At 46.6% G+C, this 57,671-nt stretch carries 55 protein-coding genes (2 of these 55 only partly in view); 51 read left to right on the top strand and 4 right to left on the bottom strand.

Annotation, left to right across the window (positions count from 1 at the left end):
- The 17 genes from adhE to Q0V21_RS04050 form a co-directional block, all read left to right on the top strand.
- A protein-coding gene (adhE, locus tag Q0V21_RS04130; RefSeq protein ID WP_053784380.1) for a bifunctional acetaldehyde-CoA/alcohol dehydrogenase crosses the window boundary here: on the top strand, positions 1–260 show its end. 2,353 nt of this gene lie to the left of the window's left edge; 260 of the gene's 2,613 nt are visible here — the last part of the coding sequence; the start codon falls outside the window, past its left edge; its stop codon occupies positions 258–260.
- Between the two features lie 746 nt (positions 261–1,006).
- Positions 1,007–3,265, top strand: a complete 2,259-nt coding sequence (gene pflB / locus Q0V21_RS04125) for a formate C-acetyltransferase (RefSeq protein ID WP_079349501.1) — start codon at positions 1,007–1,009, stop codon at positions 3,263–3,265.
- An 83-nt stretch (positions 3,266–3,348) separates the two neighbouring features.
- A complete protein-coding gene (pflA, locus tag Q0V21_RS04120; RefSeq protein ID WP_079349500.1) occupies positions 3,349–4,101 on the top strand; it encodes a pyruvate formate-lyase-activating protein in 753 nt (250 codons plus the stop codon).
- Between the two features lie 211 nt (positions 4,102–4,312).
- A complete protein-coding gene (locus tag Q0V21_RS04115) occupies positions 4,313–5,677 on the top strand; it encodes an extracellular solute-binding protein (protein WP_079349499.1) in 1,365 nt (454 codons plus the stop codon).
- Between the two features lie 166 nt (positions 5,678–5,843).
- Entirely contained in the window at positions 5,844–6,728 is an 885-nt protein-coding gene (locus tag Q0V21_RS04110) for a carbohydrate ABC transporter permease (RefSeq protein ID WP_301877704.1), read from the top strand.
- Positions 6,728–7,558 (top strand): carbohydrate ABC transporter permease, encoded by an 831-nt coding sequence (locus tag Q0V21_RS04105; RefSeq protein ID WP_079349497.1) that lies wholly within the window; start codon positions 6,728–6,730, stop codon positions 7,556–7,558. Before Q0V21_RS04110 ends, Q0V21_RS04105 begins: the two co-directional genes overlap by 1 nt.
- Before the next feature lie 31 nt (positions 7,559–7,589).
- Entirely contained in the window at positions 7,590–9,431 is a 1,842-nt protein-coding gene (locus Q0V21_RS04100) for a cache domain-containing sensor histidine kinase (protein WP_301877703.1), read from the top strand.
- Positions 9,428–11,062, top strand: a complete 1,635-nt coding sequence (locus tag Q0V21_RS04095; RefSeq protein ID WP_301877702.1) for a response regulator — start codon at positions 9,428–9,430, stop codon at positions 11,060–11,062. The genes Q0V21_RS04100 and Q0V21_RS04095 overlap by 4 nt, the downstream gene beginning before the upstream one ends.
- A gap of 13 nt (positions 11,063–11,075) precedes the next feature.
- Positions 11,076–12,737, top strand: a complete 1,662-nt coding sequence (nagZ, locus tag Q0V21_RS04090) for a beta-N-acetylhexosaminidase (protein ID WP_301877701.1) — start codon at positions 11,076–11,078, stop codon at positions 12,735–12,737.
- 278 nt (positions 12,738–13,015) lie between these two features.
- A complete protein-coding gene (locus Q0V21_RS04085; RefSeq protein ID WP_301877700.1) occupies positions 13,016–15,271 on the top strand; it encodes a stalk domain-containing protein in 2,256 nt (751 codons plus the stop codon).
- A gap of 374 nt (positions 15,272–15,645) precedes the next feature.
- Complete coding sequence (locus Q0V21_RS04080; protein WP_024631023.1) at positions 15,646–16,110, top strand: Fur family transcriptional regulator; 465 nt, start codon at positions 15,646–15,648, stop codon at positions 16,108–16,110.
- Positions 16,111–16,112: 2 nt separating this feature from the next.
- Complete coding sequence (gene yidD, locus Q0V21_RS04075) at positions 16,113–16,340, top strand: membrane protein insertion efficiency factor YidD (RefSeq protein WP_301877699.1); 228 nt, start codon at positions 16,113–16,115, stop codon at positions 16,338–16,340.
- Between the two features lie 438 nt (positions 16,341–16,778).
- A complete protein-coding gene (gene metG / locus Q0V21_RS04070; RefSeq protein WP_301878398.1) occupies positions 16,779–18,830 on the top strand; it encodes a methionine--tRNA ligase in 2,052 nt (683 codons plus the stop codon).
- Between the two features lie 310 nt (positions 18,831–19,140).
- Positions 19,141–20,133 (top strand): metal ABC transporter solute-binding protein, Zn/Mn family, encoded by a 993-nt coding sequence (locus Q0V21_RS04065; protein ID WP_301877698.1) that lies wholly within the window; start codon positions 19,141–19,143, stop codon positions 20,131–20,133.
- 55 nt (positions 20,134–20,188) lie between these two features.
- Positions 20,189–20,947 (top strand): metal ABC transporter ATP-binding protein, encoded by a 759-nt coding sequence (locus Q0V21_RS04060; RefSeq protein WP_076291860.1) that lies wholly within the window; start codon positions 20,189–20,191, stop codon positions 20,945–20,947.
- A 49-nt stretch (positions 20,948–20,996) separates the two neighbouring features.
- Positions 20,997–21,800, top strand: a complete 804-nt coding sequence (locus Q0V21_RS04055) for a metal ABC transporter permease (RefSeq protein ID WP_024631018.1) — start codon at positions 20,997–20,999, stop codon at positions 21,798–21,800.
- Between the two features lie 48 nt (positions 21,801–21,848).
- Positions 21,849–22,562: a cytochrome c biogenesis CcdA family protein gene (locus tag Q0V21_RS04050; RefSeq protein ID WP_024631017.1), complete on the top strand. Its 714-nt coding sequence runs from the start codon at positions 21,849–21,851 to the stop codon at positions 22,560–22,562.
- Between the two features lie 148 nt (positions 22,563–22,710).
- On the opposite strand, the gene splB is transcribed toward Q0V21_RS04050, so the two are convergent.
- Positions 22,711–23,781 carry a spore photoproduct lyase gene (gene splB, locus Q0V21_RS04045; protein WP_301877697.1) on the bottom strand — a complete coding sequence of 357 codons (1,071 nt, stop codon included), beginning with the start codon at positions 23,779–23,781 and terminating at the stop codon, positions 22,711–22,713.
- A 232-nt stretch (positions 23,782–24,013) separates the two neighbouring features.
- Here splB and mntR point away from each other — a divergent pair, with 232 nt between their 5' ends.
- From mntR to Q0V21_RS04030, 3 genes are all read left to right on the top strand, one after another.
- Positions 24,014–24,442, top strand: coding sequence for a transcriptional regulator MntR (gene mntR / locus Q0V21_RS04040; RefSeq protein ID WP_024631015.1), 429 nt, complete (start codon positions 24,014–24,016; stop codon positions 24,440–24,442).
- A gap of 209 nt (positions 24,443–24,651) precedes the next feature.
- On the top strand, positions 24,652–26,250 hold the full coding sequence (locus Q0V21_RS04035; RefSeq protein ID WP_301877696.1) for a family 10 glycosylhydrolase: 1,599 nt from the start codon (positions 24,652–24,654) through the stop codon (positions 26,248–26,250).
- Between the two features lie 93 nt (positions 26,251–26,343).
- Complete coding sequence (locus Q0V21_RS04030) at positions 26,344–27,345, top strand: patatin-like phospholipase family protein (RefSeq protein ID WP_079349759.1); 1,002 nt, start codon at positions 26,344–26,346, stop codon at positions 27,343–27,345.
- Positions 27,346–27,409: 64 nt separating this feature from the next.
- Here Q0V21_RS04030 and Q0V21_RS04025 read toward each other — a convergent pair whose 3' ends face one another.
- The gene (locus Q0V21_RS04025) at positions 27,410–27,739 is read right to left on the bottom strand and encodes a hypothetical protein (RefSeq protein ID WP_301877695.1); all 330 of its coding nucleotides are present in this window, start codon (positions 27,737–27,739) and stop codon (positions 27,410–27,412) included.
- 5 nt (positions 27,740–27,744) lie between these two features.
- Positions 27,745–28,737, bottom strand: a complete 993-nt coding sequence (locus Q0V21_RS04020) for a DUF1385 domain-containing protein (RefSeq protein WP_024631011.1) — start codon at positions 28,735–28,737, stop codon at positions 27,745–27,747.
- A gap of 216 nt (positions 28,738–28,953) precedes the next feature.
- On the opposite strand from Q0V21_RS04020, the gene Q0V21_RS04015 reads away from it, so the two are divergent.
- The 5 genes from Q0V21_RS04015 (at position 28,954) to Q0V21_RS03995 (ending at position 33,500) form a co-directional block, all read left to right on the top strand.
- The gene (locus tag Q0V21_RS04015) at positions 28,954–29,532 is read left to right on the top strand and encodes a YqhR family membrane protein (protein ID WP_301877694.1); all 579 of its coding nucleotides are present in this window, start codon (positions 28,954–28,956) and stop codon (positions 29,530–29,532) included.
- Positions 29,533–29,609: 77 nt separating this feature from the next.
- Entirely contained in the window at positions 29,610–30,053 is a 444-nt protein-coding gene (gene aroQ, locus Q0V21_RS04010; protein WP_079349486.1) for a type II 3-dehydroquinate dehydratase, read from the top strand.
- A gap of 39 nt (positions 30,054–30,092) precedes the next feature.
- Positions 30,093–31,166, top strand: coding sequence for a M24 family metallopeptidase (locus Q0V21_RS04005; protein WP_079349485.1), 1,074 nt, complete (start codon positions 30,093–30,095; stop codon positions 31,164–31,166).
- 331 nt (positions 31,167–31,497) lie between these two features.
- Entirely contained in the window at positions 31,498–32,055 is a 558-nt protein-coding gene (efp, locus tag Q0V21_RS04000) for an elongation factor P (protein WP_024631007.1), read from the top strand.
- A gap of 191 nt (positions 32,056–32,246) precedes the next feature.
- A complete protein-coding gene (locus tag Q0V21_RS03995) occupies positions 32,247–33,500 on the top strand; it encodes an aspartate kinase (RefSeq protein ID WP_301877693.1) in 1,254 nt (417 codons plus the stop codon).
- Positions 33,501–33,579: 79 nt separating this feature from the next.
- Here the strand turns inward: Q0V21_RS03995 and Q0V21_RS03990 are convergent, their stop codons facing one another.
- Positions 33,580–34,329, bottom strand: a complete 750-nt coding sequence (locus Q0V21_RS03990) for a 2-phosphosulfolactate phosphatase (protein WP_079349484.1) — start codon at positions 34,327–34,329, stop codon at positions 33,580–33,582.
- Positions 34,330–34,604: 275 nt separating this feature from the next.
- On the opposite strand from Q0V21_RS03990, the gene spoIIIAA reads away from it, so the two are divergent.
- The 26 genes from spoIIIAA to Q0V21_RS03860 all read left to right on the top strand — a co-directional run.
- The gene (spoIIIAA, locus tag Q0V21_RS03985) at positions 34,605–35,609 is read left to right on the top strand and encodes a stage III sporulation protein AA (protein ID WP_024631004.1); all 1,005 of its coding nucleotides are present in this window, start codon (positions 34,605–34,607) and stop codon (positions 35,607–35,609) included.
- Entirely contained in the window at positions 35,602–36,120 is a 519-nt protein-coding gene (gene spoIIIAB, locus Q0V21_RS03980) for a stage III sporulation protein SpoIIIAB (RefSeq protein WP_079349483.1), read from the top strand. Before spoIIIAA ends, spoIIIAB begins: the two co-directional genes overlap by 8 nt.
- Before the next feature lie 29 nt (positions 36,121–36,149).
- The gene (gene spoIIIAC, locus Q0V21_RS03975; protein WP_017687585.1) at positions 36,150–36,353 is read left to right on the top strand and encodes a stage III sporulation protein AC; all 204 of its coding nucleotides are present in this window, start codon (positions 36,150–36,152) and stop codon (positions 36,351–36,353) included.
- 32 nt (positions 36,354–36,385) lie between these two features.
- On the top strand, positions 36,386–36,775 hold the full coding sequence (gene spoIIIAD, locus Q0V21_RS03970) for a stage III sporulation protein AD (protein WP_017687586.1): 390 nt from the start codon (positions 36,386–36,388) through the stop codon (positions 36,773–36,775).
- Positions 36,776–36,796: 21 nt separating this feature from the next.
- Positions 36,797–37,987: a stage III sporulation protein AE gene (spoIIIAE, locus tag Q0V21_RS03965; protein WP_024631002.1), complete on the top strand. Its 1,191-nt coding sequence runs from the start codon at positions 36,797–36,799 to the stop codon at positions 37,985–37,987.
- A 31-nt stretch (positions 37,988–38,018) separates the two neighbouring features.
- Complete coding sequence (gene spoIIIAF, locus Q0V21_RS03960; RefSeq protein ID WP_301877689.1) at positions 38,019–38,900, top strand: stage III sporulation protein AF; 882 nt, start codon at positions 38,019–38,021, stop codon at positions 38,898–38,900.
- Between the two features lie 15 nt (positions 38,901–38,915).
- Positions 38,916–39,554 (top strand): stage III sporulation protein AG, encoded by a 639-nt coding sequence (gene spoIIIAG, locus Q0V21_RS03955; protein WP_053784409.1) that lies wholly within the window; start codon positions 38,916–38,918, stop codon positions 39,552–39,554.
- A gap of 66 nt (positions 39,555–39,620) precedes the next feature.
- Positions 39,621–40,460 (top strand): SpoIIIAH-like family protein, encoded by an 840-nt coding sequence (locus tag Q0V21_RS03950; RefSeq protein WP_079349481.1) that lies wholly within the window; start codon positions 39,621–39,623, stop codon positions 40,458–40,460.
- 139 nt (positions 40,461–40,599) lie between these two features.
- Complete coding sequence (gene accB, locus Q0V21_RS03945; RefSeq protein WP_063565765.1) at positions 40,600–41,064, top strand: acetyl-CoA carboxylase biotin carboxyl carrier protein; 465 nt, start codon at positions 40,600–40,602, stop codon at positions 41,062–41,064.
- 54 nt (positions 41,065–41,118) lie between these two features.
- Complete coding sequence (gene accC, locus Q0V21_RS03940; protein ID WP_301877688.1) at positions 41,119–42,462, top strand: acetyl-CoA carboxylase biotin carboxylase subunit; 1,344 nt, start codon at positions 41,119–41,121, stop codon at positions 42,460–42,462.
- 226 nt (positions 42,463–42,688) lie between these two features.
- Positions 42,689–43,099, top strand: a complete 411-nt coding sequence (locus Q0V21_RS03935) for an Asp23/Gls24 family envelope stress response protein (protein WP_024630996.1) — start codon at positions 42,689–42,691, stop codon at positions 43,097–43,099.
- A gap of 147 nt (positions 43,100–43,246) precedes the next feature.
- A complete protein-coding gene (gene amaP / locus Q0V21_RS03930; RefSeq protein WP_024630995.1) occupies positions 43,247–43,786 on the top strand; it encodes an alkaline shock response membrane anchor protein AmaP in 540 nt (179 codons plus the stop codon).
- 14 nt (positions 43,787–43,800) lie between these two features.
- Complete coding sequence (locus tag Q0V21_RS03925; RefSeq protein ID WP_079349479.1) at positions 43,801–44,034, top strand: DUF2273 domain-containing protein; 234 nt, start codon at positions 43,801–43,803, stop codon at positions 44,032–44,034.
- 195 nt (positions 44,035–44,229) lie between these two features.
- A complete protein-coding gene (gene nusB, locus Q0V21_RS03920) occupies positions 44,230–44,682 on the top strand; it encodes a transcription antitermination factor NusB (RefSeq protein ID WP_024630993.1) in 453 nt (150 codons plus the stop codon).
- An 88-nt stretch (positions 44,683–44,770) separates the two neighbouring features.
- Positions 44,771–45,628, top strand: a complete 858-nt coding sequence (folD, locus tag Q0V21_RS03915) for a bifunctional methylenetetrahydrofolate dehydrogenase/methenyltetrahydrofolate cyclohydrolase FolD (protein ID WP_079349478.1) — start codon at positions 44,771–44,773, stop codon at positions 45,626–45,628.
- 9 nt (positions 45,629–45,637) lie between these two features.
- Positions 45,638–47,002, top strand: coding sequence for an exodeoxyribonuclease VII large subunit (gene xseA / locus Q0V21_RS03910; protein ID WP_079349477.1), 1,365 nt, complete (start codon positions 45,638–45,640; stop codon positions 47,000–47,002).
- A complete protein-coding gene (gene xseB / locus Q0V21_RS03905) occupies positions 46,992–47,249 on the top strand; it encodes an exodeoxyribonuclease VII small subunit (RefSeq protein ID WP_079349476.1) in 258 nt (85 codons plus the stop codon). The genes xseA and xseB overlap by 11 nt, the downstream gene beginning before the upstream one ends.
- Positions 47,242–48,147 carry a polyprenyl synthetase family protein gene (locus Q0V21_RS03900; protein WP_079349475.1) on the top strand — a complete coding sequence of 302 codons (906 nt, stop codon included), beginning with the start codon at positions 47,242–47,244 and terminating at the stop codon, positions 48,145–48,147. The genes xseB and Q0V21_RS03900 overlap by 8 nt, the downstream gene beginning before the upstream one ends.
- A gap of 279 nt (positions 48,148–48,426) precedes the next feature.
- Positions 48,427–50,334, top strand: coding sequence for a 1-deoxy-D-xylulose-5-phosphate synthase (gene dxs, locus Q0V21_RS03895; RefSeq protein WP_079349474.1), 1,908 nt, complete (start codon positions 48,427–48,429; stop codon positions 50,332–50,334).
- A gap of 68 nt (positions 50,335–50,402) precedes the next feature.
- The gene (locus Q0V21_RS03890) at positions 50,403–51,248 is read left to right on the top strand and encodes a TlyA family RNA methyltransferase (protein WP_301877684.1); all 846 of its coding nucleotides are present in this window, start codon (positions 50,403–50,405) and stop codon (positions 51,246–51,248) included.
- 81 nt (positions 51,249–51,329) lie between these two features.
- Positions 51,330–51,818, top strand: a complete 489-nt coding sequence (locus tag Q0V21_RS03885) for a hypothetical protein (RefSeq protein ID WP_236642090.1) — start codon at positions 51,330–51,332, stop codon at positions 51,816–51,818.
- Between the two features lie 121 nt (positions 51,819–51,939).
- Positions 51,940–52,389: a transcriptional regulator AhrC/ArgR gene (ahrC, locus tag Q0V21_RS03880; RefSeq protein ID WP_079349472.1), complete on the top strand. Its 450-nt coding sequence runs from the start codon at positions 51,940–51,942 to the stop codon at positions 52,387–52,389.
- Between the two features lie 56 nt (positions 52,390–52,445).
- Positions 52,446–54,164 (top strand): DNA repair protein RecN, encoded by a 1,719-nt coding sequence (gene recN / locus Q0V21_RS03875; protein WP_053784420.1) that lies wholly within the window; start codon positions 52,446–52,448, stop codon positions 54,162–54,164.
- Between the two features lie 120 nt (positions 54,165–54,284).
- Positions 54,285–55,616 carry a SpoIVB peptidase gene (spoIVB, locus tag Q0V21_RS03870; RefSeq protein ID WP_079349471.1) on the top strand — a complete coding sequence of 444 codons (1,332 nt, stop codon included), beginning with the start codon at positions 54,285–54,287 and terminating at the stop codon, positions 55,614–55,616.
- A 192-nt stretch (positions 55,617–55,808) separates the two neighbouring features.
- Positions 55,809–56,624: a sporulation transcription factor Spo0A gene (spo0A, locus tag Q0V21_RS03865; protein WP_024630982.1), complete on the top strand. Its 816-nt coding sequence runs from the start codon at positions 55,809–55,811 to the stop codon at positions 56,622–56,624.
- Positions 56,625–56,933: 309 nt separating this feature from the next.
- On the top strand, positions 56,934–57,671 hold the 5' portion of the coding sequence (locus Q0V21_RS03860) for an EAL domain-containing protein (protein WP_024630981.1). It continues 129 nt past the right edge of the window; 738 of the gene's 867 nt are visible here — the first part of the coding sequence; it begins with the start codon at positions 56,934–56,936; its stop codon lies beyond the right edge, outside the window.

Here is a 57,671-nt window from a genome sequence, read left to right as displayed (position 1 = left end):
GCATTCTGGGATTGCCTGCACGTACGACAGAAGAAGGGGTTACCAGTCTCATCAATGCCATTCGCAAACTGAACAAAACATTGGGTATTGAAGAATCGTTCCAGGAAATCGGATTTGACGCAAAAGACTTTGAAGCACATGTCGACTATCTGGCAGACCGTGCATTCGAGGACCAATGTACAACCGCCAATCCAAAAATGCCGCTCGTAACTGAACTGGCAGATGTATACCGCAACGCATTCTACGGCAAGTTTGAATAAAGAGTAGTAAACAACTGGTTAAGGTTGAGGCAATATGTTCAGGGTTCCCCGAAATGGGGAGCCCCGATTGCCGTCTTTTCTGTAAGAAGGTATAAGGTTACACGGAATCCGTGATGTTTCTTTTTGAACCAGGTATTCACACCATAACGGAGAGGGCAGAAAAAACTGAAGAAGCGAAGCGAAGCGCTCGCTTTCAAGCATGATTTCAACCTTCAATGCTATATAGTTTGAACCATACATGTACACGATAACGGAGAGGAGAGAAAAAACCTGAAGAAGCGATAGCGCTCGCCTTTATCCCCGGATTTTACCTTTTTAAAAGGGAATCAAAAAAATCTGGGGATAACAGCGATCGGAAGGTTGTTCTATCCTCGGAGTGGCCAGTGTGCGTAACCTTTCGTTCAAATTATATTGTTTAATCGGGGAAATCGGGTTTGAACATTGATCGGAAGTTGTTCTGCCCGCGCAGTGGCTAAGTGTGAGTTTTTACAGGTTTAATGGGATACAGCAAAGGTGAAGTGAGGATGGTCACAAACTTTGTGATATAAATCACAGATGCTGAAAGAGCGAAGACGTATACTGAAAATGTAAGAAAGACATTCATCCGCGGTTCCGGTTCCCAAGTAGAGAGAACATGTTCCGGCTTACATGTGAAATTTATCACATTAATCGCGGCTCTGGGCACAGATGAGACGAGTGAGCATCCTGTCATGTGTCCGGAAATCCAAATTTGTGGAGGGATTACTATGTCGGTGATCGAAAAAGATGTCAAACAACAAACAGGCTGGAGAAACTTTACCAAAGGAACATGGACGAAATCCGTAGATGTGAATGATTTTCTGGTACGCAACTTATCACCTTATTATGGCGACGAAGCATTCCTTGCAGGTGCAACCCAAAATACGAAAGAGTTATGGGATATCGTTTCCGATCTGACCAAAAAAGAACGCGATAACGGCGGGGTACTCGATGTTGACGTAAATACGCCAGCAACGATTGTTTCTCACCAACCCGGTTATCTGGATAAATCCAAAGAACAGATTGTTGGTGTTCAAACGGATGCTCCATTCAAACGTTCCATTCAGCCATTTGGTGGAATTCGCATGATGATTGATGCTTGTGAAGCTTATGGTTTTGAGATGCCACAAGGCGTCATTGATATATTTACGAACATCCGCAAAACACATAACCAAGGCGTATTTGATGCTTATACATCTGACATGCGTGCAGCACGTAAAGCAGGCATTATTACCGGTCTGCCGGATGCTTACGGCCGTGGCCGGATCATCGGTGACTATCGTCGGGTAGCTCTCTATGGTGTGGACTTCCTGATTCGGAATAAAAAAGGCGAACTGAATGCACTTGAAGTCGATGTGATTGATGAAGATGTCATTCGCCTGCGTGAAGAACTGTCCGAACAGATTCGTGCATTGCAGGAATTGAAACAACTGGGTGAAATGCACGGTTTCGATATTTCCTTGCCAGCCACAACCGCCAAAGAAGCGTTCCAATGGCTCTACTTCGGTTACCTGGCTGCGATCAAAGAGCAAAACGGTGCGGCGATGTCCCTGGGACGTGTTTCTTCGTTCCTTGATATTTACATTGAACGTGATTTGCAAGAAGGCTTGCTAACTGAGGAACAAGCTCAGGAACTGGTTGACCATTTTGTAATGAAACTGCGGATTGTTAAGTTCCTGCGTACGCCGGATTATAACGAATTGTTCAGTGGAGACCCAACATGGGTAACCGAATCCATCGGCGGCATGTCCGTAAATGGAGAAACCCGTGTTACGAAAAACAGCTTCCGTTTCCTGCACACCCTGAACAACCTTGGTCCTGCACCTGAGCCGAACCTGACTGTACTCTGGTCCACCAAGCTTCCGGAAGCGTTCAAACAATACTGTACAAAAGTATCCATCGAAACGAGCTCCATCCAGTACGAAAATGATGATCTGATGCGTCCGATCTACGGAGACGATTATGGTATTGCTTGCTGCGTATCTGCGATGAAGATCGGGAAACAAATGCAGTTCTTTGGCGCTCGTGCCAACCTGGCAAAAGCATTGCTGTATGCAATCAACGGCGGTCGTGACGAGAAATCGGGTGCACAAGTCGGCCCTGAATATCCAGCAATTACGAGCGAAGTTCTGGATTACAATGAAGTGATGAAACGTTTCAAACCGATGATGGAATGGCTTGCCAAACTGTATATGAACTCACTCAACGTCATTCACTACATGCATGATAAATACAGCTACGAGCGTATCGAAATGGCACTGCATGACCGTGACATCGTTCGTACGATGGCTTGTGGTATTGCTGGTCTCTCGGTTGCAGCAGACTCCCTGAGTGCAATCAAGTATGCTAAAGTCAAACCGATCCGCAACGAACAAGGCATCGCAATTGATTTTGAAATTGAAGGCGAATTCCCTTGTTACGGTAACAATGAAGACAGTGTTGACAGCATCGCGGTTGAACTGGTGGAAAGCTTCATGGGCATGATTCGCAAACACAAAGCGTATCGTAATGCAATTCCAACTCAATCCGTACTGACGATCACATCGAACGTAGTGTACGGCAAGAAAACAGGTACAACACCGGATGGCCGTAAAGCAGGCGAACCGTTTGCACCTGGGGCGAACCCAATGCATGGTCGGGATAAAAAAGGTGCATTGGCATCCCTTGGCTCAGTAGCCAAACTGCCGTACGAACACAGCCTTGATGGAATTTCTAACACATTCTCCATCGTGCCTAAAGCACTCGGAAAAGAGTCAGACACACGCAAATCCAATCTGGTTGCCATGATGGACGGTTATTTTGGTCAAGGGGCGCACCATCTGAACGTGAACGTATTTGATCGTCAGCAGTTGATTGACGCAATGGATCACCCGGAAAACTATCCACAGCTGACTGTACGGGTATCTGGCTACGCCGTTAACTTCATCAAACTGACGCGTGAGCAACAACTTGATGTCATTAACCGGACCTTCCACGGTTCGATGTAATTTGGGCTTAACTCAACGGTTCACAGGAGTAGAATCTCCATAATAACGCACAGCGGATGCGGATACAGAAAGGAAGAGGCAGCATGGTTAATGGACATATTCATTCACTCGAAACTTTCGGGACGGTTGACGGCCCAGGCATCCGCTTCGTGCTTTTTATGCAGGGATGTCTGCTCAAATGCCAGTATTGTCATAATCCAGACACTTGGGCACTGGATGGTGGCAGGGAAATGAGCGTGGAGGAGGTACTGGCTGAAATTGAACCGTACCTCTCCTACTACCGCAGTTCCGGTGGAGGGCTTACGGTATCCGGCGGGGAGCCGACGTTACAGGCTCACTTTGTAGGCGAAGTTTTCAAAGAAGCGAAACGCCGCTGGGGATTGCACACTACGCTGGACAGTAACGGTTTTAATGAACCGGATCGGATTCATGATTTGTTAGATAACACGGATTTGGTTCTGCTGGATCTGAAGCACATCAATGATGAGAAGCATATCAAGCTGACGGGCAAATCCAACGAGAGAACATTGCGCACCGCACAGTGGTTATCAGATAATGGACGAAAAATGTGGATTCGCCACGTGTATGTGCCGGGGATTCACAACGAGGAAGAAGATTTGCTCAATCTGGGGCGGTTTATTGGAACGCTAAATGGTGTTGAGAAGTTCGAAATCCTGCCTTATCATCAGATGGGTATTTACAAATGGCAGGCGCTTGGGAAGGCCTATCCGCTCGATGGTGTTCCTTCTCCGAGTGATGAGGAAGTAGAGCGGGCGTATCGTTTGATTGAACAAGGTCGTACAGAAACAGCGGGCGTGGCTTGCTCCAATAAGTAACAACATTTATACACCAACCAAGCAGTCTTTGCGAACAGGTTTCGCAGGGGCTGTTTTTTTGTGCTGTTACCCATTGTAAACACAAGATTAATTGTCCAGTGAAGGATTTTATCCCTCCATTGATGAATTGTCATCCTTACGATGTTAGCTACAACTTTTTATAATCAGAGTGTAAAGCCAAATGCTCAATATCTTGAGGAGGGTCATACGAATGAAAAAAGGAATGACATTGCTGCTTTCATTATTGCTCATCACTTCATGGACGCTGGCGGGATGTTCAAGCTCAAGCAGCGAACCACAGCAGGGAGCAGGCAATACGCCTGCAGAGACAAGCAAGGAACCGGTTGAGATGCTTCTCCGTCACACTCAGGTGGGTGCCGACAAACAAAAAAGGCTGGCCATTCTGCAGGACGTTGTTGCCAAAGTGGAGAGCGAAGTACCTAACCTGACCTTTACACTGGACGGCGTTGAATCCGATGTAAACCGCAAAGAGAAACTTCGCGGGGAGATGGCAGCGGGCAATCCGCCGGATATCTTCGAATTGTTCGGCAGTCCGGACTCCAAAGTTTATGCCAAGGAAGGCATGTTGTTGGATCTCACACCGATTCTGCAAGAGCTGGGCATTCAAGACCAATTTTCATCACTTGAACCATTCACCTATGAAGGCAAAGTGTACGGACTGCCTATTGGGGGATCGGGTGAAGGTTTCTTCTACAATAAAGAGTATTTTACACAAAAAGGTTGGAAAGCGCCTTCAACAATGGCTGAGCTGGATAATATGCTCGCTGAGATCAAGGCTGACGGCAAGGTGCCACTTGCTTCTGCATCCAAAGCAGGCTGGGTTCCACTCATGTTAACGAACCATCTGTGGTCCCGTTATGCCGGACCTGATATTACGGCGAAGTTTGCTACAGGCGAAGCCAAGTGGACTGATCCAGGCGTAGTCGCAGGATTCGCGAAGCATAAGGAATGGGTGGATAAAGGTTACTTCAAAAAAGGCGAGCTTGGCTTTGAATATGCAGAGTATACAACTCAATTTACGAGTGGTGAAGCGATTCTGATGTATGACGGAACGTGGAAATCGTCTGTATTCAAGGAAGGACAGAGCGGTGAGTCACTCATTGGCAAGGTTGGTTTCTTCAATATGCCTCCAGTAGAGAACGGGGTAGGAGATCAAACGGCTCTGATGCGTGACGTCAATAACGGATATGGTTTCTCCGCAGCGGTTGCGGATGACCCTCAGAAGCTGGCGGCTGTTAAAGCCTTTATCAAAAACTTCTACAACGAAGATATGCAAGTACGTGGACTTGTGGAAGACGGTGTGTTACCAGCGATGAAACTGGATGAAAAAGTGCTGACAGACAGTATCACTGACGATTTGATGAAAGAAATCGTAGCTGTTCTGAATGCTTCCCAAACTTCATTCCCGGCATTCGATGCACTCGTTCAGGCTGATGTAACCACAGAGATCAGCAATCTGCAAATTCAGAAGCTGGTTGGTGGACAGACAACACCAGAGAAAATGGCTGAAGAATTGCAAAAGGTTCAGGAAGAGGCTAATGCTTCCGTAGAATAAACGATCTTTCAAGTAAAGAAGCGTACCTATTAACACCATGCATGCTGGTTTACCCCGGTTGAACACGGCCGGGGTAAAACCATGGTCCGTTCTAAAGAATTACACTGCTGAGGAATCTGCTCTACAGATGAGCATAAGAAGTTGAAGTTACTGAAGGAGGTAGATCATGAATACTTCACTCCGCAGCCCGTTGATCTATATGTTGTTTGTGTTGCCGGCATTGATTTTGTTTATCATGTTTTTCCTGTATCCGATCGGCAGCTCTCTTTATTACAGTCTGACCAGTTGGAACGGGGTATCTGCAGAGCCACGTTTTGTGGGACTGTCCAATTATACAAAAGCACTGACAGACGAAAGATTTTGGATTTCTACTCGCAATAACGGTTTCTTTATCGCCTTTTCCGTTTTGATCCAGGTGCCGATCATTGTGCTGTTTTCCCTGCTCATTGCGAACGTAAAGAGATTGAAGGGATTGTACAAAACAGCCGTCTTTTTACCGTCCATTATGTCAACGGCAGTCATCGGTATTCTGTGGGGCTTCATCTATGAGCCTAACATTGGTTTATTGAATCAGTTACTTGAAACCGTAGGCATTTCGCCGGTCTATTGGCTGTCTGATAACCGGTTCGCAATGATATCCATTCTCGTAACCAATGCTTGGCAATGGACGGGATTCTATATTGTTATGGTTTTGGCGGCCATTCTGGCTATTCCCAAAGATCTGGATGAAGCGGCAGCCATTGATGGCGCCACAGCTGTACAAAGAGCATTTAAAATTACATTGCCACTAATCAAACCTATCATTTCCGTCGTCATTATGTTGTCCATCGCCGGAGCGATGAAGGCAGCTGACATTGTTCTGGTTATGACCAAGGGTGGACCCGCAGGCTCTACCGAAGTGCTTGCTACGTATATGATCAAATATGCGATTACCAACTTTAAATACGGCTATGGCAATACGATTGCGGTTCTGATCTTTGCTCTGACGCTTGTGCTCACCGCGGTATATCAGTTGCTGGTGGCGAGACACAACGAAAGGGTGGAATATTGATGACAAAGAGCATAAAAGGCAGTATACCTCATGTGTTGTTAATGTTGTACCTACTTGCGATTCTGTTTCCCTTTTTATTCGTAGTCTTTTCTTCATTTAAACAGGATAATAACGAGATTGCTCTGAATCCGTTCGGTCTGCCTTCCACATGGGTGTTTAATAACTACGTGGAGGCTTGGGTAAATGCCAAGATTGGAACGTATTTCTGGAACAGTATGTACATTTCGGTTTTGTCCTCGGTCGGAACCATTGTGCTTGGTGCCATGTTTGCTTTTGCAATAACCCGGATGAGACACCGCAAATGGAGCATGTTTCTGTACAGTCTCATTTTGGCGGGCATGCTGATTCCAAACAACGCACTCATGCTGCCGATTTACTTGCTTGTCCGCAAGCTCGGCATTTTGGATACTCATTTGGCGCTGATCATTCCTTATGTTGCCAATGCAATTCCGTTCACGATTATTATTTTGGCTGCCTTTATGCGGTCGCTCCCTGGAGAAATTGAGGAAGCGGCGGTGATGGATGGGTTGAGGGCTCCGGGTATCTTTGCTAGAATAGTGATACCCCTTACAGTTCCAGCCATTGTTACAGTCTTTATCGTGAATTTCCTCGGCAACTGGAACGAATTTTTACTCGCCAACTATTTTTTATCCACCGATAAACTGCGTACACTGCCTGTCGGCATGGTCCAGTTTCGTGATCAGTATCAGATGAATTATGCCCAGATGTCAGCAGGCATTGTATACAGTGTAGTACCGGTTGTTGTGATCTACGCTATATTGCAGGAAAAAATTATTGAAGGTGTAACAGCAGGTAGCGTAAAAGGCTAATTAATGACGCGTTATATAGGGAGAACGGGAAATGAACTTGCGGATGAAGCTGGCCATGGCATTTCTGTTGCTCATCATTGTACCGATGTGCACGCTTGGAATCGGCATGTTCTTGGTCACATCACATACGATTGAGAAAAAATACAATCAGCAGTCTGAATATGCACTTCAGGCCATTAGCTATAATATCGAGAATGTTTTTCAACAGATCAACAATGTCACGGACAACGGCATTGCCACATCGGTATTCCAGATGGCTTTGAACGCCAAAGATCCGAGCAAGCAGGATCTTGGAACCGGTAATCAATTGTCGCTGAATGCCAGCCAGCGTAATTTCCGTTCCCTTTTATACAACTACCCGTTCATTAGTTATGCCTTCTTGTATGATTTGCGTCCGCGTTCATCTCAGGATAACCAAATTGTCTCTATATTCACGAAGGAAAACTTTCAAGCACTTCCTTTTCAGCAATTTAAAGTTCATCCAATATTCAAAGAAATCCAGGAACTCAACGGCGTACCCAAATGGCTTGCCCCTCTGGAATATCCTGAACTGACGGGCGTAGAGCCTGTCTTTACTCAGATTCGGTTGGTCAAGGAGCTCAGTTATTTTCAGAATATCGGTGTTCTGGTCGTTCAGATTAAAAAAGGGGAGATGGACCGCATCTTCCGCCATTTGAAAATAAGTGATCCTGCACAGGATACTTCGTTCCTGCTGATCAATGAAGAGGGTCTGATCGTATACGATCCTTCCGGACGATACAGCGGCGAGAAGATGGAGAATCTGGGTGTGCGTTCTGGCATTTATGGACCGGGGTTCAGCAGCACCAGAGCCGTGTTCGATGGCAGTGAAAGCATCATTTCACAATATCATCTGAAAAACTATAACTGGAGTCTGATCAGTGTCACTTCATGGGAAGCATTATCCGCAGAGACGAATGTGTTTGCAGGCTGGTCCATTATCATCATTCTGCTGTGTCTGCTTGCTGCGATGGTTTTCAACGTGTTCTTCATGAACCGGATTACAGGTAATATTGCGGTTCTCGTAAGATTCATGAGGCGGGTAGATGACGGGGATTTCAATGCCCGGGTTGAAGGAAGTGGCTTTGACGAGATGCAGCTGCTCGCCCAAGGATTCAATGAATTACTGGATCGCATCGGAGGCCTGTTCCGACGTGTGCGTGCCGAGCAGCAGCAGAAGGCCAAGGCAGAACTGCGCGTGCTTCAAGCCCAGATCAAACCTCATTTTCTGTTTAATACACTGGAATCCATTAACGGACTAGCCATGAGGGGAGAAGGGCGTAAAGTAAGTGAAATGGTGACAAGACTTGGCAATATGCTGCGAATCAGCATTCAGGATCAGGAGGAAATTTCGCTCAGTGAGGAGCTAAGGCACCTGCAGAGCTATCTTGAGATCCAGCATTACAGATTCAGTGATTTGTTCCGGTATGAGATCGACATTCCATCTCATCTGTACACTTCATCCATGCTCAAGCTCACTCTCCAACCTCTTGTGGAAAATAGTATTCAGCATGGGTTTGAGGGAATTGAATATCAGGGTGTACTTCGGATCAGCGCATTTGTGGAACGAAATAATCTGGTGCTGCGAGTTGAGGATAATGGGATCGGTATTCCCCAGGAAATGTTGGCTCGATTCGAATACATGGCAGATGACCCGCCCGAATACATCATGGCAGAGGGAACGAAGCCTCTGTCTTCAATGGCAGAGCGCCGAGGGCTGGGATTAAGAAGTGTGGCAGATCGGATACGGATTCAATATGGGGCCGGATACGGGGTGTTTATATGTTCATCTCCGGGGCATGGCACCATCATTCAATGTATTATTCCACAATATGAGCAGGGGGAAGATGAATGAATCTAACCGCGTTGCTGGTTGACGATGAGCTGCCGATTTTGGAGAATTTGAGTTTTATTTTGCCGTGGGAAGACATGGGCATTGAAATTGTGGGTACGGCCAGAAGCGGGTCGGAAGCGCTGGATAAAGTTGCAGAATATCACCCCGACATCATGTTGTGTGATATTCGCATGCCCTCTATGGATGGTCTGGAGCTGATTCGAATGCTGCGGGAACAAGGTGAAACTTGCGAGATTATTTTGCTGACAGGATATCAGCAGTTCGAGTATGCCCGTACGGCCATTCGTTACAATGTCCATGAATACATATGCAAGCCAATTGATTATCTGGATCTGGAACATAAACTGCGTGAGCTTGCCGGGCAGATTCAGAAGAAACGGTTGGAAATGGAGGCCGAACGCCACCGTAAATCGGAGATGGAAGTATGGGTAAGACACAAACATATCATTGACCTGATGCGTAAAGAAGAGGATACGTTATTTTCTTCCCCTCCTTCTTCCCCGGAACCACAGGCATCTTCGTTACGGTATGTCCTTCTGCTTATCGATGTGTCGGGTTATTTCAAGCATTCGATCGGATGGTCCGGGGCCCGGCACCAAAGCTGGCATGGAATGATCCGTTCCAGACTTAGAGAGGTTACAGACGGGATCTGTGAAGGAACTTTGCTGATTTCGGCCCGTAAGGGAGAATGGTGTATGCTGGTGGAGGCGTCAGATGAATGGGAACTGCGGGCAGATGCATTAGCTCAACAGGTCCTGTTGGAATTAGATGCGACATTCGAGCCAGGTTCAGGCATGAAAACAAGAGTCATTCAGGATGTTATGCCTGTGAGGCTAGATGATCAGATGGCTGAGCGATATCGGCACTGTCAGCGATTGCTGATTATGAATGATTCTGATCAGCGCAGCGATGTGCTGGAATCAGAAACTGGTGAGCCCTCCATCATGTCATCCAAAGAACCTTCCAGAAGGGCAACGCTGTGGATTACAAAAGAAGATTTGGACTTGATCACCCGCTGGATCAGACAGGGAAACAAACAGGGATTGATTGACCTGCTCGTTACGCTCAAACATCGGATGAGCGAGCATAAGAGTGCCCTGGACGGCGTAGCCGAAAACAGCCTACGTTTTTTGCTTGTACATATGCTTCGTGAATTGCGCGAAGTACATGTCATGGCTGAACAAGACGAAATACACTTCTGGAGTGCATTGCATTCAGCAACCTCCATCAAGGAATTAATCGAACTGGCGGAGGCACTTGCTTTTGCTTGTCATGATAAGAAAAGTACGCCTCGCCCTTCTGTGTCGGAGCTGATTATGTCTGCGTGCGAGTATATGAACGCCAGGCTGGAATGTGATCTGGGGATTGATGAGGTAGCTGATTGGCTGGGAATCAGTCCGGGCTACTTTTGCCAGTTATTCAAAAATCAGATGGGGGTCACCTTTGTTGAATATATGACCCAAAAACGGATGGAGAGCGCAGCCTTATTATTAAGTACAACAGAATGGAGTATTACAGCGATCGGGGAAGCGACAGGGTACAAGGAGCGGCGATATTTCTCCAAAGTGTTCCATAAACATTTTCACATGAAACCTTCGGAATTCAGATCAAACCTAAGAGCAGGTTCATAATGGGGAGGGAAGCATGCGTATGAAATCGATGGATCAGCTTTCGTTGGAACAGCGGGTAGGGCAGATGTTTATGTGTGGGTTCCATGGACAGCATGCGGATGAACAGATCAATCAACTGATCCGTAATTATCATGTTGGAGGCGTCATTTATTTCAGACGGAATGTGGAGAGCGTAGACCAGTTAAATCAATTGTCTGCCGACTTGCAGGCAATTGCGGCTGAAGCAGGGGAATTGCCTCTGATGATCTCCGTGGATCAAGAGGGTGGCATGGTGGCCCGGATTGACAAGGAGGGCGTGACCCAGGTGCCGGGAAATATGGCGCTCGGAGCAACCGGCAATCCGGCGTATACACTCGAATGTGCCCAAATTTTAGGTCATGAGTTGAAAAGCATCGGCATTGATATGAACCTTGCTCCCGTGCTAGACGTGAATAACAATATTCTGAACCCGGTCATCGGGGTGCGATCCTATGGCGAGAATGCGGAGAGCGTAGCTGCTCATGGCGCAGCAGCTATAAAAGGATATCAGTCCCGAGGTGTTGCTGCGACAGCGAAACATTTTCCCGGACACGGAGATACAGCGGTGGATTCACATCTCGGTATGGTCACCGTACCTCATGAACGTAACAGGCTGGATCAGGTGGAGCTTCTACCGTTCCGTCGGGCGATTGAGGCCGGAGTGGATGCCATTATGACTGCTCACGTCATCTTTCCGGCGATTGAACCGGAGCCGATTCCAGCTACACTGTCCCGTAAAGTATTGACGGGTCTGTTACGCGAAGAAATGGGCTTTGACGGCATTATTATTACAGACTGTCTGGAAATGCATGCGATATCCAAGCCATATGGTGTGGCCGAGGCAGCCATTCGTGCTGTGGAGGCAGGTGCTGATCTAATTCTGGTCAGTCATACACTGCAAGATCAAGTCTCTGCTGTTGAAGCCGTTGTTGAAGCCGTTCGCACTGGGCGAATTGAAGAAGCAACCATTAATCAGGCATTGGAACGTATTATTTCATGGAAGACAGCGCGTTGTGGTCAGTGGGAGCATACGCTTGTTTCCATGGAAGAGGATGATGCTGTACCTGATCGATCCGATGAAGATGGTGTCGATTTCTCAGCAAAAGAGAAGGATGAATTACCAAGGTCGCTGGCCTCTATCGAATCCACGTTGGATGAGATCGCCTCCAGTAGCATTACTGTGGTTCATAATGATGGATTACTTCCTTTAGACCCTGAAAAAGATGTGTATGTCATCTGGCCTGAAGTTGTACAGCGAACCGAAGTGGATGAACCATGGTCTCATACAGATTCACTTGGCGTGGCGTTATCGCAGCTGAGAGGCGGAGTTCGGGAGCATAAAATAACGACACAGCCGACCTATGATGAAGCGGACCTGATACTTAATAATGTGTCCGAGGGAGATCAAATCATCATATGTACTTATACTTCCGCAGGGCATCTTCCGAAAGGACAGCATCATTTGGTTCAAAAACTTAGTGAGAAGTATTCCCTGATTGTAGTCGCTTTGCGTAATCCATATGATCTATTGGAGATTCCGACGCCGGGAAGTTATATATGTACGTACGAGAATACTCCTGCAGTGGTTCGCGCATTGTCTCTTGTCTTAACAGGTGAATTGCAGCCGACAGGACGCTTACCTGTCAGTTTGCGTTAGCAAGTTCGATATCTCTACATCTCTCTTTGGCATGGTGCTTTTTCAGCCATGTCCTGGAGGGATTTTTTTATTGGAATTTGCGGCAGGTTTTAAAACCGATTTCACTCCAAATCGAAAAGTATAATAGATAACTATTTTCATAGTATTTTCGCTCTATTAAAAGTTTACAATTCTTATCAATTAATTTTAGCAACTTTTCCCGGCTGCAAGCGTCTAATAGTATGACTTTTTGAGGGGGATATTTATAAAATGGGAGCAGAAGGAGCCAAAGACAAAGAATGAATTTGAAGAAGAAATTATCCGTACTTACCGCTTTAGCTGTATTCCAAGCGTTTGCAGCGATTCCAGCGAATGTACTAGCAGCCGATCAAAGTGATACAACAACAACAAATACAGCCAATGTTAAATCCGTGGAGGTTGTGAAGAAAGAACAAACCATCGTGGAATCGGATGTAAAGTCCGGGTCAGATTCAAAACAGTCTGATAACAATGAAGTTGAAGGAACAAACCCGGTGACCAATGAAACTACGGGAACAGATGTTACTCCGGTTGACCCTGTTACAGACCCTGCTGATGAAGAGGGTTCGGAAGAGGAAACAACAGTACCTACGACTCCGGTTGAGGTTGAGCAACCATCTACAAGCGGTCAATCTGTAGCCGGAAGTAAAGGCGGAGATCTGACACTTTACATGAATAGCAATAAAATGATGCAAGACGGCAAAACATATCTTGCAGGACAGCCGATGGCTGTTAAAAATGGCGTATCTTATGTAGCGATCCGCGCACTGGTTGATCGGGTTGGATATGATGTGAAATATGACAATACAACCAAAGAAACCATTATTATTAGTGGCGAAGATGAGCTTCGCTTCAAAACGAATAGCACTATTTACACAGTAAACGGTGAATCCAGAACGATGAAGGGCCCTGCCTATCAACAAAAAAATACCTTCATGGTGCCACTGACGTCGATTACGCAGGCTCTCAACATTACTTATAAAGTGAATCAGTCTGCGAAGACGGTTGTACTGAACCTGAGTACCAAACCGGTAGCCAGCTTCACGGTACCAAAAGAGATTTTTGCAGGAGACACGGTGACATACAACACTAAATCCAGCTCTCCCAAGGGATTAGACATCGTCGACGAGCGCTGGACGGGCCGTCAGGATTCGTTTGATCAACCAGGTACATATACGGTAACGTATGCTGTCCAGGATTCGAGCGGACAATGGAGTGATCCGTACTCTGTTACGATTCAGGTTCAGAAACCCAATCTTCCTCCTGTAGCGATGTTTATGACAGACAAGGAAGAATACAAAATGGGTGAAAAGATCACGTATATTGATCAAAGCACCGATGATGAAAATGCCATTGTGAAAACCGAATGGGAAAACAATGCTTTGGCATTCTTTGTTCCGGGACCAAAGACGGTAACGATTACCGTTACGGACAAACATGGTGCTAGTAACAGCTATACCAAGACGGTTAACATTACAGGAGAAACGCTGTACACCATGACTGATTTTAATCAGTTGTTTACACCTGTAGGCGAGAAGTTCAGCTTCGACGGTAGCGGAGTACCATCGATGGAGAAAATACCTTTCACATATTACGACGAACCGAGTTTGCTGATTCGTAGTAACAGCCCGGAAACCGTTAATACAGAAGGTATTGTTTATAAGGAATCTTCCTTTGGACAAACGCGTTTCATGATTCACCATGTGAACAACACAGGTAAGAACGTGAAAATGTATGTTGTTGCGACAAACAACAATGCATATACGGCATCTATTGAACAGCAAAACATGGGCTTTGCAGGTCCGTCACCAATAGCGACTGCGGCAGGTAAATTGTCCATTGATCGCTGGTTCCAGTCTATACAGAACGGTACGGGACAAAAGAAAGTGTACATCCAACCTGGAGAGAGCAAGCTAATTCTGACCGAATTGAGTGTTCTTCCTATGAAGCAGGGTCAAGTCATCTCCTTGTACTCGGATGTATTCAGCGATTATGAACTCGATTACAATATTATTATGATTGATGAGAATAAAGATCCGATGACGGTATGGTCCACCCTGCCTGTTCTGGATCGTGATGGTGTTCATAACCGGGGAACATACCCGAATGCAACACGTATCATTACGTACGACCAAGAAGTGGGATCGAAGCCTGCACGTCTGCCGCTCGGCGACAATGCAAGTGACCCGAATCTGGTCGGAACAGATCCAATGGCGTATACAGATGCTTCTAACGCGGGTAACTTCGGTGTTCTCTACAAAATTACACTGAACAATGTTGCTCCTCGGACTTTAATCTCGTTCAACCCACGTGGTGGTAAATACTCGGGTGTAGCGCTCGTTAATGGAGAAGTTGTACAGATTTCGAACGGCAAATCCGTAAGCGCTCCGAATGAACAAAGTGTACTCTATCGTACAGGCTCGTATGGTCAAAGTGTAACGATTCTGTTCTCCGCAGCACCAGGAAGCAATCTTCCTGTCAATTTGCTGTTCACACCGCTTCCGACAGAGAAATAATTGTTTCTCTTGTCACCAGAAACGGACGGTTTGGAGTGAAAGCTTATATGCTATATATCCTGTCACCCCAAAAGTCGCCCGAAGGATTAATCATCTGAACCGTCAGGAAAGGACTCCATGTTTATGGGGTCCTTTTTCATTGTAACAGTAGAATCAGAGGGCTCAGGTCCGTTCGTTGACTATGAACTTCATTTAAGGCATTATTAGTAGTATATAAATCAAGCATAAGTATCAGCATTTTGCATAATTTGATTTCACACGCTAACGGGTACAATACCTAGACGGATAGACCCATTTCGATATAGGTGTTGCTGAATTGAATTCGCTCTTTGGATTTATGCAGAATGCTCGTATGACAGGAGGTGCTATAGGTCATGCTGTCGACAGAACAGATTATTACTACCATGTCCTCGCAGGGGCTCCGCATTACGGATCAGCGGAAAACACTGGCCCGGTTATTTGCCGAATCCCCCGGGTATTTGACACCCAAGGACGTCTATGAATATATGGGTAAGACTTACAGCGGACTGAGTTTTGATACGGTGTACCGGAATTTGCGTGTCATGCAGGAATTGGGTGTACTGGAGCAGGTCATCTTTGAGGATGGGGTGAAGTTCAGAGCACATTGCAGTGAGGATCATCATCACCACCATATGATTTGTCTGAAATGCCAAAAGACATATCCAATCGTTTTTTGCCCGATGCAGCTTGCAGATGCGCCTGAGCAATTCCAGGTCGTCGATCATAAATTTGAAGTTTTCGGGTACTGTAAGGACTGTGCCGAACATATGCCAGCCAAAGCGTCATCCGGACATCAGCACACTCACGGGAAGCACTGACGATGAAGTTATCCCGCAGATTGGTTCAGGCTCCCATTCGGGTGTATCGCAGCTATATCTCTCCATTGAAGCCGCCGACGTGTCGTTTCTATCCTACCTGCTCGGCGTATGCGATGGAGGCGATTGAAGTTCATGGTGCGTTTAAAGGATCGCTGCTTGCGGCAAAGCGCATTGCGAAATGCCATCCGTTTCATCCAGGTGGAGTGGATTTGGTTCCACCAAAGGCTTAAAAGTCTGTGATGGTATCCGATTAACGAGCCAATGGTCGTTTTGCAGAATTGAGTTGATTTAAGAATTGCTGTCCACTTGACAAAGGAGGCAGTATTTCAGTATATTTTTCGTATAATGATTTCCAGTGAAGGGATAAGTACAGACACACCCCCAGTGCAGAGAGCCGGATGAGCTGAGAACCGGTCTGGGAGGAGGATGGAATATGGTCCCGGAGGAACCTCTTTCGAGCGTGCAGACGTTGATTTAGAACGGGCTGTCGTAAGGCTGAGGCGTGATCCAGCGTTAATGGGCGGTCGAAGGACCGGCAGAGCCTGTGTTTTGTGAAAAGCACGGGGAATTTGGGTGGTAACACGTGAGAGCAACTCTCGTCCCATATAGGGACGGGAGTTTTTTGTGTTCTTTTTTAGGCAAAGCAAGCAATAAAAATGCAGGACCATATGAAGGAGGAGAAGTCATTTATGGCTGATCAAAAAACATTTTATCTGACAACACCGATTTATTATCCGAGTGACAAACTGCATATCGGACACGCGTACACGACTGTGGCGGGTGATGCCATGGTTCGTTACAAACGTCTGCGCGGTTATGCTGTTCACTATCTGACAGGAACCGATGAGCATGGTCAGAAGATTGAGCGCAAGGCACAAGAGAAAGGACAGTCGCCACAAGCTTTTATCGACGATATCGTTGTGGGTATCAAGGAACTGTGGAACAAGCTGGACATCTCCAATGACGACTTCATTCGGACTACGGAAGAACGCCACAAAACAGTGGTACAGGATATCTTTGACCGTTTATTGAAACAAGGGGATATCTACAAGGGTGAGTACGAAGGCTGGTACAGTATCCCGGATGAGACCTACTACACGGAAACCCAGCTGGTTGATGTGGAGAAGAATGACAAGGGCGAGATTATCTCGGCCAAAAGTCCGGATAGCGGACATCCGGTGGAGCTGGTAAAAGAAGAATCCTACTTCTTCCGGATGAGCAAGTATGCCGATCGTTTGCTGAAATATTATGAAGAGAATCCGGGTTTTATTCAGCCGGAGTCACGTAAAAATGAAATGATTAACAACTTCATCAAGCCGGGTCTGGAAGACTTGGCTGTATCGCGGACAACTTTCGAATGGGGCGTCAAAGTTAAAGGCGATCCGAAACACGTTGTGTACGTATGGATTGATGCGTTATCCAACTATATTACAGCTCTGGGCTATGGATCATCCGATCCATCCCTGTATAAGAAGTTTTGGCCTGCGGACGTTCATTTGGTAGGGAAGGAAATTGTTCGTTTCCATACGATTTACTGGCCGATTATGCTGATGGCACTGGACCTACCTTTACCGAAAAAAGTGTTTGCCCACGGCTGGCTGTTGATGAAAGACGGCAAAATGTCCAAATCCAAAGGCAATGTCGTTGACCCGGTAACCCTGATTGACCGTTATGGTCTGGATGCACTTCGTTATTACCTGCTGCGTGAAGTTCCATTTGGTTCAGATGGTACATTTACTCCAGAAAGCTTTGTAGAGCGTGTGAACTCCGACCTGGCAAATGACCTTGGAAACCTGTTGAATCGTACAGTAGCCATGGTGGACAAATATTTCGAAGGTAGAGCGCCTGAATTTACTTCCGGTGTGACCGAATTTGATGCATCTCTTGAAGAAGCGGGTCTTGCTGCTGTGGAGAAAGTGGAGCAGGCCATGGAAAATCTACAGTTTTCCGTAGCGTTGACAGCGATCAGTCAGTTTGTGAGCCGCAGCAACAAATACATTGACGAGACTCAGCCTTGGGCTCTGGCTCGTGATGAGGCGAAACGGAATGAACTGGCATCGGTAATGTCGCATCTGATTGAAAGCTTGCGGATTGCTTCCATCCTCTTGCAGCCGTTCCTGACACGTGCTCCGCGCAAAATCTGGGAACAGCTCGGCATTCAGGAAGGTGAACTGACGGCCTGGGATTCAGCGAAGCAATGGGGCGTTATTCCGGCTGGCAACGCTTTGCAGAAGGGTGACCCGATCTTCCCACGTTTGGACTCTGAACAGGAGATTGCTTATATTGCTGAAGCGATGACTGGAGGCAAAAAAGCTGAAGTGCAGCCTGAGGCAGCTCAAGTAGATGCTGGAGGAGCTTCTGAAGCCGCTCAACCCGTCACAGCACCAGAAGGCAAAGAAGAGATCGGTATTGATGATTTCGCCAAAGTGGAACTGCGTGTCGCTCAAGTAATTGCCTGTGAGCCGGTCAAGAAAGCCGATAAATTGCTGAAGCTGCAGCTGGATCTTGGCTATGAGCAACGTCAGGTTGTATCGGGAATTGCGAAGTTTTATTCCCCAGAAGATATGGTTGGACGCAAAGTCATCTGTGTGACGAACCTCAAGCCTGTGAAATTGCGCGGTGAACTGTCCCAGGGCATGATTCTGGCAGCATCCCACGGAGATCAGCTTACACTGGCAACGGTACCAGATAATATGCCTAATGGCGCACAAGTAAAATAGGACTTTGACCATGTAACCAATATATGGTTTGTATTGCTGTAATAGAAGGTGGCTCGATGAGAATCGGGTCACTTTTTATTTTGGATAAAATCGATCTGATGCGAAGAAAACAAGCATATACTGTTATGAACTCCGTGCTCAAGGAAAGAATGAATAGGACAGAGCGGCTTGACAAGTTCGTGCAGGTTACCTATAATTCTTTCAGTAATGTTTACGATTAAGAGATGCGGAGTGAATACTAGTGAAATTTTATAATGGAAGAAATCTAGACCAGGTAAACCGGACTCTAGCAACAGGTAGAAGAGGACAGATGAAATGGATGCTCAGCGGTCTGGTTGTTCTTAGTTTGCTCATATTGTCGGCATGCGGTCAGAGTAATAATTCGGAGAGTGCCAAGCTGGTGGAAGGTAAAGTGAATGTGATCACGAGCTTCTATCCTGTCTATGCGTTTACGGCGACAATTGGCGGAGACGATGCGAATGTCATTAATTTGCTGCCAACAGGTGTTGAACCACATGATTGGACGCCGAAGAGCCAAGATATTGTGAATACATCCAAAGCCCAGTTATTCCTATATAATGGTGCAGGCTTGGAAGGATGGGTCCCCAACTTCCTGAAGTCACTGAATAGCGATACCAAGGTGAAGTCCGTTGCAGTAAGTGAAGGGGTTACTCTATTAACTGCTGAGGGTGATGATGGACACGGTCATGGTGAAGAACAGGTCGATGAACATAGTGACGAACATGCTGATGAAGCTAACGCAGAGGATATTGCAGACCATCATGTGGACCCCCATACATGGGTAAGTCCCAAATCGGCAATGATAATGGCTGAAAATATCAAAAACAGCCTGGTTGAAGTAGACCCTGCCCATAAAGAAGGATATGAACAACGCTATGAAGAGCTGCGGACCAAGCTGGAAACGCTGGATCAGCACTTTACAGACGAATTGTCCAACGTTCCCAATAAGGAAATTGTTGTTTCGCATCAGGCTTTTGGTTACCTAGCACGTGATTATGGGTTAACCCAGCATGCCATTATGGGACTTTCTCCAGATGCGGAGCCCACAGGTCAAGATATTGTGAATTTGGCTAAGCTGGTGAAGGATGAAGGGATTAAATACATTTTCTTCGAAGAGCTGGTATCTGACAAACTGGCAAAAACCCTCGCCAATGAAGCAGGTGTAGAGACAATGGTCCTGAATCCTGTAGAAGGTTTAACCAAAGAACAGGTCACAAACGGGGATGATTATTTCACCCTGATGGAGAAAAATTTGCAAAATCTGCTGATCGCATTAAAATAAGATAGACTGAAGGATTCGTTTGCAATCCTTATATATAATGAAGGGCGGCTTTGCCATGCAGCAAATCATGCCATTGTGTCATGATCCAATTATAGAGATCGAGAAACTATCATTTTCCTACGGTGACCAGCGAGTGATCGAAAATCTTGATTTTATGGTCCAGGAAAGGGATTTTGTCGGGATTATCGGTTCAAACGGGGCGGGCAAAACGACATTGCTGCGGATGTTGGTTGGACTGTTGCCTCCAGCCGAGGGAGACATCAAGCTGTTCGGACAGTCGATCCGCCGATTCAAGGATTGGGAACGGATTGGTTATGTTCCGCAAAAAAATGCGTTTAATCCATTGTTCCCTGCAACGGTAAGGGAAGTAGTCATGTCCGGCTTGTACAACAACAAGAATATGTTTCGCCGGATGTCCCGTAAATGTCAGCAGCAGTGCACAGATGCCATGCAGGTGATGCGGATTGAGGATTTGGCGAACAAACGAATCGGACAACTGTCCGGCGGACAGCAGCAGCGCGTGTTTTTGGCACGGGCGCTTATTAATCACCCTGATCTGCTGATTCTGGATGAACCGACGGTGGGCATTGATGCCGAATCCCAGGCCAGCTTTTTTGAACTCATTACCCATATGCATGAACATCACCGGATGACATTCCTGATGGTATCACATGATATGGACCGGATGGAGAGTTATCTCGGTTCAAAAGCAGCGGTGACGAACGGAAAGATACATTTTCATGTCCGTCATTCCCATGAGGTGGAAGACTGTGCCGAGACGAATTTGCAACATACCACCACCCAGGTTCGTTAGAGCGAGTACACAACCAGATTAGAGCAAGGCCGAAGGAGTCGTGTGTGTTTTGGAAATTTTAATGAGTGATTTTTTTCAGCGGGCGCTGGCGGGTGGATTGCTAATTGGCATCACAGCACCCTTGATCGGATTGTTTCTGGTGCTGCGACGTTTATCCATGATCGGCGATACTCTGTCTCATGTAACGATCGCCGGGGTTGCACTCGGATTCCTTATCGAAGTGTATCCGATTGCGGTGGGGCTGATATTTGCTGTGCTCGCCTCATTTGCAATAGAGAAACTGCGCAAGGCGTATAAGAGTTACGCCGAATTATCGATTGCAATCATCATGTCCGGTGGAGTGGCGCTGGCTTCGTTGTTCTTCACGCTGGGCAAAGGGTATAATACAGATGTTATGAGTTACCTGTTCGGCAGTATTTATACACTGGATTCCACGGATTTGAAGCTGGTTGGTGTGGTCACGCTGATCGTGGTCATCGTTGTAGCGTTGTTACATAAGGAGTTTTTCCTGCTCAGCTTTGAGGAGGATGCCGCAGCGGTTACCGGGCTGCCTGTGAAACTGCTGAATATGCTGATTACCGTAATGACAGCCCTTGTCATTAGTACGGCGATCAAAATCGTCGGCGCATTGCTGGTATCGGCATTGCTGACCATTCCGGTAGCTGTAAGCTTACTGATGGCACGAAGCTTCAAATCGGCGATTATATTGTCTGTGGTTATTGGCGAAATTGCCGTAGTTATTGGACTGGTTGTGGCCGGGATCTGGAACCTTGCACCGGGAGCAACGATTGTACTTCTGCTTATCATGATGCTGATTCTTACGATGATTGGAAAAAAAGGGTTCCGAGCCTGATTCTGAACGTAAGCAAGTGAGCCCCCAGGGAAGGGAGATATTTGCTTCATGCCTGATGTTAATGTGTGGCTGGCTTTTGTAGCAGGATTAGCTTCGTTTATATCGCCTTGCTGTCTTCCGCTGTATCCTTCGTATCTTTCCTACATTACGGGGATGACGGTGCAACGGTTGAAGGATGAACGCAATCAGCGTGAAGTTCGCTTCAAGACATTGACTCATACGCTGGCGTTTATTTTGGGCTTCTCGGCAGTGTTTTATTCGCTGGGGCTGGGAGCCGGATTGTTTGGTCAATTTTTCAATGATAACCGTGATCTTATTCGTCAATTATCCGCGATTTTGATTATGTTAATGGGTTTATTTTTGCTCGGTTTGTTCAAACCACAGTTTCTGATGAAAGAGCGTAAGATGGATATGAAATGGAAACCAGCGGGTTACTTGGGTTCATTTATTTTTGGTATTGGTTTCTCAGCAGGCTGGTCGCCTTGTATTGGACCGATCTTGACTGCTATCATCGCGATGGCTGCGAGCGAACCAACCACCTGGCTGGCATTAATTACGGGTTACACGGCCGGCTTTGCGTTACCGTTCTTCATTCTGGCCTTTTTCATCGGTTCTACCCGCTGGATCTTGCGTTATTCCAATATCATGATGAAAGCCGGGGGCGCATTAATGTTGTTCCTTGGGGTGCTGTTATTCACGGATCAGATGACCAAAATAACGATCTGGTTACAGCAAATAACACCAGACTGGATGATTATATAGCCTTATATAGCCATCAACGAGTTGTTGTTTTATTCATGGTTTATTCCAAATAAGAACAAAGCAGGCTACGTGAAACCAGAATGATTCTGGTTCATGTAACCTGCTTTTTTAATCAAAGGTTCTTTAATATAAGGTGCCGGTTCTGCGCTTAGGTGAAATAATCAATGTTAGCAAGTGGGAAATGCTCAAAAATACGCTCAGTAATAAACTCGCGCAGGGCGTCCTGCTGATCATCTTTATACACATATTTATACTGTCCCCAGCGGCCCCATTTCATTTTTCGCTTTTCGATATCCATCTCCAGCTTGGTTTTGGGGTATCGCTTCTCAATGGTAGCTTTTGCCGTTTTGGTAAAACGGTGCTGGATCATCTCAAAGGTTAGATCCTTGGTTGCTTCTTCAGGAAGTGTATCGGCAAGCTTTTGTAAAAGCTCAGAATATCCTTCTTCCCATCCGTCATACCACATGATTGGGGCAATAATGAATCCGAGCGGATAACCGGCATGAGCTATTTTCCCTGCAGCTTCAATACGCTCTTCAAACCGTGAGGTGGCTGGCTCAAAATTTTTGATCACGTAATCGGAATTCACGCTGAAACGGATACGAGTGTGTCCGTTATGCTTGATGTTTAATAAAGGCTCAACGTGATGGTATTTGGTCACAAAGCGAAGTCGTCCGTGTTCCTCCTCCGCCATAAAACGAATCAGGTCACCGAGATTTCCGGTGATATGCTCCAGTCCTACGGGATCGGATGTACAAGCTGCTTCAAAACGGGTAATTTCAGGAGCACGTTCCTCAATGTAACCTTTGGCAGCCTGAATGATCTCCTCGGTGTTTACATAGACACGGACATAGGGCTTGGCCCCAAGTGTCGTTTGAAGATAACAATAATGACAGTGACCCATGCAGCCTGTGGAAATGGGAATGGCATATTCGGCTGAGGGCTTCGATTGGTCAAACTTAAGTGTTTTACGCACGCCGACAACGAGGGTTCGCTTGGCCATTCGGTACTTTTCCTGCTCCGTTTCGCCAGGGAGATTGGTGATTCGATTATGGGATGTCGTCATCTGATAAGGAATATCCCTGAAGGTGACCCATTCCATAATCCGTTTACCTTTCTCATATTCCAGCGCACCGGGTTCAAAATACACCAAATCGGGAATAAAGGGTTTAGTGCCTTTTGCTTTGCGAACGGGTGGATGCGCTACACTTGTACTCACGAAATCACTCCTTTCAATACGGGACCTCGCTTAGTTTGCCTCGTTTGGGGATAAGTCACCCATGCCAATACTTGCGCTATGGTAACGGAAAATGAGGCCTGAAAAGCGCTTTATGGTCAGTAAGTAGTGAATGAATTGTGCAGGACTTGCCAATGCGTATTGATAACATGTATCATTATAAGATAGGGATCAGGCAAGAATATTGCCGGTCAGAGAGAAGAGAGGGAAGCAGATGCCAACGCCCAGTATGGAAGATTATTTGGAGCGTATATACAAATTAATTGATGAAAAGGGCTATGCTCGTGTGTCTGATATAGCTGAAGGTTTGGAAGTGCATCCTTCATCGGTGACGAAGATGATCCAAAAGCTGGACAAAGACGAGTACCTGATCTATGAGAAGTACCGCGGGCTAGTGCTTACGCCAAAAGGCAAAAAGATGGGTAAACGTTTGATGGAGCGCCATCATCTGCTTGAACAATTTTTAACGACCATTGGTGTTCAGGAGGAAAATATTTATCAGGATGTCGAAGGAATTGAGCACCATCTGAGCTGGGATTCCATTACCTGCATCGAGTCTTTGGTAGAATATTTCCGCCAGGATGAGAGTCGATTGCGTGATCTGAAAAGTATTCAGGAAGACATGAGCAACACCGAATCCTAAGCCTTAAAAGCCAGACTCACCTGGAAAATTGCAACGCATATCCATTCAAAAATCAGAGGATGCACCTGCCGCTAAAACGGTAGGGAGCGTCCTTTTGCTTTTTCTCGTCCAAAATATGGCGATTTTTCGCAACTTAATAATCGTTAGGAGCGTCTATTAAACTAGCAGAATTTGCCGCGAATTTATAATTATTTTGGAGGATTGCACTGATGAAGCTTCGAAAAGGATTGATCCTGCTGCTCATTTTTGTTCTGGGTTTACAAACTGCAGGACTAACAGCGCAGGCAGCTAGTCAAAAGGAAATTATCATTTATTTGGATGGTCAACGATTGGAATCGGATGTATCGCCTTACATTTTGCCCAAAGTAAATGTAACGATGGTTCCTCTGCGTGTCATTAGCGAAGGTCTAGGTGCTTCTGTTCTATGGTCACAGGCTACGCGCACCGTCACTATCAAGAAGTCCGATTCTGTCATTACGATGACGAGTGGACGCCAGCAGGCAACAGTAGATGGGGCCGTGGTTGATCTTGATGCCTCGGTAGAATTGAAGCAGGGCCGTGTAATGGTACCGATTCGATTTGTCAGTGAGAACCTTGGAATCCAGGTTACCTGGAACCAATCTGCACAGACCATTGATCTGACCACAGGCAATGCTCCTAACCCTAATCCAGTCACACCAGCAGAACCTGGTGGAACGGGAACTACGCCAAGTACGGATGAGATGCGGGGAGCATGGATCTCGACCGTAAATGGAGACTGGCCTTCATCTGGAGCCAAAGGAAACGTGGAGAAACAAAAGCTGGAGTTCATTCAGCAGCTCGATACGTTGAAGGATATGGGAATCAACGCCGTATTTGTTCAGGTGCGGGCCAATGGGGATGCGATCTATCCATCAGGACTTGTACCCTGGAATAGTGTATTGACAGGAACACAAGGGAAAGACCCTGGTTATGATCCACTTGCATTCATGGTTGAGGAAGCTCACAAACGTGGCCTTGAGTTCCATGCCTGGTTCAACCCTTTCCGGGCTACCAATTCGGCAAGTACAACCGGGCTCGCAGTCAATCATGTATCCAAGCTTCACCCGGACTGGATGGTTAATGCCTCAGGCAAATTGTATATTAATCCGGGTATTCCGGAAGCGAGACAGCATATTATTGATACCATCATGGAAGTAGTTAATCAGTACGATGTTGATGGCGTACATTTGGATGATTATTTCTATCCTTCCAATGTAACGTTTAATGATGATGCGGCTTTCAAAGCATACAACACATTGAATACAAGTGACCGTGCGGAATGGCGCCGGGACAACATTAATCAATTTGTCAAGCAACTTGGAGAGAGCATCCACAAAGTAAAAGCTGGCGTCCAATATGGCATTAGCCCATTTGGTGTGTGGCGTAACAAATCGGTTGATATGACCGGTTCGGATACAAAAGCCGGAGTAACCGCTTATGACAGCATGAATGCGGATGTACGGACATGGATCAAGCAGGAGTGGATCGACTATGTTGCACCCCAAGTGTACTGGAGCATGACACTCAGTGCAGCACGATATGACAAGGTGGTAGACTGGTGGGCCAATGAAGTGGCAAATACTGATGTGAAATTGTACATTGGACACTCACCTTATAAGCTGGGCACACCGGAAATCGGGTGGCAGACATCACAGGAAATTATTGATCAGCTTATATACAATGAGAAATATGATACGGTGAAAGGGGATATTTTCTTTAGTTCACAGTATCTGACGAAAAACCCACTTGGCTTGATTGCCAAATTAAAAGCCTATTATGGACTGTAAAACATTTTAACGTAATAAGCGTAATAAGACCAACCCCTGTTCTCATACAGTGGCAGTAGTAGCATGGACTGCCTGGAGAACGGGGGTTTTATTGTGTTGATTAATGGAGTTTTTGAAGGCGGCGGCGTAAAGGGGATTTCACTCGCCGGCGCCGTAAAGGGTGCAGAGGATCATGGTGTCGAGTTCAATCGCGTAGCCGGCACGTCATCGGGTTCTATCGTAGCTGCTTTGCTAGCCGCGGGCTATTCGGCGGAAGAGATGAAAGGCATTATCGAGAATACGCCGTTTGCTTCGTTGCTGCGACGTTCTCCCATATTTGATACCAAGTGGATCGGACCCGCAGCAAGGCTGTTTTTGAAGAAGGGGCTATATTCTGGGGAAGCGCTTGAATGCTGGATTCGGGATATGCTGAAAAAAAAGGGGGTTCGGACGTTTGCTGATCTGCCTCCAGGAAAGTTATTAATTATTGCATCCGACATTTCGAATGGTACCATTTTGGTACTGCCGGATGATATCAAACGATTCGGAATAGATCCTTCGAAACTGGAGGTAGCCAAGGCCGTACGCATGAGTTGCAGTATCCCCTATTTCTTCGACCCGGTAGCCATTCGCAGATCCCCTATCCTGTCTAAGGGTTTACGTTTTGCGGACCAGTTTGTTTATATCGTCGATGGAGCATTACTGAGCAATTTTCCGCTCTGGCTGTTTGATGGGGAGCGTACAGAGCGTGGAGGAGAAATCATACCTGTGGTTGGTTTTAAAATGGTTGGTAAAACCGAAGGAGAGACGGCTAGAATCAGAGGTCCCCTAAGTATGCTTCAAGCTTTGGTAGAAACGATGCTTACTGCTCATGACGAACGATATATCGAACAGATCAATCGATTCCGTACGGTGAAAATCCCTACCCTTGGAATTAAACCTACGGAGTTTAACCTTTCTGTACAGGACAGTACAGCTTTATATCAATCTGGGGTTAACGCAGGGACTGAATTTTTCAGTGGATGGAACACCAAGAACTATGGTGAACAGCTGGACAAACAGAGCCGAGAGCTAAGAAAGAAAAAAGCGGAGATACCACCACTGACTCCTGTATAAAAGAAAAAGCAATTCTCCGCATGTTGGGAGAATTGCTTTTCTGTATTTAGTCGAATTTAGTGCTTTAATGATACTTGGGTACGTCCTCATCGCTTTTACCCTTTTGTCCCTGGATAACCTGGAAAGGATAATCCTTGCGTTTTTTGGAAGATGAGCTGCTTTTCCGGGCACCAGACTGCGCATTAACTTTAGCCATGGTTTTAGCCGATGGTTTAATCTTCGGTGATGATGTTTTGCGTTCCCAACGGCGGGGCGGATATTTATAGAGCAGGAACACAACTCCGAACACGGCGAGAGGAATGATGAATTTCGATATACCTCCACTCATCATCCGGAATAATCCAATGGCCGCGAGTGCAATGAACGTCCAAAAAATGATGGCCTGCTTTTTCATATCATTCACCCTTTCACAGGATCAAATGTTGCAACAGGGACTTCCGACGTGGCCGATACGTTTGCGAGCTTGGCATCCAATTCACGCATACGGTTAAACGAAGCTATGGATACTTCTACCTGTTCATTAGTTGGTTCTTTGGTTGTCAGTAATTGCAGCCATAGCCCAGGGTATCCGAGATAACGAAGTACAGGGATATCACGTACCGAGTTGGTCAACTTTAACAATTCAAACGAAATACCGAGCACTACTGGCAACAACAGCAGCCGCTGTCCCATACGTTCCCAGAGGTTATCATACGTGAAGAGGGAGTACAAGAATACACCGATAATGACAGTCAGCATAATAAAACTGCTTCCGCAGCGATAATGCAGACGGCTGTACTTTTGCACATTTTCTGGTGTTAGTTCTTCTCCGGCTTCGTGAGCACTAATGACTTTATGTTCTGCACCATGGTATTGGAACAGACGTTTAATCATCGGTGTTTGGGAGATCAGCCACAGATAGGCAAGCAACAGGATCAGCTTAATTCCGCCTTCCAGTAAATTATGCAAAAACTGATTGTCGAATGCATTCTTGAACAGAAAATTCTCAATAACAACCGGCAACAATGTGAGCACAATTTTACCAAAGAGAAACGAAAGGATAGCTACTGCGGTGACGCCGATAATCATGCTTAGGCTCCAACCTGAGCCTTCTTTTTCTTTTTGTTTTGCTTTTTCTTCAGGTTCCAGTTCATCATCAGCATATGCGTCAGCAGAATAATTGAGATGTTTGCTTCCTTTGACGCTCGAATCTATAATGCTGACAATTCCGCGCAGTAGTGGAATCCGCCGCAATTTCATGACCCAGGACTTGTCTTGCTTGGGAACTTCCAGATACGTAATTTCGCCGTCTTTTCTTCGCACAGCTGTAACGTTGACATGTTTACCGCCGAACATTACGCCCTCAATGACAGCTTGCCCCCCGTAGCTGACAGGCTTGGATTGTTGAGGCAAATTATTCACCTTCCTATTCTGTTCTAGGCCTTCATGGTCGAAGGCAGTTTAATATCCCTATTGTATCGAATTTTGAGAGCAATTTCTAGTTTGCGAGTCGATCCAAGGGCGATGTTGTTAACTTTGTCCTGATTTGTACATACTACCCGGTAGAGTTAGGACAAAATTGGAGATTTAACCTCAGGTTTTGCAAACTGATTGTGAAGGAGAATATCGATGACAGAGTATACCGGTGAACGCACATCACATAAGGAAAATCAACGTGCTGACAAAGGAGAGCCAAAGGACCGGGGCAAGCGTCCTACCCAGCGGCAAGGCCAAGCGCATTATCTTACCAAGCCGTTACCTTTTGCAGTGGAGCTTGGTTTTTTCGCAGGTTTTATCTGGGGAGGTTTGCATTGGCTGTCTTATCTGCTTCATTTTACGATTGTGCCTTTAGGATTTTTGGCTGAACCGTTTTTTAAACACAATTTTATATATACTGCAGCAGGACATTTGACTGGCTGGCTGTTTTTTATTGTCTTTTCTCTTATCGCATCTCTGATCTACACGTTCACTTTAAAAAAATTCAAAGGCCCGATTCCAGGTATGATCTACGGCATTGTTTGGTGGCTGATTATCTTTGTCCTGATAGGTCCAAAACTGGATATGGTAAAGCCCTTAAACCGCTTAACCTGGGATTCCATCATTACAGAATTTTGTTTCTTCTTGCTGTGGGGACTGTTTATCGGGTACACCGTAGCCATGGAGTTCACGGATGAACGGAAACGTGAGCCAGAGCAAGCGGGAGCATAGCCGCAAAAAAGCTTCTCAATCCGGCAATGGCTGTGTTAAAATAGCAGATGGTTATTTGCAGAAAGGGTGGAGTAGCTATGAAACGGATTGTTGTAATCAATGGCCCGAACCTGAACATGCTCGGCGTACGTGAACCCGGCATCTATGGAACGCTTAGTCTGAAGGATATTGAGGACAAAATTCGCAGACAGGCAGAGGAGCTGGGCGTCTCCATCACTTTTTATCAATCCAATCACGAAGGGGACATCATTGATCGTATTCATGCAGCGATGGGCGATGCAGACGGAATCATGCTGAATGCCGGAGCGCTGACCCATTACAGCTATGCTGTGCGTGATGCCATCAATGCCGTAAAAGTTCCTACAGTAGAAGTACATCTATCCAACATTCATGCACGCGAAGCGTTCAGACATCATTCAGTAATTGCTGCAGAAACAATCGGGCAGATTGCCGGATTTGGCGAAGTAAGCTACGAACTGGGACTGCTGGCTCTCGTGCGTCATCTGGACAAGCAAACCTGAGCCGGGGACCCGGGAATGTGAGAGAAAGAAGGGTTACCGATGGAAAACAAACGAGTAAATAAGTTACGTGAGGCCATGCATGAACATGAACTCACGGCTATGCTGATTACTAATCCGATTAACCGTCGTTATATGACGGGTTTTACAGGCTCAGCGGGATATGTGCTGATTACGGAACAGGAAGCCTATTTGCTTACTGACTTCCGTTATATGACACAGGCACCGCAACAAGCCAAAGGATTTACCGTTGTGGAACATGGACCGAAACCGTTGGAATCCGTTCGCGATTTGCTAGCATCGGCGAATATCAAGCAGGTTGGTTTTGAGCAGGATCATGTCACCTATGGCACGCATACTGCTTATGCTGAAGCGCTTCAGTCTATTGAATTGAAAGCTGTATCCGGTATCGTGGAGCAACTTCGCATGTTCAAGGACGAAGATGAGATCGCTGTAATGCAAAGAGCTGCGGATCTGGCAGATGCAACATTCAGTCACGTTTTGCAATTCGCAAAACCGGGTATGACTGAACGTGAAGTGGATTTGGAGATGGAGTTTTTCATGCGCAAACATGGAGCAACTTCCTCTTCGTTCGACACGATCGTTGCATCGGGTGAACGTTCTGCTATGCCTCATGGTGTAGCAAGCGGCAAAGTCATCGGACAAAATGAGTTAATTACATTTGACTTCGGTGCGCTTTTGGATGGATACTGTTCAGATCTGACACGTACCATCGCAACGGGCACGCCTGTACCTGAACTGCGTAAAATTTACGATATCGTACTGGAAGCCCAGTTACATACGCTGGCGAACCTGAAACCGGGTATGACCGGACGGGAAGCAGATGCATTGGCACGTGATATTATTGCAGGGCACGGATATGGAGAGCAATTCGGGCACAGCACGGGCCACGGTCTGGGTATGGAAGTCCATGAGGCTCCCCGTTTGTCCAAGCTTAGCGACGATGTATTGAAACCGGGCATGGTCGTAACCGTTGAACCGGGTATCTACATTGACGGTCTTGGCGGCGTGCGTATTGAGGATGACGTGGTGATTACCGAGACTGGTATTCACATTTTGACGAATTCGGACAAGAAGTTCACCGTAATCGGCTAATTTACAGCCACTGGTGATATAAGACGATTTTTATTTTATAGGTATTTGGGTATTCACTACTAACCTGGATAAGCGTAAGCGTAGTGAAGGGAGCGGAATCGATTCTGAAGAAGCGAAGCGCTCGCCTTTGTCTCCTCATTTTAAACCTTATCAAAATCTAATCGGGAAAATGAGGAGACAACAGCGATCGGAGGAACGATCCGATCCCGGAACGGTCACGTCGCACACGATTACCAGTTGTATAGAATCAGTTGTATAGAATGAATCCATCTATAAATTAACCCATCGTCTCATATCACCTACTTTTCAACCATATCAGGAGGGATTTTTTGTGATTTCAGTAAACGATTTTAAAACAGGCTTGACTGTCCAAGTGGACAACGACATCTATACCGTACTTGATTTCCAACATGTTAAACCAGGTAAAGGTGCGGCTTTCGTACGTTCCAAACTGAAAAACCTGCGCAATGGTAACACCGTTGAGAAAACATTCCGTGCGGGTGAAACCATTGGCCGTGCCATCATCGAAAACCGTGGCGTATCCTACCTGTACGCTAGCGGTACAGAGCACACGTTCATGGACAACGAAACATATGATCAGTTCACACTGACAAGCGACCAATTGGAGTGGGAATTGAACTTCCTCAAAGAAAACATGAACGTAAAAATCGTTAGCTACCAAGGTGAAATCCTCGGTATCGACTTGCCTACAAGCGTAGAGTTGAAAGTTATTGAAACAGAGCCAAGCGTAAAAGGCAACACTGCACAAGGCGCTACCAAAAATGCTAAAGTGGAAACAGGCCTGAATGTACAAGTACCATTGTTCATCAACGAAGGCGATGTTCTGCTGATCGATACGCGTGAAGGTAAATACTCTTCCCGCGCGTAACGTTCACTTGGTGTAAAAAAATAAAGCATGAACTCAACCCTTTGCCTTTTCTCTGGCAAAGGGTTTTTTTCGAAAAAAGATTAGCCTATCAGACGCTTTCGTAATATACTGGGTTAAAGTCATTTTTCGGAGAGAATAATGACGATGGACATCAATTATGCATACTGCACAAGGTAGGGAGTGGATTTGCGTTGTCATTGTACGTCATGAAATTTGGAGGCAGCTCGGTCGGAGATACAGAACGCATGAAGCGTGTAGCCGGACGTGTTGTAGAAAAAGCGGATGAAGGACATCAGTGTGTAGTCGTGGTTTCGGCCATGGGGGATACCACCGATGATCTGATTGATCAGGCGAAACAGCTGAACAGTGAACTGCCTGCACGTGAGATGGATATGCTGTTGACTACGGGAGAACAGATCTCGATTTCATTGTTATCCATGGCAATTCAGGCGCTGGGGCGCAAAGCCATTTCATTTACAGGCTGGCAAGCGGGATTCCGGACGGAGCCAGTACACGGCAAAGCACGGATTAACGATATTCATCCGGAACGGGTGAATCAGGCGCTGGCAGAAGGCAACATCGTTATCGTTGCAGGCTTCCAGGGAATGACGGAAGACGGTGAGATTACGACGCTTGGCCGCGGCGGATCTGATACAACGGCAGTAGCCTTGGCAGCAGCCATCAAGGCGGACGCTTGCGAGATTTACACGGATGTAGACGGTATCTATTCTACCGATCCGCGAATTGTAAAGGTTGCACGCAAGCTCAAGGAAATATCGTACGACGAAATGCTGGAACTGGCCAATCTGGGAGCAGCGGTATTGCATCCGCGTGCAGTTGAATACGCGAAGCATTCCGGTGTGCCTTTGATTGTAAGATCCAGCTTTAACCATAATGAAGGAACGGTTGTGAAGGAGGAAGCAACAATGGAACAAGGCGTGGTAGTTAGTGGAATTGCCTATGACAAAAACGTGGCTCGCATCAGTATTCTGGGTGTACCAGACGTACCGGGGGTTCTTGCTGAGGTATTTGGTGCCCTTGCATCTGAACAGCTGGACGTTGACATTATCGTACAGAGCGGTGTGATGGACGGCAAGGCAGACTTCTCGTTCTCTGTTGCACTGTCTGATCGTGAGAACGCACTGCGTGTCATTGAGGTTCTTCACAGCCGCCTGCCTTACCGTGAAGTCACTTCGGAAGAAAACCTTGTTAAGGTCTCGATCGTTGGTGCAGGAATGGTTAGCCATCCGGGTGTTGCTGCGAAGATGTTCCAAGTCATCTCGGGCGAAGGCGTGAGCATCAAGATGGTCAGCACTTCCGAGATCAAGGTATCGTGTGTTATTGACGGAGAGAAGCTTCATGACGTAATTAAGGCCCTACACACAGCGTATGATCTGGATACGGCAGAGCAAGCCGTGATTGGCGGACCGCAAGTTCGTAGATAAAAACCGATATAGTTGTAAAGATACAACAAAGGTGTACTGTGTATTCCCATCCGGGAAGCAGTACACCTTTTTAGGTTGTTCACAACAATTTAAACATTCTTTCCTTACGTGTTCCTCGGAATGGTTGCATTCGGTTCCCTTCACCCATCTCTGGAACGCAGTCCAGCAAGTTCAATTGGGTGCAATACGTTACGTCATGCATTCTGCCCAGCCTCTCCAGCCTTCGGCCACCAGCGGATACTCGAACCAGATCGGGCAATTTGTCTTCGGCATGGGTTGCAGCCTGATGAAGCACCAGTCCCAGATCGTTGAGCATGATGGGAAATGGGGATTGCCGGTACAATTCTTCAATAATGCTGCCTGCACACAGGCCATCTTCCATTGCAAACTCATCCTGATCCCCGGCACATAACAATAGGATATCCCTGCGCAGCTCGCACAGAACAGCCGCTACAGCCTTCACATTGAGAAATGAGCCTGCAAGCACATGTTTGGCTTTGGATGCTTTGATGAGGGCGCGTGTACCATCTGTAGTGGTCAGAATAATGGTTTTGCCCACAATACTCGGCGTCATATATTCATAGGGGGAATTGCCCGCCACGAATCCTGAAATTTTTTTATCAAAACGTTCCCCGCCACGAATGGCATCCTTCACGTTCAATTGTTTCGCTTGAGGAACCGTCTCTACAGCAATCACATCCGCCGCATCATATGCCAGTGCCGTAACAATCGTACTGGTCGTTCGCAATACATCAATTACTACCACACATCGTCCTGCAATATCCATTCTGCGAACTTCATTCACATTGCCTACCACATCAACTCTCACTCCCCACAACTCCTTTCTGTACTTGGGGTAGGTGGTTCTGCCCTTTTTTATCCCGGAATGAATATCACCTGTCTGCAAGCACTATATGCAATTGGATCTAGACGGGTGCCTAGATCTAGAACAGCAGGCTGATCTATGATTTTTAACTCTCATCGCTATTTTGAAGAAAATGATAGATTTCAGCGTCATAAAATCAATGTACACACATAAACTTGAGATATGAACAAGCACCAGGAACGCTACAAAACCGAAATCAAGGTTGGAGGGGCCTATTCATGATGGTGAACTGGAAGGATATCTTTCCGGAACCGATTCGAACCATTCTGGGAAGAATGCCGCCCGCTTTATTAGATAAAGTGGAGGAAGTACGTATCCGTGAAGGAAGACCACTGGAAATCAATGCAGGAGATACCTACCACTTCCTCACACCCCAGGGCAGTCCGACTTCGAAGCCTGATGAAGCCTATATTCCCTTAAAAGAGGTAACACACAGGCTGCTGGATCTGATCAGCAATCATTCGCTTTATACATTGGAAGAGGAGCTGCGTAAAGGATTCATCACCATTCCTGGCGGGCATCGAATCGGTCTGGCTGGCCGGACAGTGCTAAGTGGCGGTCGCGTGGAATACTTGCGTGATATCAATGGATTCAATGTCAGGGTTGCCCGAGAGATTCACGGAGTCGCTGATCGCATTCTGCCTTATTTGCTGGACATGAAGAGTGGACAGGTCATGCACACCTTAATTCTTTCTCCCCCACAGCAAGGCAAGACCACATTACTGCGGGATTTGGCAAGACAGATTAGCAGTGGAACCAAACTTACGGGTGTCAATGAGCTAGTTCAGGGTATACGTCCGCGTTTAAAGGTTGGCATCGTTGATGAGCGATCTGAAATCGCTGGTAGTTACAAGGGCGTACCGGGATTTGACGTGGGACCCCGCACCGATGTCATGGACGGTTGTCCAAAGGCAGAAGGCATGATGATGATGCTTCGCTCCATGTCTCCCGATGTCCTGATTGTGGACGAGATAGGCCGTCCTGAAGATGCGGAGGCAGTGATGGAGGCACTCCATGCTGGCGTATCTGTCATTGCTACTGCACATGGTCGTGACTTGGCCGAGCTTTCTTCCAGACCTGCGCTGAGAACCTTGATCGTCGAGCAGATGTTTCAGCGCTATGTACAGCTGCAGCGGACGAGCCGGGGCATGACCTTTCGATTGGCCGATGGTAAAATGCGTGGCCTCCAGCAGACAGAAGTGGGAGGTGAGGCATTTGCTTAACATGCTCGGTGCCGTCATCATTCTGCTGGCCAGTACGCTCGCCGGATTCTACAAGGCAAGGCAGTATGCCTTGAGGCCCAGACAACTGCGAGAATTAATCGCCGCTCTCCAGCGGCTGATGACCGAGATTAACTACGGGCTGACCCCGTTGCCTGATGCAATGGGGAAAATGGGAGCCCAAACGAAAGAACCTGTTCGAACGCTGTTCCTCCACGCAGCCAGGCAGATGGAACCTCCCCATGGTCACACTGCTCTTGAGAGTCTGCAGTCTGGGATAGAAGAGACGTGGGGAAGATCAGCTATGAAGGCAGACGAGCGGGAGGTCATGCTGCAATTGAGCTTCAGCCTTGGCACCAGTGATCGTCAGGATCAGACCAAGCACATCTCGTTAGCCATTCAGCAACTCATGCATGAGGAATCCCGTGCCCAAGCCGATCAAATGAAATATGAACGAATGTGCCGCAGTCTCGGGATGCTTGTCGGAGCGTTAATCGTCATTCTGATCTTCTGAAATAGCCGGGATAGTGAGGTGCCAAGGTCATGAATTTAGAAGTGAACGCAATCTTTCAAATTGCGGGCATCGGAATCATCATTGCGATGATTCATACGGTGCTGAAACAAATGGGAAAGGAAGATATGGCTCACTGGGTGACCGTGATCGGATTTGTCGTTGTATTGTTCATGGTGGTCCGTATGCTGGACAGCCTGCTGCAAGAGATCAAATCGATATTTCTTTTTCAATGAGAACGGTCATGAAGCCGGGATGGTGGTGACCTGTGGAAATTATCCAAGTTGTAGGTCTGGCGCTCATCGCAACGGTGCTCATTTTAGTTATCAAAGAACAGAAGCCCATGTTCGCTTTTCTGATTGCTGCCGCGACTGGCATTGTGATCTTCATGCTGCTGATTGGCAAGATTGGCGCAGTAATTGAAGTGTTGAAACGGCTTGCCGAGAATTCAGGCATGGAGAGCATTTATCTGAAAACCGTACTGAAAATTATAGGTATAGCGTACATTGCTGAATTCGGGGCACAGATTGTCAGGGATGCGGGCCAGGAGAGCATTGCTTCCAAAATTGAACTTGCTGGCAAGGTGCTGATCCTTGTACTCGCCATACCGATCATCAGCATTATTATCGAAACCGTCATGAAGCTGATGCCGGTGTAGAGGGAGGCGTGCGGACTTCATATGAAAATGATGCATTACAAGCCGCAGTGGCGCCTTACCTTCGTGCTGACGCTGTGTTTTCTGTTTGCGATCATAGGACAGGTTGCCGCTGGTTCTCCCTCAGGAGAGTGGATGCAGCAGCAGGCTGACCAGCTTCCTAAGGATCAGGTGGAAAAATATTGGGATCAACTCATGCAGCAATACGGCGGTTTTTTCCCGGAAGGAAAAACACCTTCCTTTATGGATATGTTAATGCCCGGCAATGAAGGGTTCAGTCTGAAGTCGGTGTTTATAGCGATAGGAACCTTCATGCTGCATGAGATTTTATATAACGGCAAACTTCTGGTCACGATTGTGATGCTAAGTGTGCTAAGCATGATTCTGGAGACGTTGCAAACCGCTTTTGAGAAAAACAATATTAGCAAAATCGCTTACTCCATCTGTTACATGGTCATTATCATCATCGCCATCAACAGCTTCAGTGTAGCTATTGGATACGCCAAGGATGCTATAGCCAGCATGATCAACTTTATGATGGCCATGGTGCCCCTGCTGTTTACGCTGCTGGCTTCAATGGGAAATGTCATTACCGTTTCTGTGACCCATCCGCTCATCATTTTCATGATCCATCTGGTTGGTACATTGATTCACATGCTGGTATTCCCGCTGCTCTTCTTCTCGGCAGTATTACATCTCGTCAGTTCCTTGTCCGACAAATACAAGCTGACACAGCTGGCAGATCTGTTACGAAACATTAGTGTGGCTCTGCTCGGTATACTGCTTACGATGTTCCTGGGCGTCATTTCGGTGCAGGGTGCATCAGGCTCCGTGGCAGATGGTGTCAGCCTGAAGGCGGCGAAGTACATCGCAGGCAACTTTGTTCCCATTGTCGGCAGAACGTTTGCGGATGCAACCGATACGGTGATCACAGCGTCACTGCTGGTGAAAAATGCAATCGGATTGACGGGTGTCATCATCATCTTGTTTTTATGCGCGTTTCCCGCGCTTAAAATTTTGACGCTGGCCCTGATCTACAACATCACTGGCGCGATCATGCAACCGTTAGGTGATACGCCGATTGTAGGGTGCTTGCAGGCAATTGGCAAAAGTATGATCTATGTATTTGCAGCACTGGCGGCCGTTGGATTGATGTTTTTTCTGGCAATCACGATCCTGCTAACCGCAGGCAATCTGACTGTCATGATGAGATGAGGGGCTGCTCAAGAGAAAGGGGGTTGGAAGGATGGGGTGGCTGAGCAGCTGGCTCCGGGAATTGATTATGATCGTTCTGCTGGCGACTTTCGTGGATATGCTGCTGCCTAATCGATCCATGGAACGCTATGTCAAGCTTGTGCTGAGCCTTCTTATCCTGCTGACCCTGTTATCTCCCATAACGAAGCTCTTGAAGAGTGATCCGGTTGGTGAGCTTAAGCGAGCGATGACCGCCATGGACTCGCCGTCCGATGGAAGTGCAACACTTGAACAGATTTTGGCTCAAGGCAAGCGGCTGCAATCCAATGAACAGGAACAGTCGCTGCAATGGACTGCCAAAGAACTGGCTAACGTAATGAAAGGGCAGATTGAAGAAACAACCGGGGAGCGAGTTCAGTCCGTCGAGGTAAAGCTCGCTATGGATACAACCAAATCGGAGACAGATTTGGCATCCTCGGTTGAACTTCCCGTGATCCAGTATGTTTTGGTGGAGATGGCAGGTGAGACTACAACGGGCAAAGGTAATTCCAACACAGGTCAACAGGATGCAGTGGCAAGTACAGCACCGTCACTCGGCTCTGATTCGGAATCTGAACCCACTGAATCGACTCCAGTACAAGAGCCAATCCAGATTGGTCAGATTGAGGTCCCAGATGTACAGATCGAGGTGAACAGCGGCAGCAATCGTGAAAGTGGCCGCGTGAGTAACAGGAATTCTGGCGATTCGCAAAGTGGACAGGAAGCTGACTCCACACCTGTTTGGGGTGAACAGGCAGAGACAATTCCTCAGCAAGGACAGACAACCTCCCGGTCAGAACGTGCAGTACAAATTATTACGCTATTGACGGAGAAGTGGGATATTGATGCAAACAAAGTACAGGTGAAAGAAAATAAAAGCGCTTCGGCGCTGTGAGAAGGAGGGTATCCGATGAGGCAATGGCTCAAAAAGATGGAAAGCTGGTTTGGTGGCGGAGAAGGTGGACAACGACGCAGTCAAACCTTTCGCTGGCTCATTATCCTTGGTTTGATCGGAGTGGGAATTATGTTGTTCAACTCCTTCGTCAATGTCAAAAAGATTGATTCCGAGAATATCGGTCGCGAGCCTCCTGATCCGGCTACATCCATGGCATCTATACAGACGGACCTGACGGATCAGAACCCATTTCAGGCGATAGAGATTGCATTCGAGGACAAGATCAAGGGTGTGCTGGAAAATATCGTAGGTGTGGGGACTGTTGATGTGATGGTTACCGTGGATTCTACTGAAGAGCTTGTTGTACAGCGTAATGTGAAGGATTCGCAGCAGCTCACCGAAGAAACGGATGCCAACGGGGGCAAACGACATATGACGCAGTATACCCGGGATGGTGAAATTATTACGTATGAAATATCAGGGGATCAGACGCCGATTGTCACGAAAAAGCTCAAACCGCAAATCCGGGGCGTGCTTGTCGTTGCCAGAGGTGCAGAGAACAAGGTTGTGAAGGACCTGATTACAGATGCTGTGGAAAAAGGACTGAATGTTGCGGCCTACCGAATTTCGGTTGTTCCGCGCAAGCAGGATTAGTCCGGGACCCTGTATCACAAGATTTGATCGTCACAAGAATGAAGCCAATTCGAGGAGGAAGTTCTAATGAATAACAAACGTCAAACGGTATGGCTCGTATCCATGCTGAGTCTGATGGTCATTTTGTCCGCCTATTACCTGTTCACTGAAGATTCCGGTCCGGTTAATACGCCTGTAGCTGAGAGCACGCAGGTGGATGGGATGAAGCAGGGAGAAACAAAGGAAACAGCTGGAATCCTTGATCCGACAGAAGGTTTGGTGGTGAATGAAGTGGTCAATGGCGGTGAAGTTACAGGGACAGAGGGAGACCAAGCTGCAACTGAATCTGTTGATAATCCGGCGGTTGTAGACGGTAAAGAAGCTGGAGACACGGAGAAATCACCGGCTGCGGAATCGGGAGAGAAACAAGGTGAGGCAGGTAAAGGCAGCGAAAAAGGGACAGACAAAGGCACAACAACCACTCCTGAGACAAATGCCGGAACAGACGGTAGTGCAACGAAAACGGATGAGGACGTCCTTAAGGAGATGGAGGAGCAGAATACGGCGGCGTCCGCGAGCAGCCAGTTCCAAAACTACCAGTGGCAGCGTGAGGAGAGCAACAACCGCAAATATGAGGAACTCATGACCGTTGCGGGCGATCTGAGCAAAACGCCAGAGGAAAATGCCAAGGCAACAGAACAGCTTCGTACGCTTGAAGAAAAAGAAGCCAAAATCAATGGCATTGAAGAAACACTGTCGCAGCAGTTTGCCAATGCCATCGTTCAAGAGGATGCAGACAAGTATAAAGTTGTTGTTCTTAGTGACAAACTGGATGTAAAACAGGCGGTTTCCATTGTAGATCTGGTGATGAAAGAACTGGCTGTATCCCAAAATAAAATCAGCGTGCAATACGTGACAGAACAGTAATCCAAATCATGGAAAAGTAGCCCCGAGAGCTGGATCAGATCTCGGGCTCTTTCCATTTTTATCGATTATGATATAATACATAAAGCCATATGACCGTCCTAGTGAGACTGGCATGATGCCGAAGGAGTGAATAATGGAAATGTTTAAATTGAGTGAGATCAAAGAACTGATCAAACTGGTAGATGAAAGTTCCGTTCAAGAGTTGGAAATTGAAAACGAAGGATCACGGTTGTCGATTCGCAAACCGGGCAAAACCGAGTATGTGCAGGCAGCTGCTATTCAACCGCAAATGATTGCTGCACCACAGGTGCAACCGGCTGCAGTGGTAGCTGAGGCTGCTCCGCAAGTCGATACTACAAGTCATTTACATAAAATCGTATCTCCGATGGTAGGTACTTTTTACAGAGCTTCCTCGCCGGAAGCAGGTCCTTTTGTAAGCGCTGGTGATAAAGTTGTTGAGAAAACAACGGTATGTATCATTGAGGCGATGAAGCTGATGAACGAGCTTGATGCTGACATCAAGGGAGAAATCGTTGAAGTGCTGGTTGAGAACGGACAGCTGGTTGAGTATGGACAACCCCTGTTCCTGGTAAAACCGGAATAACGGTTATAGCCGCATAACGCAACTGCATGAGCTTCGAAGGAGGACAAAAACGAAATGAAATTTCAAAAAATACTGATTGCGAACCGTGGCGAAATTGCGGTACGTATTATTCGTGCCTGTCGTGAAATCGGCATTTCGACGGTAGCAGTCTATTCGGAAGCGGATAAAGACTCCCTGCATGTTCGTCTTGCAGATGAAGCGTATTGTATCGGGCCTACACTTTCGAAAGACAGTTATCTAAACTTCACAAACCTGATGAGTGTAGCTACACTGACGGATTGTGATGCGATTCACCCCGGGTACGGATTCCTGGCAGAAAACGCTGATTTTGCAGAAATCTGTGGTTCCTGCAATATTACGTTCATCGGTCCTTCTCCGGAAGCTATTACCAAAATGGGAGATAAGGCTGTAGCCAAACAAACGATGAAGGATGCAGGTGTACCTGTAATTCCGGGATCTGACGGTTTGGTTGAAAATATGAATGAAGCCATTATGATTGCTAGAGATATTGGATATCCTGTCATTATCAAAGCTACCGCTGGTGGTGGAGGTAAAGGGATTCGTATCGCTGAAGATGAGGAAACGCTGATCAAGCAAATTACAGCTGCCCAGCAGGAAGCACAGAAAGCTTTTGGCAATGCCGGAGTATATCTGGAGAAATTCCTGACAGGCATGAAACACGTAGAGATTCAGATCATTGCTGACAAACATGGAAATGCAGTGCATCTGGGCGAGCGTGATTGTTCCGTTCAGCGTCGACGTCAAAAGCTTGTGGAAGAAGCACCTTGTCCAATTATCTCTGAAGACGTGCGTACATTGATGGGAGAAGCCGCAGTCCGGGCAGCACTTGCCGTGGATTACTCTGGAGCAGGTACGCTTGAGTTCTTGCTCAGCCCTAACGGTGAATTCTATTTCATGGAAATGAATACACGTATTCAGGTGGAACACCCCGTAACAGAGATGGTTACAGGAGTGGATCTGATCCGCGAAATGATCTCGGTAGCTGAAGGCAATCCGCTTTCTTTCCGTCAGGAAGATGTTGTGATCAACGGTTGGTCCATTGAATGCCGTATCAACGCAGAAGATCCAGACCGTAACTTTATGCCTTCACCAGGTAAAATTGGTTTCTACCTTGCACCAGGAGGTCCGGGTGTACGTGTAGATAGTGCAGCTTATCCGGGCTACACCATCTCTCCTTACTATGACTCCATGATTGCCAAATTGATCGTGTGGGGAGCAAATCGGGAAGAGGCCATCGCGAAGATGAAGCGTGCATTGGCTGAATTTGCGATTGAAGGCATTTTCACTACGATTCCTTTTCATCAGAAATTGCTGGAGCATCCAACGTTCGTTCGTGGTGACTTTGATATCAAATTTCTTGAGGAAAATGAGATTTAAAAGGTATATTGGGCTTGTTTGTCATAATGTAGCCCAAATGATATAGTATGTAATAATAAGAGCGCATGTCTCCTGCAGAGGATAAGCCGTAGCTAATAAGCGGATAAAGGTTGCAGGAGTTCCGGTAAAGCCGGACCGGAAGGGTTCTGAAGGCCAGATTGGCCTGAATACCAGCGCCCTGACGGATGGCCGCAAACTTATTTCGCGAAAGGTGTGTTGAACAGTTATGAGTACACTGCCGACAGAATTTGAACGAACGGATATCGGTGAAATCCAGATCGCACCTGAAGTTATTGAAGTGATCGCTGGGCTGGCTACAGTTGAAGTCAAAGGTGTTGCAGGCATGAGCGGTGGATTCGCTGGTGGATTTGCTGAATTGCTTGGTCGCAAAAACCTTTCCAAAGGCGTTAAGGTTGAAGTAGGTCAGCGTGAAGCTGCAGTGGATGTTTCCGTTATTATTGAATATGGTTACCGTCTGCCACAGGTGGCTACCGAAATTCAACAGAACGTGAAGCGCTCCATTGAGAACATGACAGGATTGAATGTGAATGAAGTGAACGTGCACATTCATGACGTTCAGTTCAAGAGCACCGAGAAAGTAGAAGAAATCGACCTGAACAGTCAGCGCGTAAAATAAAAGAAGACAGATTCCCCCGGCATCACTGCCGGGGGTTATCCCGTCTTGGACAGGTCTTCATAGAAAGCGAAAGCTTGCACCTGAGGATCACTTTTTGCCAATGGGCAGGTTAAGCAATGTTAGTGAGCAAGGGAGGCTGTGCAGTTCGTGGCTAAAATACTGGATCGGCTTCTGTTGTTTATATACAGCATAAGCGTTGGAGCAATATCGGCAGCAGTCATACTTCTTATCAGTGGTGTGCTGCCTTACGAATTGAATTACCAGCAGGAACAAAACGTTATTGTTGCGGCGGTTGTTGCAGCAGCGATTTTGTTTATCCTGAGTTTGCGATTTTTCTACATCTCGGTTCGGCGTGATCGTGCTTCATTGCCGTCTGTAGATCAGCGTACCGAATATGGTGATGTACAGATTTCGATGGAAACGATTGAAAATCTCTGTCTCAAAGCAACTTCCCGTTTCCGGGGAGTGCGTGATGTCAAAGCTCGTATTCGTGTGGTTGAATCCGGACTGGAAATTATGATTCGCGCGGTAGTGGATGGCGAGACGCCAATCCCGACGCTGACATCCGATCTGCAGAAGGCAATACATGATCATGTACAGGAGATTACGGGTATCCCGGTTTCTTTTGTCACCGTGTATATCGCTAACGTTACCCAGTCGCCTAACTACAAGAGTCGAGTGGAATGAGGTGAGTTTCACTGATGCTGTGGAGAGAGATTTGGGATAGTCACAGAGGCCGAATTACCGGAATTATCGCCGGCATCTTTTTTGGATTTCTTTATGTATGGATCGGTTTTTGGGATATGTTGTTCTTTGCACTCTTGGTGTTCATCGGTTATACGTTAGGCAGACGAAGCGACTCGAAGCTGGGCTCGTTCATTCCCTGGAGGGAATGGGGGCAATGGCTCGGCGATCGCTGGCGTCCCTTTAAGTGAGCCACCTGAACCCTGCAATATGTTTCTTCCGAAAATAGAGCTGTAGTTTAGGTTGCCCGTTTTTTGGAGGAAACGATTGCAGGTTTTTTTGTGAAAAGGGATAACAATATAATAAGATCTCTGATTCCATCAAAGATTTTATATTTTAAAATAAGCATGATGACGCTCCAGAGGGAGCGCTGCAGGAGGCAGGACATGAAAAGACGTTTGGCAAGGGAAATTGCAGTACAAAGTCTGTATCAGATGGAAATGAATGAAGTGGGCGCAGCTGAAGCCGTGAATATGTTGATCAATGAAGCCGCTGAAGACAATGAAACCGAAGTGGTTATTCGTGATGCAGATGTGATGCGTACCTACGTGACCGAAATGGTACAGGGCGCATGGAACAATAAAGAAGCGATTGACGGCTTACTCGTCGATTATTTGAAAGGCTGGCAGATTAGTCGTCTGTCGCGGGTAGATCGCCAGATTTTACGGCTTTCAACGTATGAAATGGTGTTCCGTGATGATATTCCGGCAAAGGTATCCGTTAATGAAGCGATTGAATTGTCCAAATATTTTGGTACAGATGAATCCGGTAAATTCGTTAATGGTGTACTTGGGCGCATGATTCAGGAAGTCGACACCATCAAAGCAAAAATGTCTTAAGTTACAATTAAATATAGTTTATTTTCAAAAAGACCGGTTTTCAGTACCGATTCTAAATCATATGTTCACATAAGGGAGAGAGAGTACAGTGACAGCATCTATTATTAACGGTAAGGAAGTATCCCAAGAAATCCGCGCAAGCATGACAACTGAAGTAAAACAGCTTAGCGAACAGGGGGTAGTACCTGGTCTGGCTGTAGTGCTCGTCGGGGAAGATCCGGCATCCCAAGTATATGTGCGTAATAAAGAAAAAGCATGTCACGACCTCGGTTTCTATTCCGAAGTTCATCGTCTGGATGCAAGCACGTCCCAAGAGGAACTGCTCGCTCTGGTGGACAAGCTGAACAAGCAGGAATCCATTAACGGCATTTTGGTTCAGCTCCCACTACCGAAGCATATCGAAGAGAAAGCGGTTATCGATGCGATCGCCGTAGACAAAGATGTGGACGGATTCCACCCGGTTAATGTGGGTAATCTCGTCATTGGTGATGATAGCCTGTTGCCATGTACCCCTGCGGGCGTAATCGAGCTGATCAAGCGTACGGGTCTCGAAATGTCGGGCAAACATGCCGTAGTTATCGGACGCAGCAACATTGTCGGCAAACCGGTATCCTTGCTGCTTCAACGTGAGAACGCAACGGTAACCATGTGTCATTCCCGTACAGCAAACATGAAAGAGATCACGCGCCAAGCAGATATTCTTGTGGTTGCCATTGGAAGTGCAAACTTTGTGGATGCCGATTTCGTTAAACCGGGTGCCGTTGTAATTGATGTGGGGATGAACCGTTTGGATAACGGCAAACTGGCAGGGGATGTGGATTTCGAAAGCGTGAAGACAGTATCTGGTCCAATTACACCTGTTCCTGGAGGCGTTGGTCCAATGACGATTACCATGTTGATGCAAAATACACTGATCGCTGCCAAACGCGCTCACGGATTGGCCTAGGTCGAATCTGTGGCAGATCAAAAAATCTACTCCATTAAAGACCTGAACCGATACATCCGGATGAAGCTGGAATCGGATCAGGTACTGTCGGATGTATGGCTGCGCGGAGAGATTTCCAATTTTACACATCATTCCAGTGGTCATATGTATTTCACATTAAAGGACAAGGACAGCCGAATTAAATCCATTATGTTTGCTTCCCATAATCAACGATTGCCCTTTGTACCGAAGGAGGGTGCAAGGGTTATTGCTCGTGGCAATGTCTCGGTGTATGAACGGGATGGACAATATCAATTCTACGCCACACACATGCAGCCGGACGGTATCGGAAGTCTGTATTTGGCTTATGAGCAGCTGAAAAAAAAGCTGGAGGACGAGGGGCTGTTCTCTGCATCACGGAAAAGGCCGATTCCCCGTTTCCCACAGACGATTGGTGTGGTCACTTCTCCTACAGGTGCAGCGGTAAGGGATATCATGATTACCTTACAACGCAGATATCCCTCTGCCCAAGTGATTCTATATCCTGTTCTCGTTCAGGGTAAAGGCGCGGCTCCTTCCATTGTGAAGGCCATCAACAATCTGAACCGAATGGGCGAAGCCGATGTGCTGATTGTTGGACGAGGCGGTGGATCATTGGAGGAGTTGTGGGCTTTCAACGAGGAGATCGTGGCAAGAGCGATTGTGGGCTCGGACATTCCAGTGATCTCAGCAGTCGGGCATGAAACAGATTTTACGATTGCTGATTTTGCTGCGGATCTGCGTGCAGCAACGCCTACGGCTGCTGCCGAACTGGCAGTGCCCAATCGAGCTGAACTGCTTGATCAGATTGCTCAGCGTCAGCGTCAGCTGCAGCACAGTTTACGTCAGCGTGCTGTTCATAATCGCGAGCGACTGGCCAGGTTGCAACGTTCACCTGTACTTGTGCACCCAAGGCGTACCTTAATGCAGCATACGGAGCGACTGGACATGCTGCAACAACGACTTCTGAGAACGGTAAATACGCGCATGAAATGGACGGTTGAGAAGCAGGAGCGTCTGCGTGCGGCATTGCAGCGTTTCAATCCTCGCGAACAGGTAAATGCAGCAAGACGCGAGAATGCATCAGCCCGGCGTCAGCTGGAGGTTGCCATCCGATCTATTACGAGAGCGAAGCAGCAGCAATGGAAATCATCTGTGCGGCATCTGGATGCGCTTAGCCCGCTCAAAGTCATGTCACGAGGTTACAGCCTTGTATATGACGAACAGGAGCAACGATTGATCAAATCGATGAAGGATGTACAGCCTGGAGATTCGATAAAGATTAAATTAACAGACGGGCAGCTGGACTGTCAGGTTTGGGGAATGAAGGAGGACGACAATACCCATGGCGAATGAACCGGAATTGAATTTTGAAGAGGCAATGGCGGCATTGGAAGACATCGTAGGTCAGCTAGAGCATGGTGATGTTCCACTGGAACAGGCCATTGATTTGTTTCAGCGTGGAATGAAGCTTTCACAACTTTGCGGTTTGAAGCTGGAACAAGTGGAACGTAAGATCGAAATGATCGTAGAAGAGGATGGGGAACTTCGCAAGAAACCGTTCGGCACTACTGTCGACGAAAGCGGTGAAGTCAATGAGTAATCGTCCTTCGTTTGAAATGTATCTTGAGGAAGTCACAGCTGAAGTGACGGGAGAGTTGAAGCAGACTCTTCCTGTTCACTGGGATGTGCCTCAGTCACTGGTTGACGCGATGCAGTATTCACTTATGGCCGGGGGCAAACGCCTTCGTCCACTTCTGGTCGTTGCTGCGGCGGAAGCCTTCGGTGCACAGCGTTCAGCTGCACTGCCGGTAGCCTGCGCCGTGGAGATGGTTCATACCTATTCATTGATCCACGATGACCTCCCTGCAATGGATAATGACGACTATCGCAGGGGAAAATTAACGAATCACAAAGTATTTGGTGAAGCGACAGCTATATTGGCTGGTGATGCACTGTTAACGCATGCTTTTTATAGTATCGTTCAGGCAGGTCGTCGCAGCGGTGTGTCAGCAGATGCATTGTTGTCCATTGTAGAGGAATTGTCCGAACTGGCTGGAGCCAGAGGCATGGTTGGCGGACAAGTGGCTGATATGGAGGGCGAGCAGGGGATGACTGATCTTGCCCAACTGCAGTACATTCATCTGCATAAGACCGGAGATTTAATTGTGTTTTCTCTCATTGCTGGAGCACGCATTGGTGGTGCAACAGAAGGTCAATTGGAAGCGCTGCGGGTATTTGGCAGAGACCTGGGGCTGGCTTTCCAGATTCAGGATGATATTCTGGACCTGACGGGTGACGAGCAGAAAATGGGCAAGAAGACGCAAAGTGATGTGAATCAGCAAAAGGTTACATATCCTTATTTTATTGGAATGGATGCGTCCCTTCATGAGGTGAAATCCCTTACGCAATCTGCAAAAGATGCGCTTGATAGAGCGGAGTTACCTGACCCTTCCAGACTGATAGAGATTGCTGATTATCTGATGAGTCGTGATCATTAGGTTCTGGAGAACATCACTGTTTCAAATCACTCAGATTAGTGTAATCCTTTTAATGTGCTTTTTCTGGGTTCATGAGTAGAGTGTCCCAAATGAATTGGGGAATACATATGGAGGAAGATCATACGTTCGTTGCTGGCGAAAATGCTCGTTATCTGGAGTATAGTGCCGTAAATTATGATTCTTGTTCTTTTATGTTATAATGTTTTAATGTGATTTAATAAACTGTGTATATATCGTTTACAAAACAATCAAACAATCTAGGAAAGCGGGGAGATTCTCGTGCTGCTTCCACAAATTAAACAACCCAGTGATCTAAAGTCGATGTCTCAGGATGATCTCGTTCTTTTGTCGGCAGAGATCCGGCAGTTTCTGATTGAGAAGCTGTCTGTTACAGGGGGCCATCTTGCACCCAACTTAGGAGTGGTTGAGCTCACGGTAGCCCTGCATTATTGCTATAACAGTCCTGTGGACAAAATGATTTTCGATGTAGGGCATCAGGCTTATGTGCACAAGGTTCTAACGGGGCGGATGGATCGCTTTGATACACTGCGTCAGCACAACGGGATGTGCGGATTTGTTAAACGTAACGAGAGTGAACATGATGTATGGGAAGCCGGCCACAGCAGTACATCGTTGTCTGCTGCAATGGGCATGGCGCTTGCCCGTGATCTTAAGGGTGAAGACAATCAGGTTATTGCGATGATCGGGGATGGAGCGCTTACAGGTGGTATGGCGTTTGAAGCTCTCAATCACATTGGTCATGAGCAGAAAAAACTGATGGTCATCCTCAATGATAATGAAATGTCCATTGCTCCGAATGTTGGGGCTATGCATAAATATTTGAGCAAAATCCGTTCGGATCGTCATTATTTGAAAGCCAAGGACGACGTGGAAGGAATGCTCAAAAAAATTCCTGCCATCGGGGATCGTTTGGCCAAATCGGCGAGCTGGATTAAAGATAGTGTCAAATACATGATGGTTCCAGGAGTTCTGTTCGAAGAGCTGGGCTTTACCTATTTGGGACCTATTGATGGACACGACATTCCTAAATTGATTGAAACGTTCAAACAGGCGGATAACGTGGATGGCCCTGTAATGGTGCATGTGCTTACCACCAAAGGTAAAGGCTATCAGCCTGCTGAGGCCGATTCACACAAATGGCACGGCATTTCTCCGTACAAGATTGAATCAGGTCAAGTGCTAAAAGCTGTAGGCAAACCGATGTATACTGAAGTGTTCGGCAAAACGTTGATTGATCTTGCCAAGCAGGATAAACGAATTGTAGCGGTGACACCAGCCATGCCAACAGGTTCGGGACTTATTCCTTTCAGTAAGGAATTCCCTGATCGCATGATTGACGTGGGTATTGCTGAACAGCATGCGGCAACCATGTGTGCAGCACTGGCTATGGAAGGGTTGAAACCCGTATTTGCCGTTTATTCGACGTTTATGCAGCGTGCATATGATCAGATTGTACATGATATTTGTCGTCATAACGCCAATGTTATGTTCGCTATTGACCGTGCCGGATTTGTCGGGCCGGATGGCGAAACGCATCAGGGTGTGTACGATGTGGCGTTTATGCGTCATATTCCAAATATCGTTCTGATGATGCCGAAGGATGAGAATGAATTGCGTCATATGATGAAGACGGCGCTTGAATATAATGAAGGTCCAATTGCTTATCGTTATCCACGAAACAATGTTGTAGGCGTACCTCTAGACAATGAACTCATTCCGATTCCAATCGGTACATGGGAGCAGCTTCGTCCATCTGAAGGTTATGCGATTATCGCATCGGGATCGATGGTGCAGCTTGCTGAAGAAGCTGCTGAGACGGTTAAAAGAGAAGGTATTACGGTTGGCGTAATTAACGCACGCTTCCTTAAGCCGCTTGATGAGCAGATGCTGCGTGATCTGGCTGTCCGAGGCACGAAGTTGATTGTGCTTGAAGAAGCATCACAAGCTGGCAGTATGGGCAGTGCAGTTCTGGAGTTCTATGCAGAACAAGGGCTGCATGATGTTCACGTGCAACTGATGGGCATCCCTGATCGATTCATTGAGCATGGAAGCATTGAGGATCAGAGAGCTGAAGTGGGACTCACGGTCGAGAATGTGAGCTCGGAGCTGCGCAGTATGGCAGCCCAATCTTCATATGGCATGTCCAGAACTCGGTTTCCTTCGTAACAGGAGCAATTAGAGTAACTGGAACACATGATTGATTAATTAGGATTACTACATGATAGGAGAAAGACATGTCACTCCCGAAAGAACGAATTGATGTTCTGCTGGTTGAGCAGGGTTATTACGAAAGTCGTGAGAAGGCAAAAGCTGCAATCATGGCTGGACTGGTATATGCCAACAATGAGCGGATTGAAAAAGCGGGCATGAAGATTCCAAGGGAAGCCGAACTTAAAGTAAAGGGTTCAGTACACCCCTATGTTGGTAGAGGCGGATTAAAGCTTGAAAAAGCGATCCGTCACTTCGACCTCAATATGAATGGACTTGTGATGCTTGATATCGGTTCATCGACTGGCGGATTTACCGATTGTGCTCTACAGCATGGTGCATCTCATGTATATGCCATCGATGTAGGATATAACCAGCTGGATTGGTCACTCCGTAATGATGAACGGGTTACTGTAATGGAAAGAACCAATTTCCGTTATGTGACTCCGGAAGATTTAAATGGACCTGTACCGAATTTTGCCAGTATCGATGTATCCTTTATTTCGCTGAGAATTATTTTGCCCCCGTTGCTGGCACTTCTGAAGCAGCCGGCAGACATTGTAGCGTTGATTAAACCTCAGTTTGAAGCAGGCCGTGAGAAAGTCGGCAAGTCTGGCGTCGTTCGTGATTCTAAGGTTCACAAGGATGTTTTGCAGACGATACTCCGTTTCGCCAATGAGCTTGGATTGAAGCTGAAGGGTTTAACTTTCTCGCCGATTACAGGCGGAGAAGGCAATATCGAATTTCTCGCACATTGGCGTCTGGAAGAACCAGAGGCAACACAACAAGAGAACGTTCAGGCTTCACTTGATGCACTTGCAGATCAAGTTGCAATGGAAGCTGCTCATACTTTTACAGGAAACTCATCATAAGATGGGTTTCTTTTCGCTGGAAAGGTGACATTCTAAAAGGAAATCGGTTGTCGAATCTCGAATATGTCTTCGAGGTGAGCGATGATGGATGGGCAATATGACACAATTGTTATTGGTGTACTTGCTGTCTGCTTGATATTATGGCTGTTCTTTGGCTTGCGGAATTGGGTTAATCGTCCGATTCCGGTAAGTTTGTCGGGTATGCAACTGAATTCAGAAATCCAGGACTCACCGGCATTGGATCTGCTTGAAGCGGAAGGATATGAAGTCATCGGAGGTAAAATGAAGGTTCCACTTGCCTTTGAAGCGAATGAATCCGTTTATTACAGCAGGCTGTTCATTGATTATGTGGCAGAGCGTGATGAGGAAAGATATCTGGTGAAGACGTCTCGTCGCAGACAACCACTTGAACTTACTGGCCCAGCCCTGCGAGACCGTTTCCTGTATTATTTGTTGTTATATCCCGGCTGTGAAGGCTTGCTGTATGTGGACATGGAGGAATCGGATATCAAGATCATCAGGCTCATGGATTATCAGGAAGATGTATACGATGGAGATGATCTGGACTAAGGGTATTTATATAACCTGGAAGTTGCTTATATAACGAATAACGAATTGCAGCATGGCAAAGTGTACGGAAATTAAAATTTGCCGTCATTGCAATATATTGAACTTTTAACTGGAGGCATGTATGAAAGGACAACGACACATTAAGATACGTGAAATTATTAGTCAAAACGAAATAGAAACCCAGGATGATCTGGTTGAAGCTTTGCGTAAATCCGGATTTCAGGTGACTCAAGCAACAGTATCCCGGGATATCAAGGAACTCCTTTTAATCAAAATCCCGATGGATGATGGACGTTACAAGTATTCGTTGCCGACTGACCAACGATATAATCCGATTCAGAAGCTGAAACGTGCCCTCGTGGACAACTTCTTACACATTGATCACTCAAACAATCTGGTCGTGATGAAGTGTTTGCCTGGCACAGCGAACTCCATTGCTGCGTTGCTCGATAATATCGAGTGGACCGAAGTGATGGGGACTATCTGTGGAGATGATACCATACTCATCATTTGCCGGACGGAAAGTAACAGCGTGACCGTTATTGAGCGGATTATGGGTTATATTTCCTAGAATATAATGGTTCAAAAACATAATTTCTGAGGAGTCATCCGGAGGTGTTTTTGCAGATGTTAGTTACATTATCGATTCGTAATCTGGCTGTTGTGGAAGAGGTTGATGTTGTTTTTCACCCGGGATTTCATGTTTTGTCTGGTGAAACAGGGGCGGGAAAATCAATCATTATTGATGCGCTGGGTTTAATTGCAGGTGGACGAAGCTCAGCCGATCTGATCCGGTATGGATGTGAGAAGGCTGAGATGGAGGCTCTGTTTGAAATGGAGCCAAGCCATCCCGTATGGGAGACGCTGGAGAAGCTTGGTATCCATTGTGAGCCGGAGGAGCATCTGGTGATCCGTCGTGAATTGAACACGCAAGGTAAAAGCACATCTCGTATTAACGGCCAACTGGTCAATTTGACGATGCTTCGTGAAGTCGGAGAGAAATTAATTAATATTCATGGGCAGCATGAGCACCAAAGTTTGTTACGTGCAGAGAGTCATCTGGGACTTCTGGATACATACGGGGCAGCCATCATAGGTCCAGTCAAAGCGGAGTATCAGGAGCGCTACAGTAAATTTATTACTGCGGAAAAAGAACTGCGTGCGCTTCAGGAATCCAGTCAACGGGCATATCAATTGCTGGACATGTATCGCTTTCAGCTGGAAGAGATTGCAGCTGCTTCTTTAACGCAGGGTGAGGATGAATTACTCGGAGAAGAACGGGTCAAACTATCCCATAGTGAGAAAATGATGGACAGTGTAGCCGGTGCCTATGATCTGCTTAGCGGTCAACGTGGGTTAGAAGCTGTAAGCATCGCTCTGTCACGCATTGAAGATATATCGGGTTATGACAGCAAAGGGCTGCAGCCTATTGTTGAACAGCTCCAGTCAGCATTTTATCAGCTGGAAGACGCCACGTTTCAGTTACGCGATTATCGCGAGAAGATCGAATTTAACCCAGGTAGACTGGAAGAAGTGGAACAGCGACTGAATCTGATTTCTGGCCTCAGACGGAAATACGGCGACAGTGTGGAACTTATTTTGAATTATTATGAACAAATTAGCCATGAAACCGACCAGCTGGAGAACAAGGATGAACGCCTGGAGAAGCTGCGTAATGAACGGGACAAATTACTCAAATTGGTTATGGAGTCTGCCGAGGAACTTAGCCGTGTTCGTAAACAATGTGCAGAAGAACTTGCAGCGCAGGTGGAAAGTGAGCTTAAGGATCTACAGATGGAGAGAACAACGTTACGAGTTCAGATTACTCCTTTTGAAGATTCAAAAGGGATCGAATGGAATGGGCGTCGTATTCGTCTAACGCGTCAGGGTGCAGATAATGCGGAATTCCTCATTTCTCCGAATCCAGGTGAGCCTTTACGTCCGCTCGGCAAGATTGCCTCCGGTGGTGAGTTATCCCGAATGATGCTGGCGATGAAGAGTATCTTCGCACGTCATGATCGGATACCGGTGTTGATCTTTGACGAGGTGGATACGGGTGTGAGTGGAAGAGCAGCACAATCCATTGCGGAGAAATTATACCGTCTGTCCTCGACTTGCCAAGTTTTCTCTATTACTCACTTGCCGCAAGTGGCTTGTATGGCGGATCATCAGTATCTCATCGAGAAGCATGTCTATGACGGGCGCACGATGACACAAGTGGAATCGCTGTCAGACGAAGGCAGAGTGAAAGAATTGGCACGTATGCTGGGCGGTGTGGAAATTACAGAAAAAACGCTGCATCATGCACAGGAAATGTTGAATTTGGCGGAAGCCAAAAAAGGGTGAAACGAGTGACTGGCGTAATGATTGACAGTAATAAAAGCCTGGGGGCGAGGTTATCTTATAGGTACGCAATTGGCGACCACCTTTCGTCAAGCGAAAGAAGCAAAGGGAGTGTGACAGCCATTGAATTCCCCCCTCAGGAAGAAATTGCTAGGTCTTTTATTTGCCTTCTTTCTATGTGTGATCAGCCAGGCCATTCAGCCTGTGCAAAGTTATGCTTCATTACCTGATGAGGTACAGGTATTTGCAGGCAGGCAGGCTGATGTTCATCTTGCTGTACCGGCTGCTTCAAGCGCTGTTGTGGATCGCCCTGACATCGTCGGTTTCGATGGAAAGGAAACTGCGGTCCACGTAACGAAGGAACAACCTTTGCATCTTCATCCCCAACAAACGGGACAGGCCAAATTAACTTTAAAGTTGTGGGGCAAAATTCCGGTAAAAACGGTTAACGTAAACGTGATTCCGGATTTGCGTGTAGTGCCCGGTGGTCAAACCATTGGCGTTAAAGTAAAATCTGCAGGGATTCTGGTTGTAGGGCACCATCTCGTCCGTTCTGGTCAGGATGAACGTGTATCCCCTGGAGAATCAGCAGGCATCAAGCTTGGAGATTTGATTACCCATATGGACGGTAAGCGTCTGGATGGTGTATCGGGTGTTGCTGAAGCTGTTGAGCTTGCAGGCAAGAACAAAAAAGGAATTGATGTCGTATTAAAACGCGGCAAAGAAACGGTTAAAACGCGTTTGACACCTGCTTATGATGCTGAAGATAAAGCCTGGAGGCTTGGATTGTACATTCGTGACTCCGCAGCAGGTGTAGGGACATTAACCTTCTATGCTCCGGATCAGGGCGTGTATGGCGCGCTGGGACATGTCATTACGGATATGAATACTCAAACCTCCATCGTTGTCGGTAGTGGTCAGATCGTTCAGTCCAATGTAACGTCGATTTCCAAGAGTGAATCCGGTGATCCGGGTGAGAAACGCGCTCATTTCCTGAAAGAAAGTAAAATTTTGGGCAATATTGAACGCAATACGGCTTTTGGTATCTTTGGTAAAATGTCCGGTAATCCTGAACATAGTTTGTATTCCAAAGGCATTCCCGTTGCTTTCTCCCATGAAGTAAAGGAAGGTCCTGCAGAAATTCTCACTGTCGTTGAGGGCCAGCAAGTGGAACGTTTCGCGATTGATATTGTTCATGTTGCCGACCAATCCGAACCGGCAACGAAAGGTCTAGTGCTTCGTATAACTGATCCGAAGCTGTTGGATAAGACCGGAGGCATTGTACAAGGCATGAGTGGCAGTCCAATTGTTCAAAATGGAAAATTGATTGGTGCTGTGACCCATGTATTCGTCAATGATCCGAAATCAGGTTATGGCTGTTTCATTGAATGGATGTTACAGGATGCAGGAGTCATGATGAAGAAGGATAATGCAAAAAACCTTAAGGCGGGTTAACCTCCTTAAGGTTTTTTTGTCGAATGGAAACATAAAACATCAGATAATGAAATAAAATATTTATTATATAGCAACGGGAAAAAAAAATAAAGAAAAATAATATTCGACAGAAGGAATTTCCTCTGCTGTGTCGAAAATTTAACCTGTAAGGAAATGTACGAAACGATGTTTAAATTAAAGGAGGATACCGTTTTGCAAAAAATTGAGGTACTGCTGGCCGATGATAATCGTGAATTTACGAATTTGCTTGCCGAATATATATCCGAACAGGAAGATATGGAAGTGACTGGGATTGCTTACAATGGAGAAGAAGTGCTGCAGCTGCTGGAGCAGACACGCGATGTACCAGATGTACTGATTCTGGATATTATTATGCCTCACCTGGATGGACTGGGTGTGTTGGAGCGTCTGCGCAACCTGAATCTGTCTCCACAGCCCAAAGTCATTATGCTTACGGCTTTCGGACAAGAGAATATCACGCAGCGTGCCGTGCAACTCGGAGCTTCTTATTACATCCTGAAACCGTTTGACATGGAAGTACTCGCGAATCGTGTTCGTCAACTCGTTGGCACACAAACCACGATCTCCACAGGCGGTGGTAGCGGTTCATCGATGTTTATGAACAAGTCCAACGTGGTGCCGATGGGTAAACACAAAAATTTGGATGCAAGCATTACGTCCATCATACATGAAATCGGCGTTCCTGCGCATATTAAAGGATATCAGTATTTACGCGAAGCCATCACCATGGTGTATAACAATATCGAAATTTTGGGAGCCATCACCAAAACCCTGTATCCAGCCATTGCCGAAAAGTTCAAAACAACGCCGTCTCGCGTCGAACGTGCGATCCGTCATGCCATTGAAGTGGCTTGGACCCGTGGCAACATCGACAGCATCAGCCACCTGTTTGGCTATACCATCAACATCAGCAAGTCGAAACCGACGAACTCCGAGTTCATCGCGATGGTCGCTGACAAGCTCAGAATTGAGCATAAGGTGTCCTGAAAGGATCAGGAATAAGGGTAATCTGAAACAAATAATTGAACTTCTGTATGGATAAGTGAACACCACATTTTTATTGAGTCTTCCAAGGCCGATAGAAGCGTGGTGTTTTTTTTACCTACAATTTGTACTTTCCTTCAAGGAGTGGAGCAATCTTTATTAAACAGAAGCGAATAAGTATTTCTCAGAATGTGTACTTCGAATGGTGAAAGTTTTTACAAACTTTTACTTGCAGTTAACGCTTTCTCAGCAAGAAAGTGGTACGATGTGACCACTGACAAGATCACATTATAGGTATAAAGGATGAATGATATGAAGAGAACCACTTTTCTCTATACATACAAAAACGAACTATACAATTCTCTGAGATATGTACATAAATCGCTTCAACAATCTATTCTTAGTTACAGGCAATTCACGGGACTGCAAAAAATTATGCGGGATAGAATGCTTACTACATATTTTCAGCCAATCTTGAATCTGCAGAATGGGAGATGTCTTGGTTACGAAATACTGAACCGTCCTCCCATATCTAACCTTTTTCCAAATGCAGAAGCTTTTTATCAATTCATTGGTCATACGGATCAGGTTTTCGCGTTTGAACGCTTCTGTCGTGAGATTTCGATTGAAAGATTCAGAGCCTCTTTAACTACAGAACGGTATCCCGAAAATACTGTCGTTTTTTTAAATATACATCCTCAGGTTTTAGCCGATTCCACCTACCGCAGTGGAGAAACCATCAGTCTACTGAACAGTTATGGTCTATCCCCTGAACAAGTGGTCTTCGAGCTAACTGAAAAACAGGCCGTTCATGATTATGTGGAATTCGAACGGATCCTCTCAAATTATCGATCTCAGGGCTTTCGGATTGCGATTGATGATGCAGGTTCAGGTTACAGCAGTCTCAAGGCGATTGTAAGCCTCAAACCGGATTTTATTAAATTAGACAGAGCGTTGATTAGTCGAGTGGACACACATCCGGATCAGCAGCACATTGTAAGGATCCTTAAACAATTTGCAGTCGACTCGGGGACCAGTATCATCGCAGAA

The sequence above is a fragment of the Paenibacillus sp. 11B genome (genome assembly GCF_030487755.1).
Taxonomy (GTDB): domain Bacteria; phylum Bacillota; class Bacilli; order Paenibacillales; family Paenibacillaceae; genus Paenibacillus; species Paenibacillus vandeheii.
The sequence above is the reverse complement of the archived record's forward strand: the minus strand, read 5'-3'. Positions and strand labels throughout refer to the sequence as shown.

Excerpts from the sequence above, each read along its gene's own strand:
- yidD (WP_301877699.1), top strand. The coding sequence starts at position 16,113 with ATGAAGTTATCCCGCAGATTGGTTCAGGCTCCCATTCGGGTGTATCGC.
- Q0V21_RS03935 (WP_024630996.1), top strand. The coding sequence starts at position 42,689 with ATGAGTACACTGCCGACAGAATTTGAACGAACGGATATCGGTGAAATC.
- Q0V21_RS03900 (WP_079349475.1), top strand. The coding sequence starts at position 47,242 with ATGAGTAATCGTCCTTCGTTTGAAATGTATCTTGAGGAAGTCACAGCT.
- recN (WP_053784420.1), top strand. The coding sequence starts at position 52,446 with ATGTTAGTTACATTATCGATTCGTAATCTGGCTGTTGTGGAAGAGGTT.
- Q0V21_RS03885 (WP_236642090.1), top strand. The coding sequence starts at position 51,330 with ATGATGGATGGGCAATATGACACAATTGTTATTGGTGTACTTGCTGTC.
- spoIIIAE (WP_024631002.1), top strand. The coding sequence starts at position 36,797 with ATGAAAATGATGCATTACAAGCCGCAGTGGCGCCTTACCTTCGTGCTG.
- Q0V21_RS04005 (WP_079349485.1), top strand. The coding sequence starts at position 30,093 with ATGGAAAACAAACGAGTAAATAAGTTACGTGAGGCCATGCATGAACAT.
- ahrC (WP_079349472.1), top strand. The coding sequence starts at position 51,940 with ATGAAAGGACAACGACACATTAAGATACGTGAAATTATTAGTCAAAAC.
- nagZ (WP_301877701.1), top strand. The coding sequence starts at position 11,076 with ATGCGTATGAAATCGATGGATCAGCTTTCGTTGGAACAGCGGGTAGGG.
- spoIIIAC (WP_017687585.1), top strand. The coding sequence starts at position 36,150 with ATGAATTTAGAAGTGAACGCAATCTTTCAAATTGCGGGCATCGGAATC.
- spoIIIAF (WP_301877689.1), top strand. The coding sequence starts at position 38,019 with ATGGGGTGGCTGAGCAGCTGGCTCCGGGAATTGATTATGATCGTTCTG.
- Q0V21_RS04080 (WP_024631023.1), top strand. The coding sequence starts at position 15,646 with ATGCTGTCGACAGAACAGATTATTACTACCATGTCCTCGCAGGGGCTC.
- accC (WP_301877688.1), top strand. The coding sequence starts at position 41,119 with ATGAAATTTCAAAAAATACTGATTGCGAACCGTGGCGAAATTGCGGTA.
- Q0V21_RS04065 (WP_301877698.1), top strand. The coding sequence starts at position 19,141 with ATGAAATGGATGCTCAGCGGTCTGGTTGTTCTTAGTTTGCTCATATTG.
- Q0V21_RS03890 (WP_301877684.1), top strand. The coding sequence starts at position 50,403 with ATGTCACTCCCGAAAGAACGAATTGATGTTCTGCTGGTTGAGCAGGGT.
- Q0V21_RS04035 (WP_301877696.1), top strand. The coding sequence starts at position 24,652 with ATGAAGCTTCGAAAAGGATTGATCCTGCTGCTCATTTTTGTTCTGGGT.
- metG (WP_301878398.1), top strand. The coding sequence starts at position 16,779 with ATGAAGGAGGAGAAGTCATTTATGGCTGATCAAAAAACATTTTATCTG.
- Q0V21_RS04100 (WP_301877703.1), top strand. The coding sequence starts at position 7,590 with ATGAACTTGCGGATGAAGCTGGCCATGGCATTTCTGTTGCTCATCATT.
- Q0V21_RS04115 (WP_079349499.1), top strand. The coding sequence starts at position 4,313 with ATGAAAAAAGGAATGACATTGCTGCTTTCATTATTGCTCATCACTTCA.
- Q0V21_RS04105 (WP_079349497.1), top strand. The coding sequence starts at position 6,728 with ATGACAAAGAGCATAAAAGGCAGTATACCTCATGTGTTGTTAATGTTG.
- mntR (WP_024631015.1), top strand. The coding sequence starts at position 24,014 with ATGCCAACGCCCAGTATGGAAGATTATTTGGAGCGTATATACAAATTA.
- Q0V21_RS03950 (WP_079349481.1), top strand. The coding sequence starts at position 39,621 with ATGAATAACAAACGTCAAACGGTATGGCTCGTATCCATGCTGAGTCTG.
- Q0V21_RS04050 (WP_024631017.1), top strand. The coding sequence starts at position 21,849 with ATGCCTGATGTTAATGTGTGGCTGGCTTTTGTAGCAGGATTAGCTTCG.
- Q0V21_RS04095 (WP_301877702.1), top strand. The coding sequence starts at position 9,428 with ATGAATCTAACCGCGTTGCTGGTTGACGATGAGCTGCCGATTTTGGAG.
- xseB (WP_079349476.1), top strand. The coding sequence starts at position 46,992 with ATGGCGAATGAACCGGAATTGAATTTTGAAGAGGCAATGGCGGCATTG.
- spoIIIAA (WP_024631004.1), top strand. The coding sequence starts at position 34,605 with ATGATGGTGAACTGGAAGGATATCTTTCCGGAACCGATTCGAACCATT.
- nusB (WP_024630993.1), top strand. The coding sequence starts at position 44,230 with ATGAAAAGACGTTTGGCAAGGGAAATTGCAGTACAAAGTCTGTATCAG.
- pflB (WP_079349501.1), top strand. The coding sequence starts at position 1,007 with ATGTCGGTGATCGAAAAAGATGTCAAACAACAAACAGGCTGGAGAAAC.
- Q0V21_RS04110 (WP_301877704.1), top strand. The coding sequence starts at position 5,844 with ATGAATACTTCACTCCGCAGCCCGTTGATCTATATGTTGTTTGTGTTG.
- accB (WP_063565765.1), top strand. The coding sequence starts at position 40,600 with ATGTTTAAATTGAGTGAGATCAAAGAACTGATCAAACTGGTAGATGAA.
- aroQ (WP_079349486.1), top strand. The coding sequence starts at position 29,610 with ATGAAACGGATTGTTGTAATCAATGGCCCGAACCTGAACATGCTCGGC.
- Q0V21_RS04025 (WP_301877695.1), bottom strand. The coding sequence starts at position 27,739 with ATGAAAAAGCAGGCCATCATTTTTTGGACGTTCATTGCACTCGCGGCC.
- Q0V21_RS04085 (WP_301877700.1), top strand. The coding sequence starts at position 13,016 with ATGAATTTGAAGAAGAAATTATCCGTACTTACCGCTTTAGCTGTATTC.
- Q0V21_RS04015 (WP_301877694.1), top strand. The coding sequence starts at position 28,954 with ATGACAGAGTATACCGGTGAACGCACATCACATAAGGAAAATCAACGT.
- pflA (WP_079349500.1), top strand. The coding sequence starts at position 3,349 with ATGGTTAATGGACATATTCATTCACTCGAAACTTTCGGGACGGTTGAC.
- spoIIIAG (WP_053784409.1), top strand. The coding sequence starts at position 38,916 with ATGAGGCAATGGCTCAAAAAGATGGAAAGCTGGTTTGGTGGCGGAGAA.
- Q0V21_RS03925 (WP_079349479.1), top strand. The coding sequence starts at position 43,801 with ATGCTGTGGAGAGAGATTTGGGATAGTCACAGAGGCCGAATTACCGGA.
- Q0V21_RS04060 (WP_076291860.1), top strand. The coding sequence starts at position 20,189 with ATGCAGCAAATCATGCCATTGTGTCATGATCCAATTATAGAGATCGAG.